The sequence below is a fragment of the Cytobacillus sp. MT66 genome (genome assembly GCF_058792595.1).
This window is the reverse complement of sequence record NZ_JBXAFB010000019.1, coordinates 1-55945: the sequence shown is the minus strand read 5'-3', so window position 1 is coordinate 55945 and position 55945 is coordinate 1. Positions and strand designations below refer to the sequence as shown.

Sequence of the window (55945 nt, the reverse complement as noted above, 5' to 3'; positions counted from 1 at the left end):
AATAGGGGCTCTAAAAAGTTATGCCGAAATGCTTGGCCTAACAATTGAAACAAAAGTGAACGGTGCAGCGAGCATACCGGGGAAAGCGGAAGAAGCCCTATGGCGCATTGGACAGGAAGCATTGGCCAACTGTAAAAAGCACTCTGGGGCCCAAGAGGCGAAGCTATCTTATTATACTTCCGATCATGAAGTTATGCTGTCCATCAAAGATACAGGCTGCGGCTTCCATTATGAAGAGAGTGCCAGTATCCCTTCATTAGGATTAAAAAATATGAAGGCACGGGCGGAAGCACTAAATGGAAGTTTTCAATTAAACAGCGGGCCAGGAAACGGGACTGAAATACAAGTCCGTATTCCTTTTTAGGAGGGAGAACTTATGAATATACGCATATTAATTGCTGATGACCATCATGTTGTCAGACGAGGGCTTGTCTTTTTCCTGAAGACACAAAAGGGTCTTGATATTGTCGGGGAAGCCGCAAATGGAAAGGAAGCTGTTGAACTGGCAAAATCACTAAAACCCGATATGATTTTAATGGACTTAGTTATGCCGGAGATGGATGGAATTGAAGCAACAAGAATCATTAAACAGGCCTGCCCACAAATCAAAATAATGATGCTGACAAGCTTTTCGGATCAAGATCACGTCATTCCAGCACTGGAAGCCGGGGCATCCGGATTTCAATTAAAGGACATCCAGCCCGATGAACTTGTAATATCGATCAAAAAAGTCATGAGCGGTGAAAACCAGCTGCATCCGCAGGCAACCTCACAGTTATTAGCCAATCTGTCCAATAAAAATCATGCAAATAAGAATCCAATTGAGTCCTTAACCAATCGGGAGATGGATGTTCTTAAAGAAATCGCCAAAGGTAAAAGCAATAAAGAAATTGCTGCCGCTCTTTTTATTACTGAAAAGACCGTAAAAACCCATGTTTCTAACCTATTGGCTAAGCTTGAGCTTGCTGATCGAACACAAGCTGCCCTTTATGCCGTAAAACATAAATTAACTGATTAATCCTCCCGATTAAAATTCACTGGCAAATCAGATTGTAGGCACCACTATCATTTTTACTTCCCCTTATATCAATTGTTATTTTTCTTACATATGTTAAATAGGACAAGACAATTGGTGTATGGCTAAACTTTAGAATTGTTGTACGCAGAGGGAGAACCATGAGGGAAACCAATTGGTCTCTTGGTATTGAGCCTGCAAGAGCATCATGCGGAAAGGATGCCAACCTAAAGATGGGAGTGATGGATAATGGAACATCTTAATCAGAGTAAATGGAAAAAAAACTTAATTATGATTGAAAACAAAGAACTACAAAATCATCTGCCTGAAACCAGTGAATTTTCGAAAATCGATTTATGGAGCTTTGTCGATAAGTATAGAAAAGTCATTTTAAAGCCATCTAATGGAAGCTGGGGGAAAGATATCTTCAAACTATCCATGTTATCAGACGATATATATGAAATACATTTTAAAGATGAAAAAATGCATTTCGCAAGAAGGGATGAAGCCTTCGCCTATCTAAAAGATAAGATCGCCTCTCGTCCTTATTTAATACAACGCTATATTCCCCTATTAACAATAAACAAATCTCCATTAGATATACGAGTTATTACCCAGAAGACCAACGATTCCAATACATGGATGGTGACAGGCAAGCTGGCTAAAGTGGCAGGGAAAGGATTCATTGTTACCAATTATAAAAGCGGCGGGTCGATCATTCCATTTGACCAAGCTATCCGAGATTCCTGCTCAACTATTTCATCTGCTGAAATGGAATCCTTACATTCCGAAATCAATCGTGTTACCTTAATTGCATCTGACTGTCTAGAAGACTACTACAAAGAACAACGTATTTTCGGATTTGATATAGGTCTAGATGAACAAGGCCATATTTGGATAATTGAAGTGAACCTAAGACCGTCTTTAGCTCTTTTTTATCAATTAGAGAATAAGAGCACATACTGGTCAATTAAAAAAATCCGAAACGATTGGAAAAAACTTAATAGACGATAATTGATCACACACATAATCAGATAAAACGTCTCCTCATAACCAACAAAAAAGACCCCCAACCAAATGGTTGGGAGCCTTTGAAAACACCAAGATTAACGTTTTGAGAACTGTGGTGCACGACGAGCGCCTTTAAGACCGTATTTTTTACGTTCTTTCATACGAGCGTCACGAGTTAATAATCCTGCAGACTTTAATGATGGACGGTATTCTGGATCAGCTTGAAGCAATGCACGAGCGATGCCGTGACGGATTGCGCCAGCTTGGCCAGTGTAGCCGCCTCCATTTACGTTTACAAGAATATCATAACCGCCAAGAGTTTCAGTTGCTACAAGCGGCTGTTTTACAACCTCACGTAATGCAGCAAATGGAATGTACTCTTCGATGTCACGACCATTAATAATAATTTTACCGTCGCCTGGAACTAAACGAACGCGTGCAACGGAGCTTTTACGACGGCCAGTGCCGATATATTGAACCTGTGCCAAGTTAATAACCTCCCCTAAAAATTATCCACGAAGTTCGTAAACTTCAGGTTGTTGTGCTTGGTGCTTATGTTCGCTACCAGCATATACATGTAATTTCTTAGCCATTTGACGGCCTAGAGTGTTCTTTGGAAGCATGCCTTTGATAGCAAGCTCTAACATTCTTTCTGGATAGTTCGTTCTCATTTCAAGAGCTGTTCTAGTCTTTAAACCACCTGGGTGATTTGAGTGACGGTAGTAGATCTTGTCATGAAGTTTGTTTCCAGTTAATTGAATCTTTGAAGCATTGATAAGGATTACATGATCACCAGTGTCAACATGCGGTGTGTAAGTTGGTTTATGTTTACCACGTAAGATTGATGCAACTTCACTAGCTAGACGGCCAAGAGTTTGTCCTTCAGCATCAATCACGTACCATTTACGTTCGATATTTTGAGCATTCGCCATAAACGTTGTACGCATCATTTTGTTTCCCTCCTAAAAAAGTTCCTTTATTCATTACATTCATTCGTTGATTGCATTTATCATATACACAATAAGTTCCGGGGCTTATCGTGGGTTTAATAACAATACCTTTGCTATAATACACGTTTCAAAGATAAATGTCAATAAAAATGTTACACCAGGTATAGTTGTTATGGATTTTTTTAATAAAAAACTTCCCATAAGTATAATCCTTGTGCCGGTGCTGTTTTTCCTGCAAAAGATCTGTCTTTTTTTTCGAGAATGTCCGGCATTGACTTTGGATTGATGGATCCATTGCCAACCTCCAATAGGGTCCCAGTTAAAATTCTGACCATATTATATAAAAAGCCATTCCCGACAAAGCGAAAAATTAGCAGATCTCCCTCTTCCATTAAAGCAATTTCCTTCAGTTCCCTGATTTTGTCCTCTACATCTGTTTTGGCAGAACAAAAGCTTGTAAAGTCATGCTTGCCTATTAAATAGTCAGCTGCTTCTTTAATGGCCTCTATATTTAATGAGTACGGGTACATGAATGAATAATTCCGCTGAAAGGGATCTCTTACAGATGACCTTCTAACAAAATAACGATATTCTTTGCCTGCTGCATTAAAACGGGCATGAAAGTCATTTTCAGCCACATCAGCATTAATCACTGCTACATCCTCTGGCAATAGAGCATTAAGAGCCACTCCCCACCGATCAAGAGGAATGTTTAAATTGGAGTCAAAATGAATGACCTGCCCTTTAGCATGGACGCCGGCATCTGTTCTGCCCGACGCATTCACCTTTACCTCATGGCCTTTATGGAGTTTTTTCAAAGCCTTTTCGATTTCCCCCTGGACGGTCCGCTTATCCGGCTGCACCTGGTAGCCTGCAAACATCGTACCATCGTAAGAAACCTTGCATTTATACCTTGTCATCGCATTCTCCATCATGATCTCATTAAAAATAATAGAACAGTAACCACACCGAGCAAAAGAAGAATAAATGTATCAGTAGGCCCCCATTGAAGCAATCTGTATTTCGTCCTTCCAATACCACCTCTATAGCCCCTTGCTTCCATTGCAACAGCAAGCTCTTCTGCTCTCTTAAAGGAGCTGACAAACAGCGGAATAAGCAGCGGAATGATTGCCTTTACCCGGTCTTTGATTGGACCGCTTGAGAAATCAACACCACGTGCCGTCTGGGCCTTCATGATCTTATCTGTCTCTTGCATAAGCGTCGGTATAAATCTTAGCGAAATGGACATCATTAAAGCAAGCTCATGAACAGGAAACTTCAATTTATTCAATGGGTTCAAAAGACTTTCTAACCCATCGGTTATTTCGATTGGGGTAGTCGTTAATGTTAGGATAGAAGTCATTAATATCAGCAGAAAAAATCGCAAGGAAATAAAGATCCCCTGTCTTAAACCTTCTTCATAAATTGTAAACCAGCCTGCCTGAAATATAATGCTGCCTTCCTTTGTTAAAAACAGATGCATGACTAATGTAAAAAGAACAAGCCATAACACAGGCGTTAACCCTGTAAGAATAAAACGAATAGGCACCTTTGAAAGTGCAACCATAAAAAATGTATAAACAACTAAAATTCCATAAGTAATGCTATTATTAGCAATAAAAACCACACATACAAATAGAAAAATTAAAAGCAGCTTCGAACGCGGGTCCATTTTGTGGATAAGGGATTGAGCAGGTACATAGCGTCCAAAAATCATTTTATCCATCATTTCTGCCCACCCCCTAGCAAAAAGTGAGCAATTTCCTCTGTAAGCTCATCCGGTGTCAGACAGGTCTTGGAGAGCTTTGTCTGAAAAGCCTCTTCGATTTTCTTTTGCAGCCTCACAACCTCCGGTACGTCAAGACCTAACTGAAGCAGTTCATCTGGAGAAGAGAAAATTTCTTTAGGCGTTCCTTTTCGAATAACTTTACCTTTATTCATAATAACAATCTGATCAGCATACCGCGAGGCATCCTCCATGCTGTGAGTGACAAGAATGGTAGATAGCTTTCTCTCAAGATGGAGGGCATGGAACATTTCCATAATCTCTTTTCTGCCGCGTGGATCCAGTCCAGCAGTTGGCTCGTCCAATACAATCACGTCGGGCTCCATTGCCAGAACCCCTGCAATCGCAACCCTTCTCATCTGTCCCCCTGAAAGGTCAAATGGGGATTTCTGTAGTATTTCATCAGGAAGCCCGACTTGTTTGATTGCTATTTTAGCTCTTTTTTTGGCCTCTTCTTCAGCCACGCCAAAATTCATAGGTCCAAAGCATATATCCTTTTCAACAGTTTCCTCAAACAATTGATGTTCAGGAAATTGAAAGACAATCCCAACCTTTTGTCTTACTTCTTTCAAATTCTTCTGCTTCTTAGCTGAAGTAATTTCCCGGTCCCCAATAATAACCTTGCCTCCGGTAGGCTTTAAAAGAGCGTTTAAATGCTGAAGAATGGTTGATTTACCAGAACCAGTATGTCCAATAATGGATAAAAATGTACCAGAGGGAATATCAATCGATACATCCTTGATAGCCAATCGCTCAAAAGGAGTATTAGCCTGGTATTTGTATTCTACCTCTTGCAATGAGATGTCCATAGCTCTGCCACCAACTCCTCTTCAGATAAAAAATGACGAGATATCGGTATCCCTTTTTCTCTAAGTACCTTGCCCATTTTCACCGGAAATGGTATATCCAGCCCAAGCTTAATAAGCTCATCGTCCATTTGGAATATTTCCTCAGGCGTACCTTCACGATATACCTGACCCTTATTCATAACAAGAATCCGATCTGCCCTTGCAGCCTCTTCCAGATCATGTGTTATCGAAATAACAGTTAATTGGTTGTCTTCCTTCAGTTCCCTTACAGTATTTAAGACCTCTTCACGTCCTCTTGGATCGAGCATTGAAGTGGCTTCATCCAATATAATAATGGCCGGTCTAAGGGCAATAATGCCGGCAATAGCGACCCTCTGCTTTTGCCCGCCGGATAGATGGTGCGGCTCTTGATCGAGAAATTGCTCCATTTTAACCCGTGCTAATGAATTCTTAACCCTTTCTACCATTTCAGTTCTTTCAATCCCATTGTTTTCTAAACCAAAAGCCACATCATCCTGTACAGTGGTGCCAACAAATTGATTATCTGGGTTCTGGAATACCATCCCGACCAGTTTTCTTATATCCCAAACAGTATTTTCAGATAGTTTTATGCCATTAATAGAAATTTCCCCTTTAAGAGGAAATTGCAGTCCATTTAGTAATTTGGCAAGCGTTGATTTGCCTGAACCATTATGGCCCACTATCGCAAACCATTCGCCCTCAAATATTTCAAAAGAAACATGCTGAAGAGCATAATCTGCCTGAACATCATATTTAAAAGAAACGTCTTTAAGCTGTACCAGCGGCTTTTCTTTCACAGCCTTTCCTCCTCTCCGCTCTCTCTTCTATACTATTCTAAACTGTTATGCTGAGCAATCAACATAAAACCAAAACACTTTTTCAATATATTTAAAAAACTTAAGATACATGTGCCATAAAGCTTAAAAAACCCGCCTAGTTTGGCGAGCTTCCATAGTATTTTACAGCAGTATATGTTTTTTTAAAAAATTGCTATGAATGACATGAACCAATATAGCCATCTCAAAATATAGAACTGCTTTCTATTTCAGCCCGTTACAGTCTATTAAGCAATAAGCCTGCACCTTTCTGGCACAAACGAGTATCAGAAAGGTGCAAGAGCTAGACGAGTCACAATAGAAGGAATAATGGGTGTGTGTTTAACAAGGTTCCTTAGTTTAAGGAAGTATTGTGCTCATCGTAACGCTCATTTTTTGGCTAATTCTTATAAGCCTGCTTAATACTGGCAGTCTTAACATTTACAGAAAAAGGGCAAAGACCAAGTTTTGCGTCAAACTGTCCTGCCCTTGTCTGTAAAAAGGATTATACTAGTTCAATAATTACCATAGGGGCGCCGTCTCCACGACGAGGTCCTAATTTCATGATACGAGTGTAACCGCCTTGACGCTCTTCGTAACGTGAAGCAATATCACTGAACAGCTTTTGAACTGCATCTTGGTTTGTTTCAGCATTTGCTACCTCATTGCGAACATAAGCAGCTGCTTGACGACGGGCATGAAGATCGCCACGTTTACCAAGAGTAATCATTTTTTCAACAACTGAACGCAATTCTTTTGCACGAGCTTCAGTTGTTTCAATGCGCTCGTTGATGATTAAGTCTGTTGCTAAATCACGTAGCATAGCTTTGCGTTGAGAGCTAGTACGTCCTAACTTTCTGTATCCCATGAAAGTTTCCCTCCTTTGTTGAAGTCATTCGTCCGGTTTTGGCCTGACATGAAAATGCCTAGTTAAGCCTTTGTTAACTAGTCATCTTTGCGTAGGCTTAGACCGAGCTCCTCTAATTTATGTTTTACTTCTTCAAGAGACTTTCTGCCAAGGTTGCGCACTTTCATCATATCTTCTTCAGTCTTATTGGCTAATTCCTGAACAGTATTGATACCAGCACGTTTTAAGCAGTTATAGGAACGAACAGATAAATCAAGTTCCTCAATTGTCATCTCAAGAACTTTTTCTTTTTGATCTTCTTCTTTTTCAACCATGATTTCAGCGTTTTGAGCTTCATCAGTTAAACCGACAAAAATATTTAGATGCTCAGTTAATACTTTTGCTCCAAGTGCAACAGCATCTTGTGGACCAATACTTCCATCAGTCCAAACATCAAAAGTCAGCTTATCAAAGTTAGACAATTGACCTACACGAGTGTTTTCAACTTGGAATGAAACGCGAGAAACCGGTGTATAGATAGAATCAATTGGAATGACACCAATTGGCTGATCTTCTCTTTTGTTTTGCACTGCTGGAGTATAACCGCGGCCGCGCCTTGCAGTTAAACGCATGCGTAAATGACCGTTGGAACCAAGAGTTGCAATATGAAGGTCAGGATTTAAGATTTCAACATCACTATCATGGGTAATATTCGCTGCTTTCACAGCACCCTCACCCTGAATATCAATTTCAAGCGTCTTCTCTTCATCAGAATAGATTTTGAGAGCAAGCTTTTTGATATTTAAAATGATCGATGTAACATCTTCAACGACGCCTTCAATTGTTGAGAACTCATGGAGTACCCCATCAATTTGGATCGCTGTGACTGCCGCACCTGGGAGTGAGGATAAAAGGATACGACGTAAGGAGTTACCCAAAGTTGTACCATACCCACGCTCAAGTGGCTCTACGACGAACTTCCCGTACTTGGCATCATCGCTGATCTCAACCGTTTCGATTTTTGGTTTTTCTATTTCGATCATGAAAATACACCCTCCTTCAAAACGTCGAAATCCCAGTTAAAAATTGTATTAACCGAAATTCCCTCATGTTTACGTTCCCGTTTTGCGCACAATAACTTGTATAACATTCTGTATAAAATCGAAATACTTTTCCATCATATGCCATTATGGACATAAAATACAAATCTTATACAGGAAAATTAAACACGGCGACGTTTTGGCGGACGGCATCCATTATGAGGAACTGGAGTTACATCTTTAATTGCAGTAACTTCAAGTCCAGCTGCTTGAAGAGCACGAATAGCTGCTTCACGGCCAGCGCCAGGTCCTTTAACTGTTACTTCTAGTGTCTTCATACCATGTTCCATGGAAGATTTAGCTGCAGTTTCTGCTGCCATTTGGGCTGCAAATGGTGTTGACTTACGAGATCCTTTAAATCCTAAAGCACCCGCACTTGACCAAGAAAGTGCATTACCATGTACATCAGTGATAGTTACAATTGTGTTATTGAAAGTAGAGCGGATATGCGCTACACCTTGTTCAATATTCTTTTTTACACGACGTTTACGTGTATTAGTTTTACGAGCCATTTAAAATACCTCCTTTACCGATTATTTCTTCTTGTTCGCTACAGTCTTACGAGGACCTTTGCGCGTACGAGCATTGTTCTTAGTATTTTGTCCGCGAACCGGTAAGCCGCGACGATGACGTAAACCGCGATAGCAACCAATTTCCATTAGACGCTTGATGTTTAGAGAAACCTCACGACGAAGGTCACCTTCAACCTTTAATTTATCAATTACTTCACGGATTTTGTTTAGTTCATCTTCTGTAAGATCGCGAACGCGAGTGTCTTCAGAAACACCTGCTTCTGCTAATACCTTTTGTGCGGTATTTTTACCAATACCAAAGATATATGTTAAAGAAATGACTACACGCTTTTCACGTGGAATATCTACACCAGCAATACGTGCCATGTGTGCACCTCCTTGTTATTAACCTTGTTTTTGTTTATGTTTAGGGTTTTCACAGATAACCATAACTTTCCCGCGTCTGCGGATAACTTTACACTTTTCGCAGATTGGTTTAACTGATGGTCTTACTTTCATTATCCTAACCTCCTTAATAGTACGGAGTGCAATGTGTTATTTAAAACGATAGGTAATTCTTCCGCGAGTTAAATCATATGGAGAAAGCTCAACTGTAACTTTATCTCCAGGTAAAATACGAATGAAATGCATGCGGATCTTACCTGAAACGTGAGCTAAAATTGTATGACCATTTTCCAACTCAACTTTAAACATTGCATTCGGCAAAGTATCAACAACAGTACCTTCTATTTCGATTACATCGTCCTTAGCCATCTATCATATCTCCTTTCATTATTCAATTTGAATGCATAAAACCTGCTATTAGCAGAGTAGTCAATATCCATTATTTCACGACGAGCCAACCAACATATGTCGATATATTTGACAACCTTCATATTATAACACAGGTCTTCCAAGAACTAAAACAGTTACAATTTAACTATTATGCCTTTGTGAGTATTTCATAACCTGTATCGGTAATTGCAATTGTATGCTCAAAATGGGCACACATTTTACCGTCAACCGTTACAACTGTCCAATTGTCGGCTAATGTTTTCACATATCGGCTGCCTGCGTTAACCATCGGTTCAACGGCAAGCACCATACCCGGTTTTAATCGAGGCCCTTTATCAGGTGGACCAAAATGAGGAATTTGTGGATCCTCATGAAGATCTTGCCCAACACCATGGCCTACATACTCGCGTACAATGGAAAAACTATATGATTCCGCATACGCTTGAATTGCATGTGAGATATTCGATAGACGCACGCCTGGCTTTGCTTCCTTTAGGCCTTCGTATAGAGATTTCTCTGTTACGTCAAGTAGACTTTGAGTTTGTTTATCTATAGAACCCACAGGATAGGTCCAAGCAGAATCACCATGATAACCGTTATATTTAGCACCGATATCAAGACTTATTATATCGCCCTCTTTTAACACCCGGTTACCCGGTATGCCATGAACAAGCTCATTGTTAACTGATGTACAAATGCTCCCAGGAAATCCATTATATCCTTTAAATGAAGGAATAGCGCCAAGTTTAAGGATAAACTTTTCCGCAATTAGGTCTAAATCTAAAGTAGAAATGCCCGGTGCTATATGTTTTTTCAGCTCCTGATGAGTGAGCGCTACAATTTTGCCGGCTTCACGCATGATGTCAATTTCACGCGGGGTTTTAACAATAATCATTATTATAAACCCTCAAGTAAATGATCCAGGTCAGAAAACACTTTACTAATTTCCTGCTGTCCGTTGATATTGCGCAAATAGCCTTTTGTTTCATAGAAGTCAAGCAATGGCTTTGTTTGCTTAATATTAACGTCCAGACGATTTTGTACAGTTGACTCGTTATCATCTGCGCGCTGATAAAGTTCTCCACCGCAGCGGTCGCATACACCTGCATTAGCGGGAGGATTGAAAACAAGATGGTAGGTTGCACCACAATCCTTACAGATACGGCGACCTGTCAAGCGTTCCATAAGAATATCTTTATCAACGTCGATATTAATAACAAAGTCAATTTTTTTATTTAAACCTGCAAGGATGCTTTCCAAAGCTTCAGCCTGTGCGACTGTGCGCGGAAAACCGTCAAGAAGGAATCCCTTTTCACAATCATCCTTGGATAATCTTTCGCGAACAATCCCGATTGTTACTTCATCAGGAACAAGCTCACCTTTATCCATAAATGATTTAGCTTGCAGTCCAAGTTCTGTTTCGCCCTTAATAGCAGCACGGAACATATCTCCTGTTGAAATATGCGGGATGTTGTATTTTTGGACAATCTTGTCAGCTTGTGTGCCTTTACCAGCACCGGGGAGTCCCATTAATACTAAATTCAAGTGAATTTCCCCCTTAGATCTATTTGGTTTTAGGGAACATCCAGGGGTTCCCTTAAACCAAACCTATTTAATGAACCCTTTATAATGACGTTTAACAAGCTGTGCTTCCAGCTGCTTCATAGTATCAAGTGCAACACCGACAACAATCAGCAAGCTAGTTCCTCCGATTTGAGCCGACTGCGGCAATCCTGCCACATTAATAAAGAACATCGGCAAAATAGAAATCGCTGTAAGGAAAAGAGCACCGACAAATGTTAAACGGTATAAGACGCGTGTTAAATACTCTTGTGTGTTTTTCCCTGGACGAATACCAGGAATATATCCGCCTTGTTTCTGCAAGTTCTCAGACACTTGTTCTGGATTAACTTGTATGAAAGCATAGAAATAAGTAAAGGCAATAATCAATGCAGAATAAATAACCATACCATACGGGGTCGAGTAATCAAATATGCGCTGAATCCATAATGTAACATCATTTTGCTCAAAGAACGAAGCAATCGTTCTTGGAGTAACAATAAATGAGATTGCAAAGATAACAGGAATAACACCAGCTGCATTTACCTTCAAAGGTAAATGAGTAGCCTGGCCGCCAACAGGATTTTTCCCTGCAACGACACGCTTAGCATACTGAATAGGAATTTTTCTTAATGCCTGCTGAATGAAGATCGTACCTACTACAATAGCAACCACTGCAAGCAGGATAATAACTATTGTTACAATACGAAGGAATAATTGCTCCCCTGCGTTTTCAAACTGCTGAGCATAAATTTGGTTAACTGTTGAAGGAATACCTGCAACGATACCAGCAAAAATGATGATGGAAATACCATTTCCAACACCCTTTTCAGTTATCTGTTCGCCCAGCCACATAAGAAAAGCAGTACCAGCAGTTAAAACAGTAGCAATAAGAAGATAACTCCCAATCCCTGGATTAGTAATTAATTGCCCACCTGCAAGATTATTAAACCCAAAGGACATACCAAAAGCTTGGATGAAGCCAAGCACGATTGTGAAATAACGGGTAAACTGGGCAAGTTTGCGGCGCCCAACTTCTCCCTGCTTAGACCATTCCGTAAACTTTGGCACCACATCCATTTGCAAGAGCTGAATGATAATGGATGCCGTGATGTACGGCATAATGCCCATTGCAAATATGGAGAAATTAAGGAGAGCCCCGCCGCCAAATGTATTTAGAAGACCAAATACATTTAGTTCATCTTGGGCTTTTAAAAGATCGGCATTCACCCCAGGTACAGGAATAAATGTACCTAAGCGAAAAACGACCAGCATTAAAAGGGTGAATATGATCTTTCTCCTTATATCACCCACGCGCATTAAATTGGAGAATGACTGAAACATTAAATCACCTCAGTTTGACCGCCGGCAGCTTCAATCGCTTCCTTTGCAGCAGAGGAGAATTTATGAGCTTTAACAGTAAGCTTTTTCTCAACTTTGCCTTTAGCAAGAATCTTAATTCCTGCTTTTTCGTTACTGACAACACCAGTTTCGATTAGAAGCTCAGGAGTAACCTCAGTTCCGTCCTCAAAACGATTTAATGCATCAAGGTTCACAATTGCAAACTCTTTACGGTTGATGTTTGTGAAACCGCGTTTAGGTAAACGTCTGAATAAAGGTGTTTGACCACCTTCAAAACCAGGACGTACGCCACCGCCAGAACGAGCATTTTGTCCTTTATGACCTTTACCAGCAGTCTTACCGTTACCAGACCCTGTACCGCGTCCTTTACGTTTGCGATCCTGACGTGCACCTTCTGCAGGCATTAATTCATGAAGTTTCATGTTGGCACCTCCTTATTTGTAGAAAGATATCTTAAATTTCTTTAACCTCGACAAGGTGAGCAACTTTATTAATCATCCCGCGAATTGCTGGATTATCTTGATGCTCTACTGTTTGATTTGTCTTGCGTAATCCAAGAGCTTTAACAGTATCTTTTTGATCTTGTGGACGACCAATCACACTGCGAGTGAGGGTAACTTCTAGTTTATTCGCCATTTGATTTCCCTCCTTATCCTAACAGTTCTTCTACTGATTTTCCACGTAATTTCGCTACGTCCTCAGCACGTTTAAGTTGTTTTAGACCGTCAATTGTTGCACGAACCATGTTGATTGGTGTGTTTGTGCCTAGAGATTTAGAAAGAATATCACCGATTCCGCCTAATTCAAGCACCGCACGAACAGGTCCTCCAGCAATAACACCAGTACCTTCGAATGCAGGCTTAAGCAATACTTCTCCTGCTCCAAAATTACCGATTACTTCGTGTGGAATTGTTGTACCAACTCTTGGAATCTCAACTAGGTTTTTCTTAGCATCCTCAACAGCCTTACGGATTGCTTCAGGTACTTCCTGAGCTTTACCAGTACCAAATCCAACGTGACCGTTCTTGTCACCCACTACTACAAGCGCAGAAAAGCGAAAACGGCGTCCGCCTTTAACAACTTTTGCTACGCGGTTAACTGTAACTACGCGTTCTTCAAGTTCAAGTTTGTTTGGATCAATACGACGCATTTATTGTGTCCCTCCTTTTTCTATTAAAATTCAAGTCCGTTTTCACGTGCAGCATCAGCTAATGCCTTTACACGGCCATGGTATAAATATCCTCCACGGTCAAATACAACAGATTTGATGCCTTTCTCTTCTGCACGTTTTGCTACTAATTCTCCGACCTTAACAGCAGCATCGATGTTGCCAGTAGACTCAATACCAGCCTCTTTATCTAGAGTAGAAGCACTAGCTATAGTTACTCCATTAACATCGTCAATAATTTGAGCATAAATATGTTTGTTTGAGCGGAACACATTTAAACGAGGACGAGATTCAGTTCCAGTAAGCTTCGCACGAACACGCGCATGTCTTTTCTTGCGAACTGCATTTTTATCAGCCTTCGTAATCATTTAAGTCACTCCTTTCGTTTACCTATGCGGCATTACTTACCAGTTTTACCTTCTTTACGACGCACATATTCGCCTTCATAGCGGATACCTTTGCCTTTATAAGGCTCTGGAGGACGAACATCACGAATGTTAGCAGCAAGAGCTCCAACACGTTCTTTGCTGATACCTTTAACAGAAACCTTTGTATTAGATGGTACTTCAATCTCAACGCCATCTTCTGGTTCAATTTCAACCGGGTGTGAGTAACCAACGTTTAATACAAGCTTTTTGCCTTGTTTTTGAGCACGGTAACCGACCCCGATAAGCTCAAGATTCTTTTCAAATCCTTTAGATACACCCTCAACCATATTTGAAAGAAGCGCACGTGTTGTACCATGGTTTGTACGGTGCTCTTTTGATTCAGATGGGCGAGTAACAGTTAGAACATTCTCTTCCACTTGAATTTTCATATCTGGATGAAATGAACGGGTAAGTTCACCTTTAGGACCCTTTACAGTAACGGTGTTATTCTCAGCGATTGTGATTGTAACACCAGATGGAATTTCAATTGGTTTTTTACCTATACGAGACATTTATTGCACCTCCATTTCTTAAGAAACTGTATTACCAAACGTAAGCTAATACTTCTCCGCCTACTTGTTTAGCGCGAGCTTCTTTGTCAGTAAGAACTCCTTGAGAAGTAGAAACTAACGCGATTCCAAGACCGTTTAATACACGAGGTACTTCGTTAGCTTTTGCATAAACACGAAGTCCAGGTTTGCTGATGCGCTTTAGGCCAGTAATAACGCGCTCGTTATTTGAACCATATTTCAAGAAAATGCGGATGATTCCCTGCTTGTTGTCTTCGATATATTCAACGTCGCGTACAAAACCTTCACGCTTTAGGATCTCTGCAACTTCTTTTTTGATATTAGAAGCAGGAACTTCTAATTTTTCGTGACGTACCATATTCGCATTACGGATGCGAGTTAGCAAATCTGCAATTGGATCTGTCATGACCATTGTTTTTACCTCCTTCCCATAATTGGGGTTTACCAGCTGGCTTTTTTCACACCAGGAATTTGACCTTTATATGCTAATTCACGGAAACAAATACGGCAAAGCTTAAATTTACGGTATACAGAATGTGGACGTCCGCAGCGTTCGCAGCGTGTATATTCTTGTACTTTGAATTTAGGCGTGCGTTTTTGTTTCGCAATCATTGACTTCTTAGCCACGTTTTCGCCTCCCTTATTTAGCGATTACTTTTGGAACGGCATTCCAAATTGAGTTAAAAGTTCACGAGCTTCTTCATCAGTGTTAGCTGTAGTTACAATAACGATATCCATACCACGAACTTTGCTTACTTTATCGTAATCAATTTCAGGGAAGATTAGCTGTTCTTTAACACCAAGTGTGTAGTTTCCGCGTCCGTCAAATGACTTTTTAGAGATACCGCGGAAGTCACGTACACGTGGAAGAGATACAGATACTAACTTATCGAAGAATTCATACATATGCTCACCGCGAAGGGTTACTTTACAGCCGATAGGCATGCCCTCACGAAGACGGAATCCAGCGATAGAGTTTTTAGCACGAGTAACAACTGGCTTTTGACCTGCAATTTGTGTTAACTCTTCTACTGCATTATCTAGTGCTTTTGAATTTTGAACAGCATCACCGACACCCATGTTGATAACGATTTTATCAATAGCAGGTACTTGCATGATGGATTTATAGCTGAACTTGCTCATTAATGATGGTACGATTTCTTTTGAATATTTTTCTTTTAGGCGGTTCATTTATTGTACCTCCCTTCTTCTATTAACTATTTATCAAGGATTTCTCCGGATTTTTTTGCTGTACGTACTTTTTTGCCATCAACCGTTTTGTATCCTACACGAGTTGGATTACCAGACTTCGGATCGACAGGCATAACATTTGATACATGAATAGGTGCCTCTTGGCTGATAATTCCGCCCTGCGGATTTACCTGAGAAGGCTTAGAGTGTTTCTTAACAACGTTTACTCCTTCAACCAAAACGCGGCTTTGTTTAGGATAAGCTGCAAGAATTACACCTGTTTTGCCTTTATCTTTACCAGAGATGACCATAACTTTGTCACCTTTTTTCACATGCATCCGTAAGCACCTCCTTAAAGGCATTTAATTTGAATTATAGAACTTCTGGAGCTAAAGAAACAATCTTCATAAAGTTGTTGTCGCGCAATTCGCGAGCAACTGGTCCGAAAATACGTGTACCGCGAGGGCCCTTATCATCACGAATAATTACACAAGCATTTTCGTCAAAGCGAATGTATGTGCCATCATTGCGGCGTACACCTCTTTTTGTACGAACAACAACCGCTTTTACAACGTCGCCTTTTTTAACAACGCCTCCTGGTGTTGCTTGTTTCACCGTACAAACGATAATATCACCGATGTTAGCTGTTTTGCGGCCAGAGCCACCAAGGACTTTAATAGTAAGTACTTCACGAGCACCAGAGTTGTCTGCTACTTTCAAACGTGATTCTTGTTGAATCATGTGTGTAACCTCCCTTCGGAACGAAACTTTTTCCGAACAATTAGATTATAACTGCTTTTTCAACCACTTCAACTAGACGGAAGCGCTTTGTCGCAGAAAGCGGACGAGTTTCCATAATACGAACAATGTCGCCAGCTTTAGCTGTGTTTTGCTCATCATGAGCTTTGAACTTTTTAGAGTACTTAACGCGTTTACCATAAAGTGAGTGCTTTTTATATGTTTCGACTAAGACAGTAATTGTCTTATCCATCTTGTCAGAAACAACACGGCCTGTGTAAACCTTGCGTTGGTTTCGTTCACTCATTATGTGAACCTCCTCTCATCACTTAGTAAAACCAATTTCCCTTTGACGAATAACAGTTTTCATACGTGCAATGGACTTGCGCACTTCACGGATGCGAGCTGTATTTTCAAGTTGTCCGGTTGCCAACTGAAAGCGAAGATTGAATAATTCTTCTTTTAATGACTTGACTTTTTGTTCAATTTCGGCAGTGGTAAGGTCACGAATATCATTAGCTTTCATTTGATTCACCACCAATTTCTTCACGTTTTACAAACTTACATTTAACAGGAAGTTTGTGTGATGCAAGACGAAGAGCTTCACGAGCGATTTCTTCAGAAACACCTGCGATTTCAAACATTATTTTTCCAGGCTTAACAACTGCTACCCATCCTTCAGGAGCACCCTTACCGGAACCCATCCGAACTTCTAGAGGCTTTGCAGTATATGGCTTATGAGGGAAAATTTTAATCCAAACTTTACCGCCACGTTTCATATAACGAGTCATTGCAATACGGGCAGCTTCGATCTGACGGTTTGTGATCCAAGAAGCTTCAGTAGCTTGAAGACCATATTCACCGAAAGTTACTTCAGTGCCGCCTTTTGCTTGGCCACGCATTTTTCCACGGTGTACACGGCGGTATTTTACGCGTTTAGGCAGTAACATAATTATTTGCCTCCTTCCTCAGTTTTCTTCTTAGCAGGAAGGACCTCTCCACGATAAATCCATACTTTTACACCAAGCTTACCATAAGTAGTATCAGCTTCAGCTGTAGCGTAATCGATATCAGCACGAAGAGTATGAAGTGGAACTGTTCCTTCGCTGTATGATTCAGAACGAGCAATATCAGCTCCGCCTAGACGGCCAGATACCATTGTTTTGATACCTTTTGCACCAGCGCGCATTGCACGTTGAATAGCTTGTTTTTGAGCGCGGCGGAATGAGACACGGTTTTCTAATTGACGTGCAATATTTTCCGCAACTAGTTTCGCATCAATGTCAGCCTTTTTGATTTCTAAAATATTAATATGAACACGTTTGCCTGTTAAAGCGTTAAGAGCTTTACGCAGCGCTTCAACTTCTGATCCGCCCTTACCGATAACCATGCCAGGTTTAGCAGTATGGATAGTGATATTCAAACGGTTAGCCGCACGTTCGATTTCAACTTTAGATACAGAAGAATCGTTTAGGCGCTTTGTAATGTACTCACGTACCTTAAGGTCTTCATGTAGAAGATTAGCAAAGTCTTTGTCCGCGTACCACTTAGATTCCCAATCACGAATGACGCCGATACGCAAACCGACTGGATTTACTTTTTGACCCACAGATTATCCCTCCTTCTTTTCTGATAAAACGATAGTGATATGACTTGTGCGTTTATTGATTTGGCTTGCACGTCCCATTGCACGAGGACGGAAACGCTTCAATGTAGGTCCTTCATCAACAAAAGCCTGAGAAACAACTAGATTATTAACGTCCATTTCATAGTTGTGTTCAGCGTTTGCTAATGCAGATTTTAAAACTTTCTCAACGACCGGTGAAGCAGCTTTTGGAGTTAAATTTAAAATAGCTACTGCTTCGCCTACTTGCTTACCTCGAATTAAATCTACAACTAAGCGAACTTTACGAGGAGCAATACGAACTGTTCTTGCAACAGCTTTAGCTTGCATTAGGATGCCCTCCTCTCATTAACGTCTTGTTTTCTTATCATCAGCGGCATGGCCTTTATATGAACGAGTTGGCGCGAATTCACCAAGCTTATGACCAACCATATCTTCTGTGACATATACAGGAACATGTTTACGGCCATCATAAACAGCGATTGTGTGTCCGATGAATTGCGGGAAGATCGTAGAACGGCGAGACCAAGTCTTAACTACAGTTTTACCGCTTGTTTCATTTAACTTTTCGATCTTTATCATTAAGTGTTCATCAACAAAAGGTCCTTTTTTCAAGCTGCGACCCATATTTGAACCTCCCTTCGTGATTGATCTACGGTTCTGCTTATGAACCGTAGGACAATCCCGTTATTTTTTACGGCGACGTACAATAAATTTATCCGATTTGTTGGATTTCTTACGTGTTTTGTAACCAAGTGTAGGTTTGCCCCAAGGAGTCATTGGAGACTTACGTCCGATTGGTGAACGTCCTTCACCACCACCATGCGGGTGATCGTTAGGGTTCATTACAGATCCACGGACAGTTGGGCGCTTGCCTAACCAGCGTGAACGGCCGGCTTTTCCGATGTGGATAAGCTCATGCTGTTCATTTCCAACTTGACCAACAGTTGCACGGCACTCAGCTAAGATCATGCGTACTTCGCCGGAATTCAAGCGAACAAGTACGTATTTGCCTTCTTTACCAAGAACTTGAGCAGAAGTTCCTGCAGAACGAACTAATTGTCCGCCTTTGCCAGGTTTTAACTCAATGTTGTGAATAACAGTACCAACAGGGATATTTGAAAGTGGAAGTGCGTTTCCTACTTTGATATCGGCCTCTGGACCAGACATGATTTCCATGCCTACTACTAGGTTTTTAGGAGCAATGATATAACGCTTTTCTCCATCAACGTAGTTGATTAGGGCAATTCTTGAAGAACGGTTTGGGTCATACTCGATTGTAGCAACGCGTCCTGGAATGCCATCTTTGTTACGTTTAAAGTCAATAATACGATATTGGCGTTTATGACCGCCGGCTTGATGACGAACGGTAATTTTACCTTGGTTGTTGCGGCCAGCTTTTTTATTTAAAGGGGCTAACAGTGACTTTTCTGGTTTGTTCGTTGTGATTTCTTCGAACGTAGACACTGACATACCGCGACGACCATTAGAGGTAGGTTTATACTTTTTAATCGCCATTTCGTTTCCCTCCTCTTCTGATTAAGATATTATACTTCAAAGAATTCAATTTCTTTGCTATCGGCTGTTAATTTTACAATAGCTTTACGGCGTTTGTTAGTATAACCGCCGAATTTACCCATACGCTTGAATTTACCTTTGTAATTCATGATATTAACTTTTTCAACTTTAACACCGAAGATTTCTTCTACAGCGTCTTTTACTTCAGTTTTGTTAGCTTTAATATCCACATCAAAGGTATATTTCTTTTCAGCCATTAGATCTGAAGAACGTTCTGTAATTACGGGGCGCTTAATGACATCGCGTGCATCCATTATGCAAGCACCTCCTCTACTTTTTCGACAGCTGCTTTAGTCATGATTAACTTATCATGGTTTAAAACATCAAGAACGTTGATGCCAGAAGCAGTAACAACTGTAACACCTGGGATGTTGCGTGCAGATAATGCTACGTTTTCATCAAGATCAGCTGTAACGATTAATGCTTTTTTATCAACGGATAGACCGGTTAATACTCCCTTGAAATCCTTAGTTTTTGGCGCTTCAAAAGCTAGGTTTTCAAGAACTAAGATATTTTCCTCTAACACCTTAGCAGATAGAGCAGATTTGATCGCTAAACGACGTACCTTTTTAGGTAATTTATAGCTGTAGCTGCGTGGTACAGGACCAAACACAGTACCGCCTCCGCGCCATTGTGGTGAACGGATTGAGCCTTGGCGTGCACGGCCTGTTCCTTTTTGACGCCATGGTTTGCGGCCACCGCCTGCTACTTCAGAGCGAATTTTAGTTTTATGAGTTCCTTGACGTAAAGAAGCTCTTTGCATAACAACCGCTTCGAATAAAACATGGTTGTTAGGCGCAATTCCAAATACTGAATCATTAAGTTCGATATCTCCAACTTTAGATCCGCTTTGGTTAAATAATGCTACTTTAGGCATTCTTTTTTCCTCCTTTCCGGTTTATTACTTTGCTTTAACCGCACTTTTAATTTTTATCAATGATTTTTTCGCACCAGGTACGTTACCTTTAATTAAAAGAAGATTGCGCTCTGCATCAACTTTTACGATTTCAAGGTTTTGAACAGTAACTTGCTCTCCGCCCATGCGACCAGGTAGTAATTTACCTTTGAATACACGGTTTGGAGCAACAGGTCCCATTGAACCAGGACGACGATGGTAACGAGAACCGTGTGCCATAGGTCCACGTGATTGTCCGTGGCGTTTAATAGCACCCTGGAATCCTTTTCCTTTAGAGATACCTGTTACATCAACAGTTTCTCCCGCTGCGAAAATATCAACTTTGACTTCTTGACCAACTTCATATTCTCCTAAGTTAACATCGCGCAATTCACGAACGAAGCGCTTAGGAGCAGTATTTGCTTTAGCAACATGGCCTTTCTCAGGCTTGTTAGATAACTTCTCACGCTTGTCATCGAATCCGATCTGAATAGCTTCGTAGCCGTCAGTCTCAGCAGACTTAACTTGAAGAACAACGTTTGGAGCAGCCTCAACAACTGTTACTGGGATAAGGTCGCCGTTTTCAGCAAAAACTTGAGTCATACCAATCTTTCTTCCTAAGATTCCTTTGGTCATTTCAGTCACACCTCCTAGAATGTTAAAATGATTTATTTATTATAGTTTGATTTCAATATCTACACCAGATGGAAGATCCAAACGCATTAATGAATCTACAGTTTGTGGTGTTGGGTTAACAATGTCGATTAGACGTTTATGCGTACGCATTTCGAACTGCTCACGAGAATCTTTATACTTATGAACAGCACGAAGAATTGTATAAACAGATTTTTCAGTTGGTAATGGGATCGGCCCAGAAACAGCTGCACCAGATCTCTTTGCAGTTTCAACGATCTTTTCTGCAGATTGATCAAGAATTCTGTGATCATACGCTTTTAAACGAATACGAATTTTTTGTTTTGCCATTATTTTCCCTCCTTTTCGCCTATTTTAAAAATAGACATTCTCCGTGAAAATTTCCCACACACTCGCCATGGCAAAGCGGCCGGGTGTGTCAGCAACCTTTCACATCATCGCAGTCAAAGACCAACATTGTCTATTATACAAAAAACCAAATGTAAATGCAACAACAAATTTTTATTTGTTTGCTTGTTTGTTTTGCACACTTGTAAATTATAACGGGTCACTATATATATTTCAACCTCATATGAAAGAATCCAATAATTTCTTTTTCGGCTATATCCTTAATACAGCATCAAGTAATTAATTTTCGAAATTAATTGTACATATAATAGAAGGAATTAATAAAGCTGAGGCGTCTCCATTCGGTCATTCACCATTATAGAATGAAATTTTATTGATCCTTATTAAACATAAAAAAACCAGATGGATCGTCACCCATCTGGTCTTGATTAGCTAATATTATTCAACGATTGTTGCAACAACGCCAGCGCCTACTGTACGGCCGCCTTCACGAATAGAGAACTTAGTTCCTTCTTCGATTGCGATTGGTGCAATAAGTTCAACGTTCATTTCAATGTTATCGCCAGGCATTACCATTTCAACGCCTTCTGGAAGATGAATGATACCAGTTACGTCAGTTGTACGGAAGTAGAACTGTGGGCGATAGTTTGAGAAAAATGGAGTATGACGTCCACCTTCTTCTTTTGATAACACGTATACTTCAGCTTTGAATCTTACGTGAGGAGTGATTGAACCTGGCTTTGCTAATACTTGTCCACGCTGGATTTCTTCACGTGCAACACCACGAAGAAGGGCACCAATGTTGTCACCAGCTTCAGCAAAATCAAGAAGCTTACGGAACATTTCAACACCAGTTACAGTTGTTGATTTAGGCTCTTCAGTTAAACCGATGATTTCGATAACGTCACCAACTTTAACTTGTCCACGCTCAACACGGCCAGTAGCAACAGTACCACGACCAGTGATTGAGAATACGTCCTCAACTGGCATCATGAACGGCTTGTCAGTGTCGCGCTCTGGGTTTGGAATGTACTCATCAACAGCAGCCATAAGCTCGATGATTTTTTCTTCCCACTCAGCTTCTCCTTCAAGAGCTTTAAGAGCAGAACCTTTAACAACAGGAATGTCGTCGCCAGGGAAATCGTATTCAGATAGAAGATCACGGATTTCCATTTCTACTAATTCAAGAAGTTCTTCGTCGTCAACCATATCACATTTGTTCATGAATACAACTAGGTATGGAACACCTACTTGACGAGATAGAAGGATATGCTCACGAGTTTGTGGCATTGGGCCATCAGCAGCAGATACTACAAGGATACCGCCGTCCATTTGAGCAGCACCAGTAATCATGTTCTTAACGTAGTCAGCGTGTCCTGGGCAGTCTACGTGTGCATAGTGACGGTTAGCAGTTTCATACTCAACGTGAGAAGTTGAGATTGTGATTCCACGCTCTTTTTCTTCAGGAGCGTTGTCGATTTGATCATAACCGCGTGCTTCACCGCCGCCTGCTTTCGCAAGAACAGTTGTGATTGCAGCTGTTAAAGTTGTTTTACCATGGTCAACGTGTCCGATTGTACCAATGTTAACGTGTGGTTTTGTACGGTCAAATTTAGCTTTTGCCATTAGGAAAGTCCTCCTTTAATTTAAAAGAATATAAGTATTTTAATGGCTGCGAAAAGCATTACCTTTTCGCAGCTTATAAGCCTACATTAGTAGTTATACTTGATTAAAAAGGTAAAATCAAATACTTTTAATTAACCTTTATGTTTTTTAATGATTTCTTCTGAGATTGACTTAGGCACTTCTTCATAATGGTCAAATACCATTGAGAATACTCCACGTCCTTGTGTGCTTGAACGTAAAGATGTTGCATAGCCAAACATTTCAGATAGAGGAACCATTGCACGAACAACCTGTGCATTACCGCGTGCTTCCATACCTTCAACGCGTCCACGGCGTGATGTAATGTTACCCATGATATCACCTAAATACTCTTCTGGAATGATAACTTCCACTCTCATAACAGGCTCAAGGATAACTGGGCTACATTTTGATGCCGCGTTTTTAAGCGCCATAGATGCAGCGATTTTAAACGCCATTTCAGATGAGTCAACATCGTGGTAAGATCCATCGAATAATCTCGCTTTGATGTCAACCAACGGAAAGCCTGCAAGAACCCCTCTTTCAAGGGAATCTTCTAGACCAGCTTGTACAGCCGGAATGTATTCACGAGGAACAACACCGCCGACAATACCGTTTTCGAATTCAAAACCTGCACCTTCTTCGTTCGGTGAGAATTCGATCCAAACGTGTCCGTACTGACCGCGTCCACCAGATTGACGAGCAAATTTACCTTCAACCTGTGCAGATGCGCGGAATGTTTCACGGTAAGCAACCTGTGGAGCACCAACATTTGCTTCTACCTTGAATTCACGGCGCATACGGTCAACAATGATATCTAGATGAAGCTCACCCATTCCAGCGATAATAACTTCACCAGTTTCCTGGTCAGTATGCGCACGGAATGTTGGGTCTTCTTCTTGAAGTTTTTGAAGAGCAGTAGTCATCTTATCTTGGTCAGCTTTTGTTTTTGGCTCAATAGATAATTGGATTACTGGCTCTGGGAATTCCATAGATTCTAGAATAACTAGATTCTTTTCATCACAAAGTGTATCACCAGTCGTAGTGTCTTTTAAACCAACTGCCGCAGCAATATCCCCAGCATGAACAACTGAGATTTCCTGGCGGTGGTTTGCGTGCATTTGCAGGATACGTCCTACACGTTCACGCTTGCCTTTTGTTGAGTTTTGTACATAAGAACCAGACTCCATAGTACCAGAATACACACGGAAGAATGTTAATTTACCAACATAAGGGTCAGTCATAACTTTAAATGCCAATGCAGAGAATGGCTCGCTATCATCTGCATGACGCTCAACCAATTCATCACTATCAGGAAGTGTACCATTAATTGATGGTACATCAAGTGGTGATGGAAGATAATCAATTACTGCATCAAGCATTTTCTGTACACCTTTGTTTTTAAACGCTGTTCCACACATAACAGGGTAGAATTCAACGGCAACAGTTGCTTTACGAATAGCTGCCTTAAGTTCCTCTTTAGTGATTTCTTCACCGCCAAGGTACTTTTCCATTAGCTCTTCATCAAGCTCAGCAACTGCTTCAATTAATTTCTCACGGTATTCTTCAGCTTGCGCTTTGTATTCTTCAGGAATTTCGCCTACTTCAATTTCTGTTCCTAGGTCATTTCCGTAGAAGGTAGCATCCATTTCAACAAGGTCGATGATACCGCTGAATTGATCTTCAGCGCCAATCGGAAGTTGAATTGGAGCAGCGTTTGCTTGAAGACGGTCATGCAGAGTTTTTACTGAATATAAAAAGTCAGCACCGATTTTATCCATTTTGTTAACAAACACGACACGTGGTACACCATAAGTTGTTGCTTGGCGCCAAACTGTCTCTGTTTGTGGTTCAACACCAGATTGAGCATCAAGAACTGTAACCGCACCATCTAATACGCGAAGGGAACGTTCAACCTCTACTGTGAAGTCTACGTGTCCTGGTGTGTCGATGATGTTAACGCGGTGGCCTTTCCATGATGCAGTAGTTGCTGCAGATGTAATTGTAATACCACGTTCTTGTTCTTGCTCCATCCAGTCCATCTGAGAAGCACCTTCATGTGTTTCACCGATTTTATGAATTTTACCAGTGTAATAAAGGATACGCTCAGTGGTAGTTGTTTTACCGGCATCAATGTGTGCCATGATACCGATATTACGAGTATTTTCTAAGGAGAACTCTCTTGCCATCTATGTCTTTCTCCTTCCTAGTATGAGTAGTATTTTATATAGACTATTAATTCTACCAGCGATAGTGAGCAAATGCTTTGTTTGCTTCTGCCATCTTGTGAGTATCTTCGCGCTTCTTCACTGATGCACCAGTGTTATTGGCTGCATCAAGAATTTCGTTAGCTAGACGCTCTTCCATTGTTTTCTCACCACGAAGACGAGAATAGTTAACCAACCAGCGAAGACCAAGTGTTGTGCGGCGGTCAGGACGCACCTCAACTGGTACTTGGTAGTTAGCGCCACCTACACGGCGAGCTCTAACTTCAAGAACAGGCATAATATTCTTTAGAGCTTGTTCGAATACTTCCATTGGCTCTTTGCCTGTGCGCTCTTTAATGATATCAAATGAAGAATATAAGATAGCTTGAGATTTACCTCTCTTGCCATCGATCATCATTTTGTTAATTAGACGGCTAACAAGCTTTGAATTGTATATAGGATCCGGTAATACGTCTCTTTTTGCAACTGGACCTTTACGAGGCATATTATTTCCTCCTTTCAAGAATTCTTTTCTTTATTTTATAAAATATTATTTCTTAGCTGCTTTTGGTCTCTTCGCGCCATATTTTGAACGGCCTTGCATACGGTTTGCTACACCAGCTGTGTCTAGCGCACCACGAACGATGTGGTAACGTACCCCTGGTAAGTCCTTAACACGTCCGCCGCGGATCAATACAACACTGTGTTCCTGAAGGTTATGTCCGATTCCAGGAATGTATGCGTTGACCTCAATTCCATTTGACAAACGTACACGAGCATATTTACGTAATGCTGAGTTCGGTTTCTTAGGAGTCATTGTACCAACACGAGTACAAACACCGCGTTTTTGTGGTGATGAAAGATTAGTTTGAGACTTTTTGAAGCTATTGTAACCTTTGTTTAGCGCAGGTGATTTTGACTTTTCCACTTTTGTTTGACGTGGCTTGCGCACTAATTGGTTAATTGTAGGCATTAAATTGTCCTCCCTTCGTTATTTTGTTTAAGCCCACACATCCAGGTGGTTCATTTTGATGCAAAAAACAAAGTCTTTGCAAATTTAATCTGCAAAAACAGTTTTTAATGGGTTATAGCAACAGTTACCGCACCGACTTCAATCCCGCACGCTTTTCCAAGTTTTTTCATTGAATCAACATACAAGACCGGAACATTTGCCTCTTTGGCTGAGTTTGCCACTTTTAATGTTATCTTCGGATCTGCATCCTTAGCAACGACAATCTCTTTGACTGTTCCTAACTTCAATGCCTTCACTGTCTGCTTTGTTCCTATTATAATACTCTTTGCCTGTAATACTTTTTCATAAGACATTGATTGCATCCTCCAAAGTATTCAGTTAACAGGAGCACCTTTGCTATATTAACACCTTCGATTTTCGATGTCAAGAAGCTGTTTAATTTTTTTATTCTCTTATTGGCTTTTTTGCAATAAAAAGAGTTGGTGCTTGCCGGGGCAACCCAGCAAGCACCACAGAATTTCATTACTCTACGGTCACAGTATCTTCAACAGCCTCGTCATTAGTATATGGCTCGGCTCTGCGATAACGCTGCATGCCTGTTCCAGCTGGAACAAGTTTACCAATGATAACATTTTCCTTTAATCCTAGTAATTCATCACGTTTTCCTTTAATTGCCGCATCCGTAAGGACTCTTGTGGTTTCTTGGAATGAAGCAGCAGACAGGAATGAGTCTGTTTCAAGAGACGCTTTTGTGATACCAAGCAATACTGGACGTCCTGTAGCAGGAAGCTTACCAGCAAGGATTGCTTTTTCGTTCGCATCAGTAAATTGATGGATATCAAGCAATGTACCTGGCAGTACATCTGTTTCTGCAGCATCGATGACACGGACTTTGCGAAGCATTTGCCGTACCATTACTTCGATATGCTTATCCCCAATTTCAACCCCTTGCATTCTGTAAACCTTTTGAACCTCACGTAATAAATATTCCTGCACAGCTGTTACGTCTTTAACTTTAATAAGCTCTTTTGGATCAATAGAACCTTCTGTCAGTTCCTGACCGCGCTCTACATGGTCATCAATAGCAACTTTCAAGCGTGCTGTGTACGGAGCTGTGTAAGTGCGTGTTTCTACTTCTCCTTGGACAACAATTTCCTGTTGGCGGTCACGGCCTTCATTAATTCCTACCACAACACCGTCAATTTCAGTAATAACTGCCTGCCCCTTAGGATTACGCGCCTCAAACAATTCCTGAATACGAGGCAAACCTTGAGTGATATCGTCACCGGCAACCCCGCCTGTATGGAATGTACGCATCGTTAACTGTGTACCAGGTTCCCCGATTGACTGTGCAGCGATAATTCCAACTGCTTCACCAACCTCAACTTCTTGACCAGTAGCAAGGTTTCTGCCGTAGCATTTTTTACATACCCCATGACGAGTATTGCAAGTGAAGGCAGAACGTATCCAAACCTTCTCTACGCCAGCGTTAACAACCTCAAGTGCAAGGTCTTCTGTGATAAGTCCGTTTGCAGGAACAATGACTTCATTTGTTTCCGGATGTCTAATTGTTCTTCTAGCATAACGGCCAATCAAACGCTCTTCTAATGATTCGATAATTTCTGTGCCATCCTTTAACGCTGCGATAAGAAGACCGCGGTCTGTTCCACAGTCGTCTTCACGGACAATAACATCCTGGGCAACATCAACAAGTCGTCGTGTTAAATAACCTGAGTCTGCAGTTTTCAGAGCCGTATCGGCAAGACCTTTACGAGCACCATGTGTGGAAATAAAGTATTCTAATACAGTTAATCCTTCACGGAAACTAGACTTAATCGGTAATTCAATAATACGTCCAGCTGGGTTGGCCATAAGTCCGCGCATACCTGCAAGCTGTGTAAAGTTGGATGCGTTACCACGGGCACCAGAGTCACTCATCATAAAAATCGGATTCGTTTTTTCAAGAGACTTCATCAGTCTTTCCTGAATGGTATCCTTAGCTGCACTCCAAACAGAAATTACTCGGTCATAACGCTCTTCTTCAGTTATAAGACCGCGTCTGAACTGTTTCAATACATTATCAACTTTGGATTGGGCTTCATGAATAATATGCTCTTTTTCTCCAAGTACAACAATGTCAGCCACACCTACAGTGATACCAGCTTTAGTTGAATACTTAAATCCTAAATCCTTCATGCGGTCAAGCATTTTGGATGTTTCGGTAATCTTGTAGCGTTTAAAGACTTCTGCAATGATATTTCCAAGAATCTTCTTCTTAAATGGATCTACAAGAGGCATCTCCTTAATAATAGCAGCCACATCCTGACCAGGCTCAACAAAATATTTGGCAGGTGTTTCTACCTCAAGGTTGCTCTTGGTTGGTTCATTAATATATGGGAAAGACTCAGGTAAAATTTCATTGAAAACCATCTTACCTACAGTAGTAATAAGTAGTTTACGGTTTTGTTCTTCTGTGAACGTTGGGTTCTTTAACGTACCTGCTTGAACAGCTACCCGTGTGTGCAGATGAACAAATCCATTTTGGTAGGCGAGCAAGGCCTCATCAATATCTTTAAAGATCATGCCTTCCCCGACAGCGCCTTCTCTTTCCAATGTCAGATAATAGTTCCCCAAAACCATATCCTGGGATGGAGTAACAACTGGTTTACCGTCTTTCGGGTTCAAGATATTTTGCGCTGCAAGCATCAATAGGCGGGCTTCAGCCTGTGCCTCTGATGACAGCGGTACGTGAACAGCCATCTGATCACCATCAAAGTCTGCATTGTATGCAGTACAAACTAGAGGATGAAGACGAATGGCGCGTCCTTCTACTAATGTTGGCTCAAATGCCTGAATTCCTAGTCTATGAAGTGTCGGTGCACGGTTAAGAAGCACTGGGTGTTCTTTAATGACACTTTCTAAAACATCCCAAACCTCCGGCTGAACTCGCTCAATTTTGCGTTTGGCAGATTTAATATTGTGCGATAATCCCTTTTCAACTAGTTCTTTCATGACAAATGGCTTAAACAATTCTAAAGCCATTTCTTTAGGAAGTCCGCACTGGTACATCTTCAAGTTCGGGCCTACAACGATAACGGAACGTCCTGAATAGTCAACACGTTTACCTAATAGGTTTTGTCTGAACCGGCCCTGTTTACCTTTCAACATATGTGAAAGTGATTTTAATGGACGGTTTCCTGGACCAGTAACCGGACGTCCGCGGCGTCCATTATCAATTAATGCATCAACGGCTTCTTGAAGCATTCTCTTTTCATTTTGAACAATGATGCTTGGCGCACCCAGGTCAAGTAATCTTTTTAGACGATTATTTCTGTTGATTACACGGCGGTATAGGTCATTAAGGTCAGAAGTGGCAAAACGTCCGCCATCTAACTGGACCATAGGACGAAGCTCAGGAGGAATAACAGGAAGAACATCTAGGATCATCCAAGACGGCTCGTTTCCTGAACCACGGAAAGCCTCTAAAACTTCAAGACGCTTAATAGCACGAGTCCTGCGTTGTCCTTGTGCTGTTCTTAGCTCTTCTTTCAGAAAGTCCACTTCTTTATCAAGATTAATATCTAAAAGAAGTTTTTTAATGGACTCTGCACCCATTGATGCCTGGAATTTATTGCCGTACTTTTCACGGTAAGCTCTGTATTCCTTTTCTGACAGGAGCTGTTTTTTCTCAAGTGATGTATCGCCAGGGTCTGTAACAACATATGAAGCAAAGTAAATAACTTCTTCAAGCGCACGAGGGGACATGTCTAGAACTAGCCCCATACGGCTTGGAATCCCTTTAAAATACCAGATATGTGATACAGGAGCAGCTAATTCAATGTGACCCATTCTCTCTCTGCGGACTTTTGCACGTGTAACTTCAACGCCGCAACGATCACAGACTACCCCTTTATAGCGTACACGTTTATACTTTCCGCAATGACATTCCCAATCCTTAGTAGGTCCGAAAATGCGCTCGCAGAATAACCCGTCTTTTTCTGGTTTTAATGTACGATAGTTGATTGTTTCTGGTTTTTTAACCTCGCCAAAAGACCAAGAACGAATCTTGTCTGGTGAAGCCAGACCAATTTTCATATACTCAAAATTATTTACATCTAGCAAGGGGCCTACCTCCCTTTTGATCTCCGAGCTGTGCTACAAGTTAATATTATTTATCCTGCATGAGCCGTATATCATTTTGTTTAAAATACGGCCCACGCTGTTTAACAAAGGATTTGCCGATAGTTCTATTCTTTCGTTACTACTTCTTCTTCTGAATCTGAATTTTGCGGTTCTGGAGTAATGGTAAATGACTCAGCCTGCTGGACTTCTTCTTCATCCTCCATATCACGCATTTCAATTTCCTCTTCATCACCAGAAAGGATTTTTACGTCCATACCTAAGCTTTGAAGCTCTTTAATCAATACTTTGAACGACTCTGGAACACCTGGTTCAGGTACATTATCACCTTTAACGATTGCCTCGTACGTTTTCACACGTCCGACAACGTCATCAGATTTAACAGTTAAGATTTCCTGAAGCGTATAGGCTGCCCCATATGCTTCAAGCGCCCATACTTCCATCTCACCAAAGCGCTGGCCGCCAAACTGAGCCTTACCGCCCAATGGCTGCTGCGTAACTAGTGAATATGGACCGGTTGAACGCGCATGAAGCTTGTCATCAACCATGTGAGCAAGTTTAATCATGTACATTACACCTACTGATACACGGTTGTCAAATGGTTCACCTGAACGCCCGTCATATAGGATTGTCTTCGCATCCCTTGCCATCCCGGCTTCTTCGATGGTTTCCCAAACATCATCCTCAGTTGCTCCATCAAATACTGGTGTAGCAACATGGATGCCAAGAGCTCTTGCAGCCATTCCAAGATGAAGCTCTAGCACCTGGCCGATATTCATCCGTGATGGAACGCCTAATGGATTTAACATGATATCCACCGGTGTTCCGTCTGGCATAAACGGCATATCCTCTTCAGGAAGAATACGGGAAATAACCCCTTTATTTCCATGACGTCCGGCCATTTTATCCCCTGCAGAAATCTTACGCTTCTGTACGATATAAACACGGACAAGCTGGTTGACACCTGGAGGAAGCTCGTCACCGTCTTCTCTATTAAAGACCTTGACATCAAGGACAATACCTCCGCCGCCATGCGGTACACGAAGAGAGGTATCGCGGACTTCACGTGCCTTCTCACCAAAAATGGCATGTAAAAGTCTTTCCTCGGCAGTTAATTCGGTAACCCCTTTTGGTGTAACCTTACCCACAAGAAGGTCTCCGTCTTTAACTTCAGCCCCTGTACGGATAATACCGCGTTCATCTAAATTTCGAAGAGCATCTTCTCCAACGTTTGGAATATCGCGTGTGATTTCCTCAGGTCCTAGCTTTGTATCCCGAGATTCAGACTCGTATTCTTCGATATGAATAGAAGTATAAACATCATCTTTTACTAAACGTTCACTCATGATGATGGCATCCTCATAGTTATAGCCATCCCATGTCATGAAAGCAACAAGGACGTTGCGGCCAAGAGCTAGTTCACCAAGCTCCATTGAAGGACCATCAGCAAGGATTTCACCTTTTGTTACACGGTTGCCCACCGCAACAATTGGACGCTGATTATAGCAAGTACCTTGGTTAGAACGGATAAACTTTAACATGCGGTATTTATCAAGGTTGCCTTTAACCTCTTGCCCATCGATTACATTGACTCTGCGGACCCATACCTCACGAGCCTCAACATGTTCAACGATCCCATCATGCTTACAAATGACAGCTGCACCAGAGTCCTTACCTGATACATATTCCATACCTGTTCCAACCCTAGGAGACTCAGGCTGCATTAACGGAACAGCTTGCCGCTGCATGTTGGCACCCATAAGTGCACGGTTTGAGTCATCATTTTCCAGGAACGGAATGCAAGCTGTCGCTGCAGAGACAACCTGTTTTGGCGATACATCCATATAATCGATGCGTTCGCGAGCCACAACAGTGTTTTCCCCTTTAAAGCGCGCAACAACTTCTTCATCAAGAAACGATCCATCCTCACCCAGAAGAACGTTTGCCTGTGCAACGACATAGTTATCCTCTTCATCCGCTGTTAAATAATCAATATGGTCAGTAACCTTTCCCGTATCTGGATCAATGCGGCGATATGGTGTTTCAATAAAGCCAAAGCGATTGACCTTAGCATAAGAAGACAATGAGTTAATCAGTCCGATGTTTGGACCTTCCGGCGTTTCAATCGGACACATGCGCCCATAGTGAGAATAGTGGACGTCACGCACTTCCATCCCTGCACGTTCACGGGTAAGACCACCAGGTCCGAGTGCAGATAAACGTCTTTTATGTGTTAATTCCGCAAGCGGATTGGTTTGGTCCATGAATTGCGATAATTGAGAGCTTCCAAAGAACTCTTTAATGGAGGCAATTACAGGACGAATATTAATCAATTGCTGCGGTGTTATAGTGTTGGTATCCTGAATGGACATCCTTTCCCTAACCACACGCTCCATTCTGGAAAGACCAATGCGGAATTGGTTCTGCAATAGTTCACCAACTGAACGCAAACGTCTGTTGCCAAGATGGTCGATATCATCGGTATCTCCAACTCCATGAAGCAAATCAAAGAAGTAACTAATAGAAGCAATAATATCGGAAGGGGAAATATTCTTTACAGCCTCTTCCACATATGCATTGCCAATGACGTTAATTACTTTTTCTCCATCATCGTTTGGAGCATAAATTTTAATAGATTGAAGAGTAATGTCCTCGTCTAATACGCCGCCAACTAGACTTACCTTCTTAAATCCAACATTCTTTTCTAATTTAGGCAGAATGCGATCTAATGTACGTCGGTCAAGCATAACACCTTTTTCAGCAATAATTTCACCTGTTTCTGGATCAACAAGTGTTTCTGCAAGGCGCTGGCCGAATAATCTATTTTTAATATGAAGCTTTTTATTAATTTTGTATCTTCCCACATTGGCTAAATCATAGCGCTTAGGGTCAAAAAATCTGGAAATAAGCAAACTCTTTGCATTCTCTACTGTTGGAGGCTCGCCAGGGCGAAGGCGCTCGTATATTTCCAGCAAAGCCTTTTCTATGCCTTCAGTGTTGTCCTTTTCCAGCGTATTTCTAATATATTCATTATCTCCAATTAAATCGATGATCTCTTGATCAGATCCGAATCCAAGTGCACGCAAAAGAACCGTAACCGGAAGCTTCCTAGTACGATCTATTCTTACATATACAACATCCTTGGCATCTGTTTCATATTCAAGCCAAGCACCGCGATTCGGGATTACTGTTGCAGTAAAGCCCTTTTTACCGTTTTTATCGATTTTCCCGCTGAAATAAACACTTGGTGAACGGACTAATTGTGAAACAATAACACGTTCCGCTCCATTAATAACAAATGTTCCAGTCTCAGTCATTAAAGGAAAATCGCCCATAAAGACATCCTGATCCTTAACTTCGCCTGTTTCCTTGTTTACTAGGCGCACTTTTACACGTAAAGGCGCAGAGTATGTAACATCTCTTTCCTTTGATTCTGGAACAGAATATTTTGGTTCGCCAAGGCTGTAATCAATGAATTCAAGCGATAAATTACCAGTAAAGTCTTCAATCGGCGAAATGTCCTGAAACATTTCACGTAAACCCTCATCAAGAAACCATTGATAAGAAGAGGTTTGGATTTCGATTAGATTTGGTAATTCTAAAACTTCTTTGATTCGCGCGTAACTCCTACGTTGGCGGTGTCGTCCATACTGAACTAGTTGACCTGTCAACTGATTCACCCCTCAAATCAAGCGTATTATTGCAATAATATTCTTTAGAATAGGACTATTAGCCCTATCATAAGACAGACAAAAAGAAAAAGGGTTTTTAATTTAAAAACCACATTTCCACATTACGACCATTATTTTTTTAGTTTTACCACTGCTACCATTTTTATACAACATTTGGGTAAATTACTAATTTTAATGAGTATAATATGTTGGCATTATACAATGCTAGCATACCCAAAATGTCAAGTCAATCTTTTTTCGCTTTAATAATAAAATATCCTTTTTTCTTTTCTACTGTTTCTACGTCTCCAAAAAGCTCAGATAACTTGTCTATCGCTGAAGGCGCACCCTGTTTTTTCTGAATAACTACCCATAATTCTCCACCTGATAACAAATGGTTAGCACTTTGCTCAAAAATTCCATGAACAACCATTTTCCCGGCACGAATTGGAGGGTTTGTTAATATCGCAGCAAACGAATGATCTTTAACGCCTTCAAGCTGGTCACTCTCGTAGATACATACATTTTTAATTCCATTCAGTTCTGCATTTTCCTTTGCTAAAGAAAGAGCTCTTTCATTAACATCAACCATATGGACGGTGCGATCAGGATATTGTTTTGCAACAGAAAGTCCAATCGGTCCATAGCCGCAGCCTACATCTAAAATATTTCCATCCAGCGATGGCTTTTCAAACGTATCAATCAGCAGCCTTGAACCAAAATCCACTTCATTTTTGGAAAAGACACCATTATCTGTCTTAAAGCGGAATGATTGATTTCTTAACGTATAGTTCCAATATTTAGGGTTACTTTCAGTTTGCTGTGTTTTGGAATAATAATGATCCGACATTTTCTCACCTCCACACTGGAAATGATTGAAGATTTTTTTATAAGAGGTTTATTGATGGCAATATAAATATTTTAAGAAGTGAAAAAAAGCCCGCTTAAACAGCGGGCCTTTTAATATTAAAATTACTTAACTTCAACGCCAGCTCCAACTTCTTCAAGTTTAGCTTTGATTTCTTCAGCTTCCTCTTTAGAAGCTCCTTCTTTAACTGCTTTTGGAGTGTTGTCAACAAGTTCTTTTGCTTCTTTAAGTCCAAGGCCTGTGATTTCACGAACAACCTTGATAACTTTAATTTTTTGATCTCCTGCAGAAGCAAGGATTACATCAAATTCAGTTTGCTCTTCAACAGCGCCGCCAGCAGCAGCTCCGCCCATAACAGCTACAGGAGCTGCAGCAGTTACACCAAATTCTTCTTCAATAGCTTTTACTAGGTCATTTAGTTCTAAAACAGTCATATTTTTAACTGCTTCGATGATTTGTTCTTTAGTCATGATAAATTTCCTCCTTGTTATTGGTTCATATCTATTAAATAGCGGTTAATTTTAACTTACGCGCCTTGTTCTTCTTTTTGATCTGCAACAGCTTTTGCAGCAAGAGCAAGATTGCGGATAGGTGCTTGAAGCACGCTGAGTAGCATAGATAGCAAGCCTTCGCGTGATGGAAGTTCTGCAAGAGCCTTTACTTCCTCCACTGAAGCAATGTTTCCTTCAATTACACCTGATTTAATTTCAAGTGCTTCATTCTTTTTCGCAAAGTCATTAAGAATCTTTGCTGGAGCAACCACATCTTCATTACTGAAAGCAATTGCGTTTGGACCAGTCAGAACTTCATTTAGGCCAGAAAGTTCTGCTTGTTCAGCCGCACGGCGAGTTAAAGTATTTTTGTATACTTTGAATTCAATGCCTGCTTCACGAAGCTGCTTACGAAGTTCAGTAACTTGAGCTACTGAAAGTCCGCGATAGTCAACAACAATTGTTGATACGCTATTTTTTAGCTTGTCAGCTATTTCGTCGACGATTTGTTTCTTTTGTTCGATAACGCTGCTCATCTCTACACCTCCTGTTGGATTCATTTATACCGTTCAATAAAAAACCTCCATATCAAACGAAGACATGGAGGAAGAATACAATAGCCGTACATTATTGAATCTATCGTATAACCTCGGCAGGAAATTAAGCTTTTAGCACCTGCTGTCTACGGTACAAATGTTATTCTATTTTAACAACAAATAATATTTTATAAAAAATATATTTGTTTGTCAACACTTTTTAAAATCGATTATTTAACTGCTACGGAAGATGGATCAACCTTCACGCCAGGGCCCATAGTTGAAGTAACAGTTACGTTCTTCATGTATGTTCCTTTAGCAGCTGCAGGCTTCACTTTAAGCATTGTATCAAATATAGTGTTAAAGTTTTCAACAAGCTTTTCAGTGTCAAATGAAACTTTTCCGATTGGCACGTGGATGTTACCAGCTTTGTCAACACGGTATTCTACTTTACCTGCTTTGATTTCTTTAACAGCCTTATCAACATCAAATGTTACTGTACCTGTTTTAGGGTTTGGCATTAAGCCTTTAGGTCCAAGAACACGTCCGAGCTTACCAACTTCACCCATCATATCAGGTGTTGCAACGATAACATCAAAATCGAACCAGCCTTGAGTGATTTTGTTAATGTATTCAGCATCGCCTACATAGTCTGCACCAGCAGCCTCTGCTTCTTTCACTTTTTCACCTTTAGCAAAAACTAGCACACGCTGTGTTTTACCAGTTCCGTTCGGAAGAACTACTGCACCGCGGATATTCTGGTCAGCTTTCTTAGGGTCAACGCCTAAACGGAAAGCAGCCTCAACAGTTGCATCGAATTTTGCGTAGTTTGTTTTCTTTGCTAATTCGATCGCTTCATCAATCGCATAAGCTTTTTCACGATCTACAAGCTTTACTGCTTCTAAATACTTTTTGCCTTTTTTAGCCATTATAATTTCCTCCTCGATTGTGGTTTTAGCGGAATTACCTCCCACGAAAAAGGTTGCGCGTGAAGGCAAATTCTCACAACGCAACCCCGCAAAACAACCTAAATACTAGCACACATTAGTCTTCGATAACGATACCCATGCTGCGTGCAGTACCTTCAACCATTAACATTGCAGCTTCTACGCTTGCAGCATTAAGGTCAGGCATTTTTGTTTCAGCAATCTCGCGTACCTTGTCACGCTTGACTGTTGCTACTTTATTACGGTTTGGTTCACCTGAACCAGACTCGATACCAGCTGCTTTCTTAAGCAATACGGCAGCAGGAGGAGTTTTCGTAATAAATGTAAATGAACGGTCTTCAAAAACCGTGATTTCAACAGGGATAATTAACCCAGCCTGTTCAGCTGTACGTGCGTTAAATTCCTTACAGAATCCCATGATGTTAACACCGGCTTGACCAAGTGCAGGTCCTACTGGCGGTGCAGGGTTTGCTTTACCCGCAGGGATTTGTAATTTTACAAGTTTGATTACCTTTTTAGCCACGAGACACACCTCCTTAAAGTCCGTGATGTGGTAATAGGGTCCCTCTATCTTACCGTGGTTCCCTCCCACTCATCTTATCGTCTTTATATAAAGATAAAGAACACACAATTGTCCGGTCTCGAAACCCGAGACATACTGACCTATGAAATATTATCACTTTTTAGAACTGATTTCAAGTTTTTTTAGTTTGATTGAACAAAATTCTTGTTTATATCGTTGCTTTTATAATTTCTCGATCTGTGAAAAGTCAAGTTCTACCGGCGTATCGCGGCCAAACATATTAACTAGAACCTTAATTTTCGCCTTATCTTTGTCAATCTCTTCGATGGATCCAGGAAGATTGGCAAATGGACCTTCTTTAACCTTAACCATTTCACCAATTTCAAAGTCAATGTCCACCCGTTTTTCATCGAAGCCCATACGCTTCAATAGGGAATCCACTTCATCAGGCAGCAGCGGAGTTGGTTTAGAACCAGAACCAGCGGATCCAACAAACCCTGTTACTCCCGGAGTATTTCTGACAACATACCAGGAGTCATCCGTCATAACAATTTCCACCAGCACATAACCAGGGAATACTTTTCTTTTTACAATCTTTTTCTTCCCGTTTTTAATTTCTGTTTCCTCTTCTTCCGGCACAATCACACGAAAAATTTTATCTTGCATACCCATAGATTCTACACGTTTTTCAAGGTTTGCTTTTACTTTGTTCTCATACCCTGAATACGTATGAACAACATACCAATTCTTTTCCATTCAAGGGGACGATGTCGTCCTTCCCTCCCTGCGATTAACAAATGATCAATCAATGCCAATCAAATTTTTTTACCAAATGAAAAAACCCGTTACCGGGCTTCCACAAATGTTTCCTGTTTATTTTCCATTATACCATGGACATACAGGGGTTATTCAAGAATTAAACGAATCAATTCAGAAATCCCTAAGTCAATGACTGCAAAGAAAACCGCAACGAACGTAACTGTTGCTAGAACCGTAATAGTATAGCTGGTTAGCTCTTTCCGCTTCGGCCAGCTGACTTTTCTCATTTCACGTCCGACTTCACGGAAAAACTTCAAGATGCGTTGCATTTTGTAACCCCCAAATTCCCAAGAATATGCCTTTATATCTATAAAAATTTCACTTTGTTTCCCTGTGAGTTGTATGAACATTACAATTCTTACAAAACTTTTTGAGTTCTAGACGTTCTGAATCCTTGTGATTATGAGTCGTATAATTTCTAGATCCGCATTTCTCACAAGCTAACACAATCTTATTTCCCATTGATTCACCTACTAAATCAATATACGCCCTTAAAACTTTATCACGGACATGTAATGATGTCAATAAACGGCGGAAATTGGAAGAGGGCACAAGCAGGATTATAAAGAAATCTCTCTTACTTCCAGATACCGTTCAAGTTTGCGTTTAACCCGCTGAAGGGCATTATCAATTGACTTGACATGACGATTTAATTCTTCGGATATCTCTTGGTATGACTGGCCATCCAAATATAGCGCAAGCACTTTTCTTTCTAAATCACTTAGAAGTTCAGCCATCTTTACTTCAATATGATCAAACTCTTCCTGATTGATAATTAACTCTTCTGGATCCATCACCTTTGCCCCAGAAATCACGTCCATCAAGGTCCGGTCTGATTCCTCATCATAAATAGGCTTGTCCAATGAAACGTATGAATTCAGCGGTATATGCTTTTGCCTCGTAGCTGTTTTTATTGCTGTAATAATCTGCCTTGTGATGCACAGCTCAGCAAACGCCTTAAAGGATGATAGCTTATCCTCTTTGTAATCGCGGATAGCTTTATATAAACCTATCATTCCTTCTTGGACAATATCCTCTTTATCTGCGCCAATCAAAAAGTAGGATCTCGCTTTGGCACGGACAAAATTCCGATACTTGTGAATGAGGTAGTCTAATGCTTCGCTTTCCCCTTTATGCACTAGTACAACCAGTTCTTCATCCTCAAGATGAACATAGCCAAAATTTCCTTCGTCTATCGTCTTAAAGTCAGTACTCACTAAGGATCCCCCCAACCGCACAAGCATAGATAAAATTATTATACAGTAGGGTTTTTTCCAGAGTCAACCATCCATCACTTTTCTCTGCGCCATTTTTCAAAAATTTCTGCAACTTCCGGCTTAAGAGCGATTTTCGAAAATGGCTGTTTTTCCTGAATCTTCTTTACCTTTTTTTCTATATTGCTCTCTATCATATTCATTTCATTTAACAATTCTCTTGAAGACTTTCTCAGTGCGCCCTGACCAAAAATGGCCCACTGTTCTGTATAGTCGGATGTTGCGACATGTATTTGCGTTTTAATATTGCTAAGGCTGATGGCAAGCTTTTCAATTCTTTCATCAGCCGTTTCATTTGCTTTTGTAAAAATAACTTCAACTTTGCTGTTTTTATATTTTTTCTGTGTCCCCTTTACATACTGGGCATCAAAAACAACAATTACCTTATAACCTGAATACCCCTGATACTCAGCCATTTTTTCAACCAGCCGATCCCTTGCGGCTGATAAGTCCTTTTTTTTCAGCTCCTGCAGCTCTGGCCATGCCCCGATTACGTTATAGCCATCAACAATAAGGATGTCCATTTTTATCCCTCAAGAGGGTGTCTTTTGCGATAAACCTCATACATAAGAAGAGCAGCAGCTACAGATGCATTTAAAGATGTAACATGACCAGACATAGGCAGTTGAATGAGAAAATCACACTTATCCCTGATTAAACGCCCCATTCCTTTTCCTTCACTGCCAATGACTAAGCCTAGTGGAAGGGTACCATCAAACTGACGATAATCCTGATCTCCCGATGCATCGGTACCAGCAATCCAGACGCCTTGTTCTTTTAATTCATCAATGGTTCTTGCCATATTTGTTACACGGACAACAGGAATATGCTCAATGGCCCCTGTTGATGCCTTTGCTACAGTAGCCGTAAGACCGACAGCTCTTCTCTTTGGAATAATGATGCCGTGAGCTCCCACAGCATCTGCTGTTCTCATAATCGATCCTAAATTATGCGGATCTTCAATTTCATCGAGCAAAAGGAAGAAAGGAGCTTGATTTTTCTTTTCTGCTGCTTCGAATAAATCGTCCAATTCTGCATATTGATAAGCTGCAACCTGTGCTGCTACACCCTGATGGGCTTGTCCCTCAGCAAGCTGATCCAGTTTTTTCTTCGGTACAAACTGAACAAATACACCTGATGATTTAGCTAAGCCAATCACCTGCTGCATTTGGCCTCCTTGGGATCCTTCTGCAATAAGAATTTTGTTAATGTCCCTGCCTGACTTCAATGCCTCGATTACAGGATTTTTCCCAACAATAATATCCTGACTCATGACAAACCTCCTCCTTCCTTCTCTTCTGTCATCCGAAAACTTTCCAAAATAATTTCTTCAAGCCGTTCCTGCTTCCCAGCCAAGTAGAGATAGCCTAGAAGCGATTCAAAAGCTGTGCTGTATCTGTATGTTTGAACATCAGTATTTTTCGGCACTGTACCGGATTTTGCATTTCTGCCTCTTTTCACAACGGCTGTCTCTTCTTCAGTCAGCATTTGTGAATCAAGCATCTTATGAATGATCTGGGACTGCGCTTTGGCTGAAACATAATGGGTCGCTTCTTTGTGCAAAAAATGGGGGCGGACGCGCCCCTGCTGTATCAGATGTCTGCGTACATAGATTTCAAAAACAGCATCGCCCATATAAGCAAGGGCGAGGCTATTTAATTGTTTTTCATCTATTTTGTTCTTATAATGAAGCATCCTTTATCCTCTTTTCCATCTCGTGCCTTGCGGTGTGTCCTCAAGGATAATGTTCATATCTTTTAGCTTGTCACGGATTTCATCTGCCAATTGAAAATTGCGGTCCTTACGAGCTTGTATACGCTGCTGAATAAGCTGTTCAATTTCCTCATCAAGCAATTCGCCCTTTTCCTCATCAAGCGAAAGTCCAAGCACCTGGAAAAGTTCCTCAAATTCCTTTGTAAGAGCCTCAATGACTCCAACAGATGTATTTTTCTCCCGCAAATAAAGATTGGCCAATTTTGAAAGCTCAAATAGGACAGATATGCCATTGGCTGTATTGAAATCGTCATCCATGGCCTTAATAAATTCCTCATGAAGGGCAGATAAATTTTCAATCCATTCCCCATTATTATCTGTTAAATTGGCACTTGTCTGCTTACGGTGGTTCAGATTGTGGTACGACGTTTTAATCCGCTCTAAACCCGCACGAGTATCTTCTAAAATTTCCTCGCTATAATTGATCGGATTGCGGTAGTGCACAGAAAGCATAAAGAATCTGATCATTTGGGGATCATATGTTTTGATAATGTCATGAACCAGGACAAAATTGCCAAGGGATTTAGACATTTTTTCGTTATCAATATTAATGTATCCATTATGCATCCAATAGCGGGCAAAAGTTTTGCCGGTTACCGCTTCCGATTGGGCGATTTCATTCTCATGGTGCGGGAAGGTCAAATCCTGTCCCCCTGCATGAATATCAATGGTATCCCCTAAATATTTTCTAGCCATGGCTGAGCACTCGATGTGCCATCCCGGTCTTCCTTTGCCCCATGGGCTATCCCAATAAATTTCGCCTTCCTTTGCTGCCTTCCAAAGGGCAAAATCAAGAGCATCATTTTTCTTTTCTCCTACAGCGATTCGCGCACCGGATTTCAGCTCATCAATGGACTGATGTGAAAGCTTTCCGTATTCATCAAACTTTCGCGTATGGTAATACACATCTCCCTCAGATTCATAAGCAAATCCTTTATCGATTAAAGCCTGAATAAAATCGATAATAATATCCATATTTTCTGTTACTCTCGGATGGACATCTGCCTTTTTGCATCCAAGAGCTGAAACATCAGAAAAATAAGCTTCAATAAACCGGTCAGCGATAACAGGTACTTCCTCGCCTAATTCATTAGCCGCACGAATTAATTTATCGTCGACATCTGTGAAGTTAGAAATGTAATTTACATCATAGCCGCGGTATTCAAGGTATCTTCTTACGGTGTCAAAAACAATTGCCGGACGGGCGTTCCCTATATGAATATAATTATAGACAGTTGGTCCGCAAACATACATTTTCACCTTTCCTTCTTCCAAAGGAATAAAAGGCTCTTTTTTTCTTGTCAGGGTATTATAAAGCTGTATAGCCATTAAACCTGGCTCCTTTCTCTCTTCAAAAATTCCATTTCTTTTTTCAAAGTATCGATTTCATTCTGCAGTTCCTTTAACCGGTCGGCAATTGGATCTGGAAGGTCTGAGTGGTTTAAATCCTTGCTGATTTTCATGCCATCCCGGATTTTCACCTTTCCTGGTATACCCACAACTGTAGAGTTTGGCGGCACTTCATGAAGAACAACCGAACCCGCTCCTATCTTCGAATTTTCCCCAATTGTTATCGACCCCAGCACTTTTGCTCCTGTCGCAATTAAGGCATTATCCATAATGGTCGGATGCCGCTTTCCCTTTTCTTTCCCTGTTCCTCCTAGCGTAACACCTTGATAAACTGTTACATTATCGCCAATTTCACAGGTTTCGCCAATCACAACACCCATTCCGTGGTCAATGAAAAACCGCCTCCCTATTTTTGCTCCGGGGTGGATTTCAATGCCTGTAAAGAATCGGCTTATTTGCGAAACTGCTCTTGCTATAAAGAATAACCTTTTCTTAAAAAAGAAATGTGCCACTCGGTGAGCCCAGATAGCATGCAATCCTGAGTAAGTTAATATTACTTCCAAATAGCTTCTAGCCGCGGGATCCTGCTCAAATACCACATCGATATCTTCTTTCATTCTTTTAAACATCCTTTTCAGCCCTCCTCTTGTATCACTTGAAGTTTTTCCTAAATAATATTTTCTGGGAAATAGCTTATTTCCTAACGTTTTCCCACAATAAAAAAAGCGCCTCTGTCATCATGACAGAGACGCTAAAAGCGCGGTTCCACTCTGTTTAGGCAATAAATATGCCCCAACTTAAACCTTGTAACGGCAGGCATCCGCTTATTTCTACTATGATGACAAAACATTGTTCGAAATAAGGCTCAGAGGGGCACTTCAGAACTATGAGAGGCCTAAACCACTTTCAGCCGGTGATGGTTCTCTCTAATAAGCATCATTGATCCTACTTTTCCTCTTCAACACTTTGGATATTATATGATTACTTAATAATATATTACATTTTAGCTAAGATGTTAACCTAAAATGTTTGATAATCGATTTTTTACTTTTTCTTTTCCAAAAAGCTCAATGGTCTGAGGAAGATCCGGCCCATGTGTTTGTCCTGTAATGGCTGCACGAATTGGCATAAAGAGTTTCTTGCCCTTATGGCCAGTTGATTTCTGCACAGTCTTCATGGCTGCTTTAATTTCATCTGCCTTAAATTCGCTAAGACTATCAATTTCATTTAGGAAGGCAGATAGAACTTCAGGTACCTGCTCCTCTTCAAGAATCGCCTTTGCCTCTTCTTCAAAAGCTAATTCCTCTTTAAAGAAAATCTCAGAAAGGTCTACAATTTCAGCACCAAAGCTCATTTTTTCCTGGTATAAGGCAATTAGGCTTGTTACCCACTTTGTTTCTTCTTCCGTCATATCTTCTTTAACGCGGCCGGCCTTCACAAGATGCGGAAGGGAAATATTCACTAATCTGTCTATGTCAATTTTTTTCATATACTGGTTGTTCATCCAGGTTAGCTTCTGCTTATCAAATAAAGCAGGCGATTTAGATAGACGGTTTGCATCAAAAATTTGGATAAACTCATCCTTAGAGTATATCTCTTCTTCGCCAGACGGTGACCAGCCTAGCAAAGCGATAAAGTTAAAGAGGGCTTCAGGCAGAAAGCCAAGCTCTTCATATTGTTCTATAAATTGAATAATTGATTCATCCCGTTTGCTCAGTTTTTTGCGGCTTTCATTAACAATTAGGGTCATATGGCCAAAGATTGGGGGCTCCCAGCCTAATGCATCATAGATCATTAATTGCTTTGGCGTGTTTGAAATATGATCGTCCCCTCTTAAAACATGAGAGATTTCCATCAAATGATCATCAATGGTTACAGCAAAATTATAGGTTGGCGTTCCATCCTTTTTCACAATAACATGATCGCCAATGCCATCTGATTCAAAAGAAACTTCTCCTTTTACCATATCATTGAAAGAATACACTTTGCCCTTAGGCACAGCAAAACGGATGCTAGGCTGTCTTCCTTCTGCCTCAAGCTTCACTTGATCCTCCGGTGTTAAATGGCGGCAGCGGCCGGAATAGATTGGGGTTTCTCCTTTTGCCATCTGAGCTTCCCTGTCAGCTTCAAGCTCTTCTTCCGTACAATAGCATTTATAGGCATGTCCCTTTTCCATTAGCTCTTTGTAAAACTTCTCGTAAATATCGTTTCTTTCAGACTGGCGGTATGGCCCGAAGCCGCCATCCTTATCGACGCTTTCATCCCAATCAATGCCAAGCCATGTTAAATATTTCAGCTGGCTTTCTTCTCCGCCGGCAATATTGCGCTTTTTATCCGTATCCTCAATGCGGATAATAAACTTTCCGCCATTATTTCTTGCATATAAGTAGTTAAATAACGCTGTACGGGCATTACCGATATGTAAATGTCCAGTTGGACTCGGGGCATAGCGCACGCGAATATCATTTGACATAAAATTTTTGCCTCCTCATTTTCTCTTATCCGTCCTATATTGTATCACCCGCGTGAGGGGAAAACATCTATAAATCAGGGTTATTTGCTTTTTTGCAGCAGCACAACAGCCTGTGATGCAATTCCCTCTCCTCTTCCAGTAAATCCAAGCTTTTCTGTAGTAGTGGCTTTTACATTAATTCTTTCTATATCTGTCTCTAATATTTCAGCAATTCTTTCTTTCATTTGATCTATGTATGGCGCCATTTTTGGCTTTTGCGCAATAATGGTGCAATCGGCATTAACAAGCTCGTACCCTCTCTTTTTCACCAGTTCCCAAACAAGTTCAAGTAATTTTGCTGAATCAGCATCTTTAAAGGCAGGATCTGTGTCAGGAAAATGCTTGCCAATGTCTCCTTCACCAATAGCCCCTAGACAGGCATCCGTAATCGTATGCAGCAGAACATCAGCATCTGAATGACCTGCCAAGCCCTTTTCATGCGGAATGTGAATACCGCCAATAATCATGGGGCGTCCTTCTGTTAATTGATGTACATCAAAGCCTTGTCCAATTCGAAACATTTTTTAGTCCCCTTTTTGTTTAATCTGTTCTTTTCTTTTACACATAATAGCCTCCGCAAAATATAAATCCTCCGGAGTGGTTAATTTTATATTGTCATAGTTTCCTTCCACGATAACCACCTTATGACCAAGCCGCTCCACTAAACTGGAATCGTCTGTGCCAAGATAGGAATCTCTTTCAGCCTTCTGGTAGGCATCAAGCAAGAGAGAAAAACGAAAAGCCTGTGGGGTTTGCACAGCCCACAAGCTTGAACGCTCAACTGTTTCGGCAACCATATTCCCTTCAGCCCTTTTTACTGTATCCTTAACCGGAACGGCCAATATGGCAGCTCCGGTTTCATCAGCAGCATCTGTAAGAGAATGAATTTGTCCTTGGTCAACAAAAGGGCGGGCAGCATCATGAACTAGAATAACCCCTTGCGGCTTTACACATTTCAGCGCATTGAAAATGCTGTATTGTCTTTCCGTTCCCCCGTATATCAAGGCCTGGACTTTCCGGATATGATATTGGCTGATTAATTTCTTCACCTCAGCTTCATCATCCGGATTAATGGCAAGGTAAATTCCCTGGCACTCATCATCTGTTTCAAAGATATTTAATGTATGAATAAAAACAGGTATATGATTCATTTCAAGTAAAATCTTGTTTTTTCCGGCGCCCATCCTTTTCCCCTGTCCGGCAGCCGGTAAAATGACTTGATAAGCCATAGATACAAACTCCAATCTCCTTAAAGCAGCTTACAATGCTTTTTCTAATAGTTTTGGCTTGGCAAAAATCATGCGGCCTGCAGATGTCTGCAGAACACTGGTTACAAGCACATCAATATTTTTGCCAATATAATCCCGGCCATCCTCAACTACAATCATTGTACCATCATCAAGATAGGCGATGCCTTGATTTTGTTCCTTCCCATCCTTGATTACTTGGACCTTCATCTCTTCTCCAGGAAGGACCACTGGTTTCACTGCGTTAGCCAGGTCATTAATATTTAGAACAGATACACCTTGAAACTCACAAACTTTGTTTAAATTAAAGTCATTGGTTACTACCATGCCGCCGGTTATTTTCGCCAGCTTGACAAGCTTGCTGTCAACTTCTTGGATTTCTTCAAAATCCCCTTCATAGATTTCTACCTTTACCGATAGTTCCTTTTGGATTCTGTTTAAAATATCTAAACCTCTTCGTCCTCTATTTCTTTTGAGAACATCTGAGGAATCAGCAATATGCTGCAGTTCCTCTAAGACAAACTGCGGAATCACGATTGTTCCTTCCAGAAAGCCCGTTTGGCAAATGTCAGCAATTCTTCCATCGATAATGACGCTTGTATCGAGTATTTTTAAATCATTTTTTGGAGGAATCTCCATTTCTTCTTCATTTGTTTTTTTCTTTTTATTTGAAAATAACGATAACAGCTCATCTCTCTTTTTAAACCCGACCTGAAATCCTAAATAGCCAAATAACAGGGTTAATACGATTGGCGCTACAGTGTTCAGGATAGGGACTTCGATGGCATTGAGCGCATAGCCGACTAGAAAAGCGATAATTAAACCAAATGCTAATCCTACACTTCCAAAGATAATATCGGTGATTGGGATTTTAACCAGGGACTCCTCCACCCATTTTACAAAATTGACAACATGGTCAACTGCCCAAAAAGAAATAAGATAAAAAATAATAGCACCTAAAAGAGCGGACATGTAAGGATTATTAAGAAGTTTCACATCATCCATAGATATTAGCCTTAATAAATCAGGAATTAAAAAGATCCCAAGCGTGACTCCAATGATAATGAAGCATGCTTGAACAATACGTTTTAACATTCCTTCACCTCCTTTTATTCATTATAAACAGTTTTTTCAAATTGAAACCTAATGAACCTTTAATTTCCATAAAACATCCATTATATCAGCATAACTCAACTACAGCCTTAGGTTAGCACCATCGTTTATAGACTGTCAAATAAATTCCTTATTTTAGCATATCCTGTTTTATAGTTCAATAATCTCTCAGAGTCTGCGGTCGGTAAAAAGCTGCTTTTTGATTAGATCCAGACCGTCCTTAATCTTCTTGGCCCTAACCTCGCCAATTCCCTCTACTTCATCCAGCGCTTCAACTGAACCTGCCAAAATTGCCGGGAGGTCGCCAAATTTGCCAATAAGGTTTTCAATAATAATAACAGGAAGCCGCGGGATCTTCGACAGCATCCGATATCCTTTTGGACACCTGTACTCATCCATATGAACATAGCCGCTGTAGCCCAACAGCTTTAAAATAACATTGTCGTCCAGCATTTTCCCGATAGATAATTCTTGAAGGCGCTCAAAAGTCCCCTTTGCATCCACCTCATTATCGCTGGCATAATCCTTAATAATCAATTCAACCTCACGCTCTATATCCAATAGAAGCTCATTCATCTGCAAACGGATAAGCCGGCCTTCGACTCCTAATTCGCTTAAATGGGCAAGAAGCTCATTCTTTATTCTCAGCACCATTTCCACGCTGTGAAAGACATTGACGATATCACAATAAGTGACAATCTCCTCAAACTCAAGGATGCTTAAATTTGTAATGCTCTCCTCCAAAACAATCTTGTATTTTTCCAGCGTCTGCAAAGCGACATTCGCTTTTGTCAGTATGACAGCGATGTCCCTTAGCGCATAGCGAGAGTGCCCCTTATACAGGGTAATCACATTTCGCCTCTGAGAGATGGCTATCACCAGCGAACCGGTTTGCTTTGCCGTTCTTTCTGCTGTCCTGTGTCTCATTCCTGTCTCACTTGAAGGAATAGAGGGATCTGGAGCCAGCTGAGCATTTGCAATAACAATTTCGTTTCCTTCCTCGTTTAAAATGATGGCCCCATCCATTTTCGCTAACTCGTATAAATAGCTTGGTGTAAACGGTGCATTAATCTGAAAGCCTCCGTCCACGATCTGTAACATTTTATCATTGCTTCCAAGTACAATTAGGCCGCCTGTTTTGGCACGCAGGACATTATCGATTCCCTCTCTGATTGGCGTGCCCGGAGCCATAAATTGAAGAATTTCACTCATTGATTTTTCACCAAGCTTTTTATTTTCCATGCTTTATCCTCCTAATGCCGCTTTTAATGCTTCATTAACAGAACTAACTCCAACAAGTTCAATTCCCTTTGGTGCATGCCAGCCTCCTAAATTATTAGCCGGCAGGATAACTCTCTCAAAGCCAAGCTTAGCTGCCTCCTGAATACGCTGTTCAATTCTGGATACTCTTCTGATCTCGCCTGTCAAACCAACCTCACCGATCACACAGTCCGTTGGCCTAGTCGGCTTATCTCGAAAGCTTGAAGCAATACTGATAGCGATCGCTAAATCTATGGCAGGTTCATCAAGCTTTACTCCTCCCGCAACTTTTAAATAGGCATCCTGATTCTGCAAGAGCATCCCTGCCCGTTTCTCCAGGACCGCCATCAAGAGCGGCACACGATTGTGATCTACCCCTGTTGCCATTCTTCTTGGGTTTCCAAAGCTCGATGGGGAAATAAGCGCTTGAATTTCGACAAGCACTGGACGTGTTCCTTCCATTGAGGCAACCACTGTAGAACCTGCTGCTCCCTGTGATCTTTCTTCAAGGAAAATTTCTGACGGGTTTTTTACCTCTTCAAGCCCAAACTCCTTCATTTCAAAAATACCCATTTCATTGGTAGAGCCAAATCTATTTTTTACTGCTCTTAAAATTCGATAGGTATGGTGGCGCTCTCCTTCAAAATATAATACTGTATCCACCATATGCTCTAATAATCTAGGCCCCGCAATAGAGCCCTCCTTTGTAACATGCCCAACAATAAAAATAGCAATGCCTTTTGTTTTTCCTATTCTCATAAGCTCTGCCGTACATTCCCTTACCTGTGAGACACTGCCGGGGGCTGAAGTGACTTCAGGGTGGAATATAGTTTGAATGGAGTCGACAATGACAAATTCAGGGCTTGTGCTGTCAATTGTCCTGCTAATCTCTTCCAGGCTGGTTTCGGAGTAAACAAACAAGTTTTCTGAAGAAATGCCCAGACGGTCAGCCCTTAATTTTGTTTGCCGCATGGACTCTTCACCAGATATGTATAAAACAGAATGGCTTTTTTTCGCCAATTGCGAAGATACCTGCAGCAGCAGGGTCGACTTTCCAATACCCGGGTCACCGCCAATCAGCACTAAAGACCCTTTGACAACTCCTCCGCCTAGCACACGGTTTAGTTCAGCTAAATCGGTATATATCCGCGGTTCTGTTACTGTCTCAATAGAGGTAATAGGAGTGGCCTTAGCAAGGACAGCTGTCCCTTCAGAATGAGCAAATGCTCCTCTGCGTGAGACAGAAGTCTTTTCGACCTCTTCAACCATTTTATTCCATTGTCCACACCCTGGACATTTCCCCATCCATTTAGGAGATTCATATCCGCATTCCTGACATATAAACTTAGTTTTTCTTTTTGCCATTCTATTTCCTCTTCCTGTCCTTCGTTTGTCATCTAATAGGCAAAATAATGTTAAAAGAAGGTACACGCGCTCTCACATGTACCTTCTTAATCTTTTCAATTCTTGATGAAATTACTTTTGCAAGGTTTCAGCCAGATTTTCCTTTTTGGCTTCCACAACAAAGTCCCCATCACGAAAATCAACAACTACATTTTGCCCCCGTGCAATTGTTCCTTTTAAAAGCTCCTCAGATAAACGATCCTCAATATGCTTTTGAATGGCTCTGCGCAAAGGCCTTGCTCCGTATTCCGGATCATAGCCTTCTGCGGAAATCTTTTCCTTTGCAGCTTCTGTAATATCTAAAATGATATCTTGTTCTTTTAGTCTTGATATTAACTCATTGGACATAAGTGTAACGATGTTCTGTAAATGCTGCTTTTCTAATGCGTGGAAGACAATAATTTCATCAATACGGTTAAGGAATTCTGGACGGAATGCCTTTTTAAGCTCTTCCATCACTTTTCCTTTCATGTCCTTGTATTCAAATTCACCATCCTGAATATTAAATCCAACATATTTATTTCTTCTAAGAGCCTCAGCACCAACGTTTGAAGTCATAATGAGCACGGTATTGCGGAAATCAACAGTTCTCCCTTTAGAATCTGTTAAACGTCCATCCTCAAGCACTTGCAGAAGGATATTAAATACATCTGGATGGGCCTTTTCAATTTCATCTAAAAGGACAACGGAATACGGCTTTCTGCGTACTTTTTCTGTTAATTGGCCGCCTTCCTCATAGCCGACATATCCTGGAGGGGAGCCAACAAGCCTTGAGGTTGAATGCTTCTCCATATACTCTGACATGTCAATGCGGATCATTGCATCCTCATCGCCGAACATGGCTTCTGCTAATGCACGGGCAAGCTCTGTTTTACCAACACCAGTAGGTCCAAGGAAAATAAAGGAGCCAATTGGGCGCTTAGGATCCTTTAGACCTGCACGTGCACGCCGTACTGCCTTAGAAATGGCTTTGACAGCCTCTTCTTGCCCAATTACTCTGGAGTGTAAAACCTCTTCCAATTTTAAGAGCTTCTGTGTTTCTGTTTCTGCCAGTTTTGAAACTGGGATACCCGTCCAGCTGGATACGACACTGGCAATATCATCAACAGTTACTTCACTGTTTTCTTTACCTTGCTTTTCTTTCCAGGATTTCTTTGTCTCCTCAAGCTGTTCGCGAAGACGCTGTTCATTATCACGGAGTGAAGCAGCCTTTTCAAACTCCTGGCTTTGCACCGCAGCATCCTTTTCTTTTCTTACATCCTCCAGCTTGATCTCTAATTCTTTTAAATTTGGAGGTGTCGTATAGGAACGCAAGCGCACCTTTGATCCTGCTTCATCAATCAGGTCAATCGCTTTATCTGGAAGGAAACGGTCTGAGATATAACGGTCAGATAATTTCACAGCCGCATCGATTGCCTCATCCGTTATTGTCACTCGGTGATGAGCTTCATAGCGGTCTCTTAATCCCTCTAAAATTTGAATCGATTCCTCCGCTGTCGGTTCATCAACCATAATAGGCTGGAAGCGTCTCTCAAGTGCTGCATCTTTTTCAATATATTTTCGGTATTCATCAAGAGTAGTAGCCCCGATACATTGAAGTTCTCCACGGGCAAGGGACGGCTTTAAGATATTTGATGCGTCAATTGCACCCTCTGCACCGCCGGCACCAATTAATGTATGCAGTTCGTCAATGAATAAAATGATATTGCCAGCCTGACGGATTTCGTCCATTACCTTCTTCAGACGGTCTTCAAATTCGCCGCGATATTTCGTACCAGCAACTACTGTACCCATATCAAGCGTCATCACCCGCTTATCGCGAAGAGTCTCTGGAACTTCATTGTTAATAATCTGCTGGGCAAGACCTTCGGCAATAGCTGTTTTACCGACACCCGGCTCTCCGATTAAAACAGGATTATTTTTTGTCCGGCGGCTAAGCACCTCAATCACACGCTGAATTTCCTTAGCCCTGCCAATAACCGGATCAAGACTTCCCTCTCTGGCGATAGCTGTTAAATCTCGTGCAAGTCCATCAAGGGTAGGGGTGTTTGCATTCGCAGACGAACCTCCCTGATGGCCCCCTGCTTCATTGCTTCCTAAAAGCTGAAGTACTTGCTGACGTGCTTTATTTAGGCTTACTCCAAGGTTGTTAAGCACACGTGCTGCAACGCCCTCTCCTTCTCGGATAAGACCCAATAGGATATGCTCGGTGCCTACATAGGAGTGGCCTAATTTTCTTGCTTCATCCATCGAAAGTTCAATGACCTTTTTTGCCCTTGGCGTATAATGAGGAGTCTGAGAAGCATCCTGGCCTCTGCCAATCAGATTTTCCACTTCTTTTTGAATCTTGTCAGAGCCAAGGCCCAGAGCATAGAGAGCTTTTGCTGCAATGCCTTCTCCTTCTCGCACAAGACCTAATAAGATGTGTTCTGTCCCAATGTTATTATGTCCCAGGCGAACTGCTTCTTCCTGTGCTAATGCTAAAACCTTTTGAGCTCTTTCAGTAAAACGACCGAACATCATAATCTCATCCTCCTATCTCTTTATCCTCCATTTTCAATCTTTCCCTTATTAACGTAGCCCGGCGAATATCACGTTCGTATGGACGCAAAGGACCGCCGGCATACTGCTGCAGAAATCCTGGCTGAGTTAAGATCATTAATTCATTTAAGATGTTCTTAGAAACATTTTTAATATAATTCATATCAATACCAAGCCGAACATCCGAAAGGCATCTTGCAGCCTCTTTAGATTCAATGATCCGGCAGTTGGATAATACCCCATAAGAACGGAAGACTCTGTCTTCTAATTGTATGTTGGAAGTTTTCGCTAATGCTTCCCTTGCAGATCTTTCTTGTGAAATTAGCTGACTGACAACACTTTTTAAATCTTCCACAATATCTTTTTCAGATTTGCCTAAGGTAATCTGATTGGAAACTTGAAAGATATTACCTAAAGCTTCGCTGCCTTCCCCGTAAATTCCTCTAACAACTAATCCAAGCTGGTTAATAGCAGGAATAATGCGATTCATTTGCTGGGTCAGAACAAGGCCAGGAAGATGAACCATGACGGAAGCTCTTAATCCAGTGCCAACATTGGTTGGGCAGCTGGTCAAATAGCCAGTATGCTCGTCATAGGCATAATCTACTTTCTCCTCCAGCCAGTCATCTATATAATTGGCCATTTCCAGTGCTTCTGTTAGCTGAAAGCCCGGAAATAAGCATTGAATCCGAATATGATCCTCTTCATTGATCATAATGCTCAATTCCTCATTTTCGGAAAGAACACATGCCCCATAAGAAGAATTTTCCGCCAGCTGCGGACTAATTAAATGTTTTTCCATCAAAACCCTTTTTTGCAGCGGCTGTAATTGATCCATTAATAGAAGCTCTAATCTTCCAAGGTTAGGAAAAGAGGCATTCTTCACTCTTTCCTGAATGGTCTCAATAACGGATTGAGCTTCTTCGTTTGTAAACAATGTCGGGAACCTATATTGCTTTATATTTCTGGCCAGCCGAATTCTCGAGCTTAAAATAATATCAGAATCTGGGCCATCTGCACTCATCCAGGAGCTGATAGCAGACCTGAGGAAACGTTCAAGCGACAAGCTACATTCCCCCTTCGTTCAATTGGCCTTCCAGCCTTCTTATTTCATCTCTAACTTCGGCGGCTTTTTCAAATTCCTCTAGAGTGATGAGCTCCTTTAAGTTTTGTTTAAGCTCTTCAATATTTTTCTTAATATGCATGCTTCCGCCGATTCGTTCTGGTATTTTCCCATTATGCACGGAATTACCGCTATGAAGTCTTCTTAATATTGGTGTCAGCTGCTCTTCGAAAGTTTTATAGCAATTAGCGCATCCAAACCTGCCCACTTTAATGAATTGCTGAAATGTCATCGAGCATTGATCACACTGTAAAGTCTCTTCCTGATGAAAAGGATCTTCTTTTGCTTTATTATGAAAAGCCGGCTCCATATTTAGCAGTCCAGCCAACAAGTTGTTAATGGAATATCCTGATGCCCCGCTTAGCATGAACATATCGCCCTTTTCCTGAGCGCACTTTTCGCACAAATGGTACTCGGCCTTCTCTCCATTTAAAATTTTAGTAAAATGAAGAGTCGCGGGTCTTTGATTGCACTCTTGGCATATCATAATTTCACCTCTCCGCCATAAGCTGCTATTTATATTTTAAGGTTGTCAGCATAGCCTTTAGCATCCGTGCCCGGAGTTCATCACGGTATGGGAGTTCAATATACAGTACTGACCGGTCAATAACGCTTAACATAATCTTCGCTTCTCTGTCTGTAATAACTCCTTCTTCGACCAGCCGAAAAATAACATCCTCTGCACTGCCCTGGGCTATGCGACTTTTAATTAAGCTTAATAATTGGTCGACTAAATGAGCATCATCGCGGGTTCTTACCTTCATAATACGAATGTATCCGCCTCCGCCTCGTTTGCTCTCCACGGTATATCCCTTCTCGATGGTAAAACGCGTGTTGATCACATAATTAATTTGCGAAGGGACACATTGGAATTTATCGGCAATCTCGCTTCTCTTTATCTCAACGATTTCCTGCTCACTCATTTCTAATACCTTTTTTAAGTAACTTTCTATGATATCTGAGATATTTCTCACCATTCCCTCCCCCTCTGACTTTGACTATATTTGACTTTAATTATACATAACTCCAATTTTTCTTGCAACGAACAGCCATTACTAATTTTCCCTCTTTTTTAACTTCCCAAACCCGTTTTATGCAATTCGGTAAATGTATTATTTTTTTGATATGGGGCACGTTTAGAAAATTTTTGATGGGTTTCATGTACCATGGACAATTTAGCAGGGTTTTTTAATTAGTGGTGTCCATAAGGCGGGCCTTATTCGACGGTTTGTGGGTGGTTTTTATTGGGTGAAGTCCGTGGGGCCGGCCTTATTGGATAGTTTGTGGGTAGATTTATTGAGTGATGTCCATGAGAACGCTTCTAATAGACAATGCGCACTGTTTTTGTGGGAGAGGTGTCCATGAGACCACTGCTAATGGACACCACGGAGAGATTTCCCTCTGATAATGTCCATGAGGAAGCCTCTCATAGATGCCTTCCCCAGTTTTCAGCATGTTTGTGTCCGATAGCGCTTAACAATTGATCGTAAATAAACACAAAAAAAGAACATCTTTTCAGATGTCCTTTCATTTTGCTTGGCAGCGTCCTACTCTCACAAGGGGACAGCCCCTAACTACCATTGGCGCTGAGAAGCTTAACTTCCGTGTTCGGGATGGGAACGGGTGTGACCTTCTCGCTATCGCCACCAAGCCATATACAATTGAGGTTCATTCCCTCAAAACTAGATAATGGAAAGAAGAATATGAGTAATCTATTTGGTTAAGTCCTCGATCGATTAGTATCTGTCAGCTCCACGTGTCGCCACGCTTCCACCTCAGACCTATCAACCTG

General features: G+C 41.1%; 70 protein-coding genes, 1 rRNA gene and 2 other annotated features (1 of these 73 cut by a window edge). Of the genes, 3 read left to right on the top strand and 68 right to left on the bottom strand.

The features are described 5' to 3' along the window. From AC1Q59_RS22430 to AC1Q59_RS22420, 3 genes are all read left to right on the top strand, one after another. Window positions 1-364: the end of a GAF domain-containing sensor histidine kinase gene (locus AC1Q59_RS22430; RefSeq protein ID WP_492368089.1), read on the top strand. 755 nt of this gene lie to the left of the window's left edge; only the last 364 of its 1119 coding nucleotides appear in the window; its start codon lies beyond the left edge, outside the window; the stop codon is at window positions 362-364. A 12-nt stretch (window positions 365-376) separates the two neighbouring features. After that, window positions 377-1018: a response regulator gene (locus AC1Q59_RS22425; RefSeq protein WP_492368088.1), complete on the top strand. Its 642-nt coding sequence runs from the start codon at window positions 377-379 to the stop codon at window positions 1016-1018. A gap of 246 nt (window positions 1019-1264) precedes the next feature. Next, complete coding sequence (locus tag AC1Q59_RS22420) at window positions 1265-2029, top strand: YheC/YheD family protein (protein ID WP_492368087.1); 765 nt, start codon at window positions 1265-1267, stop codon at window positions 2027-2029. 92 nt (window positions 2030-2121) lie between these two features. On the opposite strand, the gene rpsI is transcribed toward AC1Q59_RS22420, so the two are convergent. The 68 genes from rpsI to rrf form a co-directional block, all read right to left on the bottom strand. Continuing rightward, window positions 2122-2514 (bottom strand): 30S ribosomal protein S9, encoded by a 393-nt coding sequence (gene rpsI / locus AC1Q59_RS22415; protein WP_492368086.1) that lies wholly within the window; start codon window positions 2512-2514, stop codon window positions 2122-2124. A gap of 21 nt (window positions 2515-2535) precedes the next feature. Continuing rightward, window positions 2536-2973: a 50S ribosomal protein L13 gene (gene rplM / locus AC1Q59_RS22410; protein ID WP_492368099.1), complete on the bottom strand. Its 438-nt coding sequence runs from the start codon at window positions 2971-2973 to the stop codon at window positions 2536-2538. 185 nt (window positions 2974-3158) lie between these two features. After that, window positions 3159-3896: a tRNA pseudouridine(38-40) synthase TruA gene (truA, locus tag AC1Q59_RS22405; protein WP_492368085.1), complete on the bottom strand. Its 738-nt coding sequence runs from the start codon at window positions 3894-3896 to the stop codon at window positions 3159-3161. 11 nt (window positions 3897-3907) lie between these two features. Further along, window positions 3908-4705 carry an energy-coupling factor transporter transmembrane component T family protein gene (locus tag AC1Q59_RS22400; protein WP_492368084.1) on the bottom strand — a complete coding sequence of 266 codons (798 nt, stop codon included), beginning with the start codon at window positions 4703-4705 and terminating at the stop codon, window positions 3908-3910. After that, complete coding sequence (locus AC1Q59_RS22395; RefSeq protein ID WP_492368083.1) at window positions 4702-5571, bottom strand: energy-coupling factor ABC transporter ATP-binding protein; 870 nt, start codon at window positions 5569-5571, stop codon at window positions 4702-4704. The genes AC1Q59_RS22400 and AC1Q59_RS22395 overlap by 4 nt, the downstream gene beginning before the upstream one ends. Continuing rightward, complete coding sequence (locus AC1Q59_RS22390) at window positions 5547-6389, bottom strand: energy-coupling factor ABC transporter ATP-binding protein (protein WP_492368082.1); 843 nt, start codon at window positions 6387-6389, stop codon at window positions 5547-5549. The genes AC1Q59_RS22395 and AC1Q59_RS22390 overlap by 25 nt, the downstream gene beginning before the upstream one ends. A gap of 523 nt (window positions 6390-6912) precedes the next feature. Further along, on the bottom strand, window positions 6913-7275 hold the full coding sequence (gene rplQ / locus AC1Q59_RS22385; protein WP_492368081.1) for a 50S ribosomal protein L17: 363 nt from the start codon (window positions 7273-7275) through the stop codon (window positions 6913-6915). A gap of 77 nt (window positions 7276-7352) precedes the next feature. Then, window positions 7353-8297 carry a DNA-directed RNA polymerase subunit alpha gene (locus AC1Q59_RS22380; RefSeq protein WP_492368080.1) on the bottom strand — a complete coding sequence of 315 codons (945 nt, stop codon included), beginning with the start codon at window positions 8295-8297 and terminating at the stop codon, window positions 7353-7355. A gap of 179 nt (window positions 8298-8476) precedes the next feature. Continuing rightward, the gene (rpsK, locus tag AC1Q59_RS22375; protein WP_492368079.1) at window positions 8477-8866 is read right to left on the bottom strand and encodes a 30S ribosomal protein S11; all 390 of its coding nucleotides are present in this window, start codon (window positions 8864-8866) and stop codon (window positions 8477-8479) included. Window positions 8867-8887: 21 nt separating this feature from the next. Continuing rightward, window positions 8888-9253, bottom strand: coding sequence for a 30S ribosomal protein S13 (gene rpsM / locus AC1Q59_RS22370; protein ID WP_492368078.1), 366 nt, complete (start codon window positions 9251-9253; stop codon window positions 8888-8890). An 18-nt stretch (window positions 9254-9271) separates the two neighbouring features. Continuing rightward, window positions 9272-9385: a 50S ribosomal protein L36 gene (gene rpmJ, locus AC1Q59_RS22365; protein WP_000868344.1), complete on the bottom strand. Its 114-nt coding sequence runs from the start codon at window positions 9383-9385 to the stop codon at window positions 9272-9274. 36 nt (window positions 9386-9421) lie between these two features. Then, a complete protein-coding gene (gene infA / locus AC1Q59_RS22360; RefSeq protein WP_492368077.1) occupies window positions 9422-9640 on the bottom strand; it encodes a translation initiation factor IF-1 in 219 nt (72 codons plus the stop codon). Window positions 9641-9809: 169 nt separating this feature from the next. Next, window positions 9810-10556: a type I methionyl aminopeptidase gene (gene map / locus AC1Q59_RS22355; RefSeq protein ID WP_492368076.1), complete on the bottom strand. Its 747-nt coding sequence runs from the start codon at window positions 10554-10556 to the stop codon at window positions 9810-9812. A gap of 2 nt (window positions 10557-10558) precedes the next feature. After that, window positions 10559-11206, bottom strand: coding sequence for an adenylate kinase (locus AC1Q59_RS22350; RefSeq protein ID WP_492368075.1), 648 nt, complete (start codon window positions 11204-11206; stop codon window positions 10559-10561). A 63-nt stretch (window positions 11207-11269) separates the two neighbouring features. Beyond that, entirely contained in the window at window positions 11270-12565 is a 1296-nt protein-coding gene (gene secY, locus AC1Q59_RS22345; RefSeq protein ID WP_492368074.1) for a preprotein translocase subunit SecY, read from the bottom strand. Next, window positions 12565-13005 carry a 50S ribosomal protein L15 gene (gene rplO, locus AC1Q59_RS22340; RefSeq protein ID WP_492368073.1) on the bottom strand — a complete coding sequence of 147 codons (441 nt, stop codon included), beginning with the start codon at window positions 13003-13005 and terminating at the stop codon, window positions 12565-12567. The genes secY and rplO overlap by 1 nt, the downstream gene beginning before the upstream one ends. A gap of 31 nt (window positions 13006-13036) precedes the next feature. Further along, the gene (rpmD, locus tag AC1Q59_RS22335) at window positions 13037-13219 is read right to left on the bottom strand and encodes a 50S ribosomal protein L30 (RefSeq protein ID WP_492368072.1); all 183 of its coding nucleotides are present in this window, start codon (window positions 13217-13219) and stop codon (window positions 13037-13039) included. 13 nt (window positions 13220-13232) lie between these two features. Continuing rightward, a complete protein-coding gene (gene rpsE, locus AC1Q59_RS22330) occupies window positions 13233-13733 on the bottom strand; it encodes a 30S ribosomal protein S5 (RefSeq protein ID WP_492368071.1) in 501 nt (166 codons plus the stop codon). Between the two features lie 23 nt (window positions 13734-13756). Continuing rightward, complete coding sequence (gene rplR, locus AC1Q59_RS22325; protein WP_492368070.1) at window positions 13757-14119, bottom strand: 50S ribosomal protein L18; 363 nt, start codon at window positions 14117-14119, stop codon at window positions 13757-13759. A gap of 32 nt (window positions 14120-14151) precedes the next feature. Beyond that, window positions 14152-14691, bottom strand: coding sequence for a 50S ribosomal protein L6 (rplF, locus tag AC1Q59_RS22320; protein WP_492368069.1), 540 nt, complete (start codon window positions 14689-14691; stop codon window positions 14152-14154). A 31-nt stretch (window positions 14692-14722) separates the two neighbouring features. Then, window positions 14723-15121, bottom strand: a complete 399-nt coding sequence (rpsH, locus tag AC1Q59_RS22315) for a 30S ribosomal protein S8 (protein ID WP_492368068.1) — start codon at window positions 15119-15121, stop codon at window positions 14723-14725. 29 nt (window positions 15122-15150) lie between these two features. Then, window positions 15151-15336, bottom strand: coding sequence for a 30S ribosomal protein S14 (gene rpsN / locus AC1Q59_RS22310; protein WP_001085700.1), 186 nt, complete (start codon window positions 15334-15336; stop codon window positions 15151-15153). 24 nt (window positions 15337-15360) lie between these two features. Further along, on the bottom strand, window positions 15361-15900 hold the full coding sequence (gene rplE, locus AC1Q59_RS22305) for a 50S ribosomal protein L5 (RefSeq protein ID WP_492368067.1): 540 nt from the start codon (window positions 15898-15900) through the stop codon (window positions 15361-15363). 26 nt (window positions 15901-15926) lie between these two features. Then, a complete protein-coding gene (rplX, locus tag AC1Q59_RS22300; protein ID WP_492368066.1) occupies window positions 15927-16238 on the bottom strand; it encodes a 50S ribosomal protein L24 in 312 nt (103 codons plus the stop codon). Window positions 16239-16272: 34 nt separating this feature from the next. Beyond that, the gene (gene rplN / locus AC1Q59_RS22295; protein ID WP_492368065.1) at window positions 16273-16641 is read right to left on the bottom strand and encodes a 50S ribosomal protein L14; all 369 of its coding nucleotides are present in this window, start codon (window positions 16639-16641) and stop codon (window positions 16273-16275) included. Window positions 16642-16681: 40 nt separating this feature from the next. Further along, on the bottom strand, window positions 16682-16945 hold the full coding sequence (gene rpsQ, locus AC1Q59_RS22290) for a 30S ribosomal protein S17 (RefSeq protein WP_492368064.1): 264 nt from the start codon (window positions 16943-16945) through the stop codon (window positions 16682-16684). Window positions 16946-16963: 18 nt separating this feature from the next. After that, window positions 16964-17164, bottom strand: a complete 201-nt coding sequence (gene rpmC, locus AC1Q59_RS22285; protein WP_492368063.1) for a 50S ribosomal protein L29 — start codon at window positions 17162-17164, stop codon at window positions 16964-16966. After that, window positions 17154-17588 (bottom strand): 50S ribosomal protein L16, encoded by a 435-nt coding sequence (gene rplP / locus AC1Q59_RS22280; RefSeq protein ID WP_492368062.1) that lies wholly within the window; start codon window positions 17586-17588, stop codon window positions 17154-17156. The genes rpmC and rplP overlap by 11 nt, the downstream gene beginning before the upstream one ends. Before the next feature lie 2 nt (window positions 17589-17590). After that, on the bottom strand, window positions 17591-18247 hold the full coding sequence (rpsC, locus tag AC1Q59_RS22275) for a 30S ribosomal protein S3 (protein ID WP_492368061.1): 657 nt from the start codon (window positions 18245-18247) through the stop codon (window positions 17591-17593). Window positions 18248-18250: 3 nt separating this feature from the next. After that, complete coding sequence (gene rplV, locus AC1Q59_RS22270; RefSeq protein WP_492368060.1) at window positions 18251-18592, bottom strand: 50S ribosomal protein L22; 342 nt, start codon at window positions 18590-18592, stop codon at window positions 18251-18253. Window positions 18593-18610: 18 nt separating this feature from the next. Next, window positions 18611-18889, bottom strand: a complete 279-nt coding sequence (gene rpsS, locus AC1Q59_RS22265) for a 30S ribosomal protein S19 (RefSeq protein ID WP_492368059.1) — start codon at window positions 18887-18889, stop codon at window positions 18611-18613. Between the two features lie 60 nt (window positions 18890-18949). Next, window positions 18950-19780: a 50S ribosomal protein L2 gene (gene rplB / locus AC1Q59_RS22260; RefSeq protein WP_492368058.1), complete on the bottom strand. Its 831-nt coding sequence runs from the start codon at window positions 19778-19780 to the stop codon at window positions 18950-18952. Between the two features lie 29 nt (window positions 19781-19809). Next, complete coding sequence (rplW, locus tag AC1Q59_RS22255) at window positions 19810-20094, bottom strand: 50S ribosomal protein L23 (protein WP_492368057.1); 285 nt, start codon at window positions 20092-20094, stop codon at window positions 19810-19812. Beyond that, on the bottom strand, window positions 20094-20717 hold the full coding sequence (rplD, locus tag AC1Q59_RS22250; RefSeq protein WP_492368056.1) for a 50S ribosomal protein L4: 624 nt from the start codon (window positions 20715-20717) through the stop codon (window positions 20094-20096). The genes rplW and rplD overlap by 1 nt, the downstream gene beginning before the upstream one ends. A gap of 24 nt (window positions 20718-20741) precedes the next feature. After that, window positions 20742-21371, bottom strand: coding sequence for a 50S ribosomal protein L3 (gene rplC, locus AC1Q59_RS22245; RefSeq protein WP_492368055.1), 630 nt, complete (start codon window positions 21369-21371; stop codon window positions 20742-20744). A gap of 39 nt (window positions 21372-21410) precedes the next feature. Continuing rightward, window positions 21411-21719, bottom strand: a complete 309-nt coding sequence (gene rpsJ, locus AC1Q59_RS22240) for a 30S ribosomal protein S10 (protein ID WP_003354783.1) — start codon at window positions 21717-21719, stop codon at window positions 21411-21413. A gap of 456 nt (window positions 21720-22175) precedes the next feature. Then, window positions 22176-23363, bottom strand: a complete 1188-nt coding sequence (gene tuf, locus AC1Q59_RS22235; protein WP_492368054.1) for an elongation factor Tu — start codon at window positions 23361-23363, stop codon at window positions 22176-22178. A gap of 131 nt (window positions 23364-23494) precedes the next feature. Then, window positions 23495-25570, bottom strand: coding sequence for an elongation factor G (gene fusA / locus AC1Q59_RS22230; RefSeq protein ID WP_492368053.1), 2076 nt, complete (start codon window positions 25568-25570; stop codon window positions 23495-23497). Window positions 25571-25622: 52 nt separating this feature from the next. Next, entirely contained in the window at window positions 25623-26093 is a 471-nt protein-coding gene (gene rpsG, locus AC1Q59_RS22225) for a 30S ribosomal protein S7 (RefSeq protein ID WP_492368052.1), read from the bottom strand. 45 nt (window positions 26094-26138) lie between these two features. Then, on the bottom strand, window positions 26139-26561 hold the full coding sequence (gene rpsL / locus AC1Q59_RS22220; RefSeq protein WP_492368051.1) for a 30S ribosomal protein S12: 423 nt from the start codon (window positions 26559-26561) through the stop codon (window positions 26139-26141). Window positions 26562-26665: 104 nt separating this feature from the next. Beyond that, window positions 26666-26914 (bottom strand): 50S ribosomal protein L7ae-like protein, encoded by a 249-nt coding sequence (locus tag AC1Q59_RS22215; RefSeq protein WP_492368050.1) that lies wholly within the window; start codon window positions 26912-26914, stop codon window positions 26666-26668. Window positions 26915-27083: 169 nt separating this feature from the next. Continuing rightward, window positions 27084-30683 carry a DNA-directed RNA polymerase subunit beta' gene (gene rpoC, locus AC1Q59_RS22210; protein ID WP_492368049.1) on the bottom strand — a complete coding sequence of 1200 codons (3600 nt, stop codon included), beginning with the start codon at window positions 30681-30683 and terminating at the stop codon, window positions 27084-27086. Between the two features lie 125 nt (window positions 30684-30808). After that, a complete protein-coding gene (gene rpoB / locus AC1Q59_RS22205) occupies window positions 30809-34372 on the bottom strand; it encodes a DNA-directed RNA polymerase subunit beta (RefSeq protein ID WP_492368048.1) in 3564 nt (1187 codons plus the stop codon). A 247-nt stretch (window positions 34373-34619) separates the two neighbouring features. Then, window positions 34620-35222: a class I SAM-dependent methyltransferase gene (locus AC1Q59_RS22200; protein WP_492368047.1), complete on the bottom strand. Its 603-nt coding sequence runs from the start codon at window positions 35220-35222 to the stop codon at window positions 34620-34622. A gap of 122 nt (window positions 35223-35344) precedes the next feature. Beyond that, window positions 35345-35710 carry a 50S ribosomal protein L7/L12 gene (gene rplL / locus AC1Q59_RS22195; protein WP_492368046.1) on the bottom strand — a complete coding sequence of 122 codons (366 nt, stop codon included), beginning with the start codon at window positions 35708-35710 and terminating at the stop codon, window positions 35345-35347. A 56-nt stretch (window positions 35711-35766) separates the two neighbouring features. Beyond that, window positions 35767-36267 (bottom strand): 50S ribosomal protein L10, encoded by a 501-nt coding sequence (rplJ, locus tag AC1Q59_RS22190; RefSeq protein ID WP_492368045.1) that lies wholly within the window; start codon window positions 36265-36267, stop codon window positions 35767-35769. 29 nt (window positions 36268-36296) lie between these two features. After that, window positions 36297-36437 (bottom strand) — a sequence feature (ribosomal protein L10 leader region). A 60-nt stretch (window positions 36438-36497) separates the two neighbouring features. Next, entirely contained in the window at window positions 36498-37241 is a 744-nt protein-coding gene (rplA, locus tag AC1Q59_RS22185; RefSeq protein ID WP_492368098.1) for a 50S ribosomal protein L1, read from the bottom strand. Window positions 37242-37311: 70 nt separating this feature from the next. Then, entirely contained in the window at window positions 37312-37737 is a 426-nt protein-coding gene (rplK, locus tag AC1Q59_RS22180; protein ID WP_057776525.1) for a 50S ribosomal protein L11, read from the bottom strand. Window positions 37738-37959: 222 nt separating this feature from the next. Next, window positions 37960-38493: a transcription termination/antitermination protein NusG gene (gene nusG, locus AC1Q59_RS22175; protein ID WP_492368044.1), complete on the bottom strand. Its 534-nt coding sequence runs from the start codon at window positions 38491-38493 to the stop codon at window positions 37960-37962. Between the two features lie 149 nt (window positions 38494-38642). Then, window positions 38643-38825 (bottom strand): preprotein translocase subunit SecE, encoded by a 183-nt coding sequence (gene secE, locus AC1Q59_RS22170; protein ID WP_492368043.1) that lies wholly within the window; start codon window positions 38823-38825, stop codon window positions 38643-38645. Between the two features lie 49 nt (window positions 38826-38874). Beyond that, complete coding sequence (gene rpmG, locus AC1Q59_RS22165) at window positions 38875-39018, bottom strand: 50S ribosomal protein L33 (protein WP_492368042.1); 144 nt, start codon at window positions 39016-39018, stop codon at window positions 38875-38877. A gap of 98 nt (window positions 39019-39116) precedes the next feature. After that, a complete protein-coding gene (gene sigH / locus AC1Q59_RS22160) occupies window positions 39117-39773 on the bottom strand; it encodes an RNA polymerase sporulation sigma factor SigH (RefSeq protein ID WP_492368041.1) in 657 nt (218 codons plus the stop codon). 74 nt (window positions 39774-39847) lie between these two features. Next, window positions 39848-40354: an NYN domain-containing protein gene (locus tag AC1Q59_RS22155; protein ID WP_492368040.1), complete on the bottom strand. Its 507-nt coding sequence runs from the start codon at window positions 40352-40354 to the stop codon at window positions 39848-39850. A 2-nt stretch (window positions 40355-40356) separates the two neighbouring features. After that, entirely contained in the window at window positions 40357-41103 is a 747-nt protein-coding gene (rlmB, locus tag AC1Q59_RS22150) for a 23S rRNA (guanosine(2251)-2'-O)-methyltransferase RlmB (protein WP_492368039.1), read from the bottom strand. Next, a complete protein-coding gene (locus tag AC1Q59_RS22145; protein WP_492368038.1) occupies window positions 41100-41525 on the bottom strand; it encodes a Mini-ribonuclease 3 in 426 nt (141 codons plus the stop codon). Before AC1Q59_RS22145 ends, rlmB begins: the two co-directional genes overlap by 4 nt. A 3-nt stretch (window positions 41526-41528) precedes the next feature. Further along, window positions 41529-42932: a cysteine--tRNA ligase gene (cysS, locus tag AC1Q59_RS22140; RefSeq protein WP_492368037.1), complete on the bottom strand. Its 1404-nt coding sequence runs from the start codon at window positions 42930-42932 to the stop codon at window positions 41529-41531. Further along, on the bottom strand, window positions 42932-43582 hold the full coding sequence (gene cysE, locus AC1Q59_RS22135) for a serine O-acetyltransferase (RefSeq protein WP_492368036.1): 651 nt from the start codon (window positions 43580-43582) through the stop codon (window positions 42932-42934). Before cysE ends, cysS begins: the two co-directional genes overlap by 1 nt. A 112-nt stretch (window positions 43583-43694) precedes the next feature. Then, window positions 43695-43924 (bottom strand) — a binding site (T-box leader). A 44-nt stretch (window positions 43925-43968) separates the two neighbouring features. Then, the gene (gltX, locus tag AC1Q59_RS22130; RefSeq protein ID WP_492368035.1) at window positions 43969-45426 is read right to left on the bottom strand and encodes a glutamate--tRNA ligase; all 1458 of its coding nucleotides are present in this window, start codon (window positions 45424-45426) and stop codon (window positions 43969-43971) included. Between the two features lie 80 nt (window positions 45427-45506). Then, complete coding sequence (gene ispF / locus AC1Q59_RS22125; RefSeq protein WP_492368034.1) at window positions 45507-45986, bottom strand: 2-C-methyl-D-erythritol 2,4-cyclodiphosphate synthase; 480 nt, start codon at window positions 45984-45986, stop codon at window positions 45507-45509. Window positions 45987-45989: 3 nt separating this feature from the next. Next, on the bottom strand, window positions 45990-46694 hold the full coding sequence (gene ispD / locus AC1Q59_RS22120) for a 2-C-methyl-D-erythritol 4-phosphate cytidylyltransferase (protein WP_492368033.1): 705 nt from the start codon (window positions 46692-46694) through the stop codon (window positions 45990-45992). Window positions 46695-46724: 30 nt separating this feature from the next. Continuing rightward, window positions 46725-47807 carry a PIN/TRAM domain-containing protein gene (locus AC1Q59_RS22115; RefSeq protein WP_492368032.1) on the bottom strand — a complete coding sequence of 361 codons (1083 nt, stop codon included), beginning with the start codon at window positions 47805-47807 and terminating at the stop codon, window positions 46725-46727. A 186-nt stretch (window positions 47808-47993) separates the two neighbouring features. After that, window positions 47994-49067 carry a DNA integrity scanning diadenylate cyclase DisA gene (gene disA / locus AC1Q59_RS22110; RefSeq protein ID WP_492368031.1) on the bottom strand — a complete coding sequence of 358 codons (1074 nt, stop codon included), beginning with the start codon at window positions 49065-49067 and terminating at the stop codon, window positions 47994-47996. A gap of 3 nt (window positions 49068-49070) precedes the next feature. Continuing rightward, on the bottom strand, window positions 49071-50450 hold the full coding sequence (radA, locus tag AC1Q59_RS22105; RefSeq protein ID WP_492368030.1) for a DNA repair protein RadA: 1380 nt from the start codon (window positions 50448-50450) through the stop codon (window positions 49071-49073). Window positions 50451-50561: 111 nt separating this feature from the next. After that, entirely contained in the window at window positions 50562-53012 is a 2451-nt protein-coding gene (gene clpC, locus AC1Q59_RS22100; RefSeq protein WP_492368029.1) for an ATP-dependent protease ATP-binding subunit ClpC, read from the bottom strand. A gap of 4 nt (window positions 53013-53016) precedes the next feature. Further along, the gene (gene mcsB / locus AC1Q59_RS22095) at window positions 53017-54096 is read right to left on the bottom strand and encodes a protein-arginine kinase McsB (protein ID WP_492368028.1); all 1080 of its coding nucleotides are present in this window, start codon (window positions 54094-54096) and stop codon (window positions 53017-53019) included. Window position 54097: 1 nt separating this feature from the next. Beyond that, entirely contained in the window at window positions 54098-54640 is a 543-nt protein-coding gene (gene mcsA / locus AC1Q59_RS22090) for a protein-arginine kinase activator protein McsA (RefSeq protein WP_492368027.1), read from the bottom strand. Between the two features lie 25 nt (window positions 54641-54665). Further along, a complete protein-coding gene (locus AC1Q59_RS22085; protein WP_492368097.1) occupies window positions 54666-55127 on the bottom strand; it encodes a CtsR family transcriptional regulator in 462 nt (153 codons plus the stop codon). A 560-nt stretch (window positions 55128-55687) separates the two neighbouring features. Continuing rightward, a 5S ribosomal RNA gene (gene rrf, locus AC1Q59_RS22080) occupies window positions 55688-55804 on the bottom strand. Between the last annotated feature and the right edge of the window lie 141 nt (window positions 55805-55945).

What these genes read in the sequence shown, in the direction of transcription:
- infA (WP_492368077.1), bottom strand. Translation starts at nt 9,640, where the DNA reads ATGGCTAAGGACGATGTAATCGAAATAGAAGGTACTGTTGTTGATACT.
- AC1Q59_RS22200 (WP_492368047.1), bottom strand. Translation starts at nt 35,222, where the DNA reads ATGTCGGATCATTATTATTCCAAAACACAGCAAACTGAAAGTAACCCT.
- disA (WP_492368031.1), bottom strand. Translation starts at nt 49,067, where the DNA reads ATGGAAAATAAAAAGCTTGGTGAAAAATCAATGAGTGAAATTCTTCAA.
- rplF (WP_492368069.1), bottom strand. Translation starts at nt 14,691, where the DNA reads ATGTCTCGTATAGGTAAAAAACCAATTGAAATTCCATCTGGTGTTACA.
- map (WP_492368076.1), bottom strand. Translation starts at nt 10,556, where the DNA reads ATGATTATTGTTAAAACCCCGCGTGAAATTGACATCATGCGTGAAGCC.
- AC1Q59_RS22395 (WP_492368083.1), bottom strand. Translation starts at nt 5,571, where the DNA reads ATGGACATCTCATTGCAAGAGGTAGAATACAAATACCAGGCTAATACT.
- rpmJ (WP_000868344.1), bottom strand. Translation starts at nt 9,385, where the DNA reads ATGAAAGTAAGACCATCAGTTAAACCAATCTGCGAAAAGTGTAAAGTT.
- secE (WP_492368043.1), bottom strand. Translation starts at nt 38,825, where the DNA reads ATGCAACGCATCTTGAAGTTTTTCCGTGAAGTCGGACGTGAAATGAGA.
- nusG (WP_492368044.1), bottom strand. Translation starts at nt 38,493, where the DNA reads ATGGAAAAGAATTGGTATGTTGTTCATACGTATTCAGGGTATGAGAAC.
- AC1Q59_RS22420 (WP_492368087.1), top strand. Translation starts at nt 1,265, where the DNA reads ATGGAACATCTTAATCAGAGTAAATGGAAAAAAAACTTAATTATGATT.
- rplB (WP_492368058.1), bottom strand. Translation starts at nt 19,780, where the DNA reads ATGGCGATTAAAAAGTATAAACCTACCTCTAATGGTCGTCGCGGTATG.
- rpsM (WP_492368078.1), bottom strand. Translation starts at nt 9,253, where the DNA reads ATGGCACGTATTGCTGGTGTAGATATTCCACGTGAAAAGCGTGTAGTC.
- AC1Q59_RS22400 (WP_492368084.1), bottom strand. Translation starts at nt 4,705, where the DNA reads ATGATGGATAAAATGATTTTTGGACGCTATGTACCTGCTCAATCCCTT.
- rplO (WP_492368073.1), bottom strand. Translation starts at nt 13,005, where the DNA reads ATGAAACTTCATGAATTAATGCCTGCAGAAGGTGCACGTCAGGATCGC.
- fusA (WP_492368053.1), bottom strand. Translation starts at nt 25,570, where the DNA reads ATGGCAAGAGAGTTCTCCTTAGAAAATACTCGTAATATCGGTATCATG.
- radA (WP_492368030.1), bottom strand. Translation starts at nt 50,450, where the DNA reads ATGGCAAAAAGAAAAACTAAGTTTATATGTCAGGAATGCGGATATGAA.
- AC1Q59_RS22215 (WP_492368050.1), bottom strand. Translation starts at nt 26,914, where the DNA reads ATGTCTTATGAAAAAGTATTACAGGCAAAGAGTATTATAATAGGAACA.
- rpsG (WP_492368052.1), bottom strand. Translation starts at nt 26,093, where the DNA reads ATGCCTCGTAAAGGTCCAGTTGCAAAAAGAGACGTATTACCGGATCCT.
- rplD (WP_492368056.1), bottom strand. Translation starts at nt 20,717, where the DNA reads ATGCCTAAAGTAGCATTATTTAACCAAAGCGGATCTAAAGTTGGAGAT.
- rlmB (WP_492368039.1), bottom strand. Translation starts at nt 41,103, where the DNA reads ATGAGTCAGGATATTATTGTTGGGAAAAATCCTGTAATCGAGGCATTG.
- cysS (WP_492368037.1), bottom strand. Translation starts at nt 42,932, where the DNA reads ATGGCTATACAGCTTTATAATACCCTGACAAGAAAAAAAGAGCCTTTT.
- rplJ (WP_492368045.1), bottom strand. Translation starts at nt 36,267, where the DNA reads ATGAGCAGCGTTATCGAACAAAAGAAACAAATCGTCGACGAAATAGCT.
- rplR (WP_492368070.1), bottom strand. Translation starts at nt 14,119, where the DNA reads ATGATTACGAAGGCTGATAAAAATGCAGTTCGCAAGAAAAGACATGCG.
- rpsL (WP_492368051.1), bottom strand. Translation starts at nt 26,561, where the DNA reads ATGCCTACAATTAACCAATTAGTGCGCAAGCCACGTCAAACAAAAGTG.
- rplV (WP_492368060.1), bottom strand. Translation starts at nt 18,592, where the DNA reads ATGCAAGCTAAAGCTGTTGCAAGAACAGTTCGTATTGCTCCTCGTAAA.
- rplQ (WP_492368081.1), bottom strand. Translation starts at nt 7,275, where the DNA reads ATGGGATACAGAAAGTTAGGACGTACTAGCTCTCAACGCAAAGCTATG.
- rpsH (WP_492368068.1), bottom strand. Translation starts at nt 15,121, where the DNA reads ATGGTCATGACAGATCCAATTGCAGATTTGCTAACTCGCATCCGTAAT.
- cysE (WP_492368036.1), bottom strand. Translation starts at nt 43,582, where the DNA reads ATGTTTAAAAGAATGAAAGAAGATATCGATGTGGTATTTGAGCAGGAT.
- rplX (WP_492368066.1), bottom strand. Translation starts at nt 16,238, where the DNA reads ATGCATGTGAAAAAAGGTGACAAAGTTATGGTCATCTCTGGTAAAGAT.
- ispF (WP_492368034.1), bottom strand. Translation starts at nt 45,986, where the DNA reads ATGTTTCGAATTGGACAAGGCTTTGATGTACATCAATTAACAGAAGGA.
- ispD (WP_492368033.1), bottom strand. Translation starts at nt 46,694, where the DNA reads ATGGCTTATCAAGTCATTTTACCGGCTGCCGGACAGGGGAAAAGGATG.
- AC1Q59_RS22155 (WP_492368040.1), bottom strand. Translation starts at nt 40,354, where the DNA reads ATGGACATCCTTATTGTTGATGGCTATAACGTAATCGGGGCATGGCCA.
- secY (WP_492368074.1), bottom strand. Translation starts at nt 12,565, where the DNA reads ATGTTTCAGTCATTCTCCAATTTAATGCGCGTGGGTGATATAAGGAGA.
- rpmG (WP_492368042.1), bottom strand. Translation starts at nt 39,018, where the DNA reads ATGGGAAATAAGATTGTGTTAGCTTGTGAGAAATGCGGATCTAGAAAT.
- rpsK (WP_492368079.1), bottom strand. Translation starts at nt 8,866, where the DNA reads ATGGCTCGTAAAACTAATACACGTAAACGTCGTGTAAAAAAGAATATT.
- rplW (WP_492368057.1), bottom strand. Translation starts at nt 20,094, where the DNA reads ATGGATGCACGCGATGTCATTAAGCGCCCCGTAATTACAGAACGTTCT.
- rpsE (WP_492368071.1), bottom strand. Translation starts at nt 13,733, where the DNA reads ATGCGTCGTATTGATCCAAACAAACTTGAACTTGAAGAACGCGTAGTT.
- truA (WP_492368085.1), bottom strand. Translation starts at nt 3,896, where the DNA reads ATGACAAGGTATAAATGCAAGGTTTCTTACGATGGTACGATGTTTGCA.
- rplE (WP_492368067.1), bottom strand. Translation starts at nt 15,900, where the DNA reads ATGAACCGCCTAAAAGAAAAATATTCAAAAGAAATCGTACCATCATTA.
- rpmC (WP_492368063.1), bottom strand. Translation starts at nt 17,164, where the DNA reads ATGAAAGCTAATGATATTCGTGACCTTACCACTGCCGAAATTGAACAA.
- rplL (WP_492368046.1), bottom strand. Translation starts at nt 35,710, where the DNA reads ATGACTAAAGAACAAATCATCGAAGCAGTTAAAAATATGACTGTTTTA.
- AC1Q59_RS22425 (WP_492368088.1), top strand. Translation starts at nt 377, where the DNA reads ATGAATATACGCATATTAATTGCTGATGACCATCATGTTGTCAGACGA.
- AC1Q59_RS22380 (WP_492368080.1), bottom strand. Translation starts at nt 8,297, where the DNA reads ATGATCGAAATAGAAAAACCAAAAATCGAAACGGTTGAGATCAGCGAT.
- rpmD (WP_492368072.1), bottom strand. Translation starts at nt 13,219, where the DNA reads ATGGCGAATAAACTAGAAGTTACCCTCACTCGCAGTGTGATTGGTCGT.
- rpsS (WP_492368059.1), bottom strand. Translation starts at nt 18,889, where the DNA reads ATGGGTCGCAGCTTGAAAAAAGGACCTTTTGTTGATGAACACTTAATG.
- rplN (WP_492368065.1), bottom strand. Translation starts at nt 16,641, where the DNA reads ATGATTCAACAAGAATCACGTTTGAAAGTAGCAGACAACTCTGGTGCT.
- mcsA (WP_492368027.1), bottom strand. Translation starts at nt 54,640, where the DNA reads ATGATATGCCAAGAGTGCAATCAAAGACCCGCGACTCTTCATTTTACT.
- gltX (WP_492368035.1), bottom strand. Translation starts at nt 45,426, where the DNA reads ATGTCAAATGATATTCGCGTGCGCTATGCCCCGAGTCCAACTGGACAT.
- rpsJ (WP_003354783.1), bottom strand. Translation starts at nt 21,719, where the DNA reads ATGGCAAAACAAAAAATTCGTATTCGTTTAAAAGCGTATGATCACAGA.
- AC1Q59_RS22115 (WP_492368032.1), bottom strand. Translation starts at nt 47,807, where the DNA reads ATGTTAAAACGTATTGTTCAAGCATGCTTCATTATCATTGGAGTCACG.
- rplM (WP_492368099.1), bottom strand. Translation starts at nt 2,973, where the DNA reads ATGCGTACAACGTTTATGGCGAATGCTCAAAATATCGAACGTAAATGG.
- rplC (WP_492368055.1), bottom strand. Translation starts at nt 21,371, where the DNA reads ATGACCAAAGGAATCTTAGGAAGAAAGATTGGTATGACTCAAGTTTTT.
- clpC (WP_492368029.1), bottom strand. Translation starts at nt 53,012, where the DNA reads ATGATGTTCGGTCGTTTTACTGAAAGAGCTCAAAAGGTTTTAGCATTA.
- rpsQ (WP_492368064.1), bottom strand. Translation starts at nt 16,945, where the DNA reads ATGAGTGAACGAAACCAACGCAAGGTTTACACAGGCCGTGTTGTTTCT.
- rplP (WP_492368062.1), bottom strand. Translation starts at nt 17,588, where the DNA reads ATGTTACTGCCTAAACGCGTAAAATACCGCCGTGTACACCGTGGAAAA.
- tuf (WP_492368054.1), bottom strand. Translation starts at nt 23,363, where the DNA reads ATGGCAAAAGCTAAATTTGACCGTACAAAACCACACGTTAACATTGGT.
- AC1Q59_RS22145 (WP_492368038.1), bottom strand. Translation starts at nt 41,525, where the DNA reads ATGCTTCATTATAAGAACAAAATAGATGAAAAACAATTAAATAGCCTC.